Genomic DNA, 57,671 nt, shown 5'->3' with positions numbered 1-57,671 from the left:
ATCGTCGCAATTTCTGGCTGATGGTCATTGGCGGTTTGCATCTTACCCTTTGGTACGGTGACATCTTATTTGTGTATGCCGTAGCGGGATTTTTGTTGTATCCATTACGTCGGCTATCTGCTCCGGTATTAGTGACTCTGAGTCTGCCTTTGTATGTGTTGTGCATCGGTTACATCGGTCCGGCATTGGCTGGACATTATTATGACGACGCCACTCAGGCAGCGGTGACGGCCAGCACCGGACTGAGCTTTGATGAGCTGAAAACGATTAAATATTTCAGTATGTCGGTGGCGAATATGCTGTTGGGCATGGCGCTGTATAAAACTGGCTTTATAACGGGAAATTCCTCTCGGCATGTTTATCGCACCTGGGCAATTTGTGGTTTATTCGCCGGGCTGTTTTTACAAGGAATGGCACTGGTACTCGATAGTGCTTACGGCATTTATCTCGATCTGAACAGTCTGGCTGCGATTCTTCAGGCCATGGCTTATATCGGCATTATTATCTTATGGAACCGATCAAATACGTTGTTATGGTTGCAGTTAAGATTGCAAGCCATTGGTCGTGCCGCGTTAACGCACTACCTGTTACAAACACTGATTGCCGTTGTTCTTTTTTACCCGATACTCTTCAATATCAGAGCAGCAGAGATCGACTTTTTACAACAGATGCTGGTCGTTATACTGGTTTGGACTATTCAGCTATCGTTGGGCCAGGTGTTGATGGAAAAATATCATTACGGGCCGGTTGAATGGTTATGGCGCAGCTTATATTACTGGCAACGTCAGCCGTTTCTTCGTGATAAGCCGGATAATGAAGATACTGCGTCAGCTCAGGCACAATGACGGAATTTCCGGATTAGTATCAGTAAATATAAAAAGCCCCGTTCAAACGTTTGAATGGGGCTTTTTATTGATTACTGACAGGCTGCGACAGGTACTAACCTTCAGCCATCGCATCCTGTTTTTTTGTGATCTTGTGTTTGTCTTCCGTTTGTCCCATTTTCCAGTAACTGCTGACATATATCTGGTCGCGGTTAACGTGTTTCTCTGTTTTGAAGTAGCTGCGTAATAACCGCATATTACTGAATTCACACGCCGCCCAAATTGCCACATGGCCGGATAACCAGGGTAAGGCTTTTACTGCATCACTCAATACCGTGTTCTCGCTATCGGGATGTGAATTAACCGCCCAGATAATTTTAATGCCCTCGGGCTTTTTCAGGTCTTGCTGGTCCTGGTCTGAGTTAATTTCGATGACAGCATAACCCCGGGCATTTGTGGGTAACTGCTCAAGCTGACAACTGATGGCGGGCAGCGCGGTCATATCGCCAGCAAATAAAAACCAGTCGGCATCGGTCTGGGCAAATTTCACCTTACCCGGGCCGTACATCAACATGTGGTCACCGGCCTGTGTGCGTGCTGCCCAACCAGAGGCGGGACCAGAGTGTGATGGATGATCCGGGCTCGCCTCGGATTGGCCATGTAATACCAGGTCAATATCGAGCGTTAAATCGCTTTTGTTGAAGTAGCGTACGGTATAAGTGCGCATGATAACCGGTGCGCCAGCATCAACCGCTTCCGGCGAAGGTAGCTTAGTTTCACCAGCACACGGGAATAGCAGTTTTACGTAGCCACCCTCGCAACCCTCAGGAAACTCAGCCAGGTCATCGCCGGTTAACGTAACACGGCGCATATTGGGCGTTATACTCTGACTTTTTTTTACCGTTAACCGATAAGGGAGATCACTGGGCATAAAGTCCGGCCTTAGATAGTTTTAGGGTTTTAAGAGGGTGTGATGAGGTTAGTCACGATAAATTTTTAATAAATCCTGGTAGTGGTCGATGCGACGGTCGCGCATAAACGGCCAGATACGACGCACATTTTCACCGTGATTCAGATCGATATCGGCGTACAGAATTTCTTCTTTATTTTCACTGGCTACTGCTAAAAACTCACCCTGGGGTCCGGTAATAAAACTGTGCCCCCAGAAATTAATACCGGGTCCTGCTTTATCAATCTCACCAGCAGGGCCAGGATCGGCTTCATGGCCAACCCGGTTGCAACTCAATACCGGAACCCCATTGGCTACCGCATGAGCGCGCTGACTGATTACCCAGGCATCCAGCTGACGGCGTTGCTCAGCTTGGTCATCGCGAGGGTCCCAACCAATCGCCGTGGGGTAGATCAATACTTCGGCTCCGGCCAGCGCCATTAATCGCGCGGCCTCCGGAAACCACTGATCCCAGCACACTAATACGCCTAATTTTCCAACACGGGTCTGAATGGGTTCGAAACCCATATCGCCGGGGGTAAAGTAAAACTTCTCGTAGAAACCCGGGTCGTCCGGAATGTGCATCTTGCGGTATTTACCAGCAATGCTGCCATCACTGTCGAGTACGACAGCGGTGTTGTGGTACAGGCCCGCAGCGCGCTTTTCGAATAACGAGGCGACAATTACCACATCCAGCGATTTTGCCAATTCGCCAAGTGAATCGGTGGACGGGCCGGGAATGGTTTCCGCCAGGTCAAACACATCCACGTCTTCCTGCTGGCAGAAATACAACGAACGATGCAACTCCTGCAGTACAATGAGTTTTGCGCCTGCTTCTGCAGCCTGTCGAATGGCCTGAATGCTGCTGGCAAAGTTATTGGCCATATCGTGACTGTTACTTTGTTGAATCAGTGCGGTTTTGAGTGTCTTTGTCATGTAGAAAACCTAAGCTAAAAACCCTTGGGGTAGTTGCATTGTAATGCAATGCAGGCTGCCGAATTGCGCAATCAATGGCAGGCAGTCGACGGCAATAATATCGTGTTGTGGGAAAGCAAGCTGTACTTGTTGCAGAGCATGATTGTCCAGCTCAGGCTGGCGGTAGGTGGGCACCAGCACTGCGTCATTAATGATCAGGAAATTAGCATAAGTTGCCGGTAAGCGCTCACCCTGTTGATTAAAACATGCCGTCGGCATTGGCAGCGGCACCAGCGTAAATGGCTGACCATCATGACGCCGCAGTGCTTTCAGCTCGCGTTCCATCTGTTGTAGTTCATTGAAGTGTGGGTCGTGTTGATCCAGGCACTGAACATAAACAAGGTTATTGTCCGGCGCAAAACGGGCAAGGGTGTCAATATGGGAATCGGTGTCATCGCCCTCAAGACTGCCATGTTGCAACCACAAGACTTTTTTTGAACCAAATAGTTGATTAAGCAACAGCTCGATGTGCTCGCGCGTAACGCCCGGATTGCGATTCGGATTTAATAAGCAATTTTCTGTGGTCAGTAGGTGACCCTGACCATCCACTTCGACCCCTCCGCCCTCTAATACCAGGTCAACCGCTTTATATGCAGCGTGTATGGTCGGCTGCTGCAGTAGGCACTTATTGATCGCATTATCCAACGGTGAGTCGTATTTGTTGCCCCAGCCATTAAAAATAAAATCCAGCGACAGAGTTTGCTGTTTGGCGTTGACTAATGTGATAGGGCCATGGTCTCTGGCCCAGGTATCGTTACAGGGAATAACAAAGGTATAGAGCTTGCCGGTATCGATGTCGGCCGCTTGCAACAGTGTCTGCACATGGGCTTGGACTTCATCGCTATGGCAGATGACCAGTAACGACTGTCGTTTTAATACTTGATGTGCGATTTCAACATATACCGGTTCGACCTCGTTGAGATAGGGCGACCAGTCGGTATTGCTATGGGGCCAGGTAAGCATCACTGCATCCTGTGGATACCATTCTGGCGGCAAACGGAACGTCATAGCAATACCCTTATGCGCTATTGTGTTTTCAAGTTGGGTTTAAATTTAATCCGACCTGTGGACAGGAAGTGGGTCAGTATATAAAGCGCAAATAAAATGACTAAATATTCCACGCCGTTGAGCGTTCTGAAACCAAAATACATGAGCCCCCAGCCAATAATTAACCAGTGAACTACGTATATCGTGGTGATGTGCTTGCTCCAGGTGTACCAGAAGTTGAATACCGCATTATGAGGCACTTTCACGACAATCGACTGAAATAAGAAGATGGACAGAACAGTGAAACCACCAAAGGCAATAACAGCGCCAGGACCCGGACGCATCGACTCTCCGATATGGTAGCTAGTATCTGTAAGAATAATACCAACACCAATCGCTATGGTGACAAGACTGTAGGGTACCGACTTCCTTAAAAATTCATTTAAATCATCGGCTTGTTTCAGCCAGTGACCGAACGCCATACCCGAAATCGCATAAGCCAACCAAGGAAGTTGTGGGAAAAATGTTCCTTCAGAGACATTGCCTGCCAGCAGTCTTAATAACTCGTTCACCAAAAAATTATCTGAATCAACATCCCAGACATAGGGTGAGGTGAATGTAATCGCCAGTGCGATGAGCAGCCAATATTGAGGACCAGGAAGGTAGTGGCGCAGCAGGCTGCAGACAATAAAAGCAATACCGGCAAATTGTAAAATATCAACCACCAGGAACTCTCTGAGTGGATTGTCGATACCCAAATCTTCTTCGTTGATCAAACCAACTTCCAGGGAAAGCCACATGGGCAGCGAGCTGCGGAAAAAATTCAGGGCGTAGCCAGCTAAAAACAGCATTGCGCCTCGTTTAATCGATAATGACAAACTCTTGTTGCCGGCCAGGCCAATAAAAATACCCATCAGAAAGATGAAGCAACAGACGCTACCAATCACTATCTCGTGGGTAATGCCAAGCTGCACGCCCAGCCCGTGTACGCAGCCGAGTATCAAGGCGTAGCCACCAAAGAAAAGAAATAATATGCGCTGAATATGTTGCGCACCTGTTGCATTCGGAGTCAGCAGAATGAGCAGAGAGGATAGATAGATAACGGCAGTCGTCCAGAGTGTTAACAATTCAAACGACGAGCCAATTACCGTGTCAGTGAAGTTAGGTTCGCCATAGAAGTAAAAAAAGTGCATTGCTGGCATAAACATAACCCAGATTCCGCGGTAGAAATCGAGGACTTTGATTCTTGTATTATCAGTAGCTAGTGTTTGGCTGTTCTCTGTCAAGGAGGCAGTCATAGTGTCGTCACTCTCATGAGAAAATTTATTAAGCCAGCGTGTGCGGATTAAGGAGCCGCAAACTACCGCCTCAGTGAAGGCGTCGGATTATTTCATAGGTAATAATGCTTATCAATTGCAACTAATTTGAGAATGCAGACATTGTTGTATCGCCTGCGATTACCGAAGAATTTTCATCCATAGCTAGATAATCTAAATGTAAATCATTATTATCCGCCATTCTTTAGCGGTAGGCTGTTCTTGCAGGACAGGCGATGTTCGGTATTGCCTCGGTATTTGTAGCAGCCTCAGCGAATGACAATCTCAGCGAATGACAATGTGGCGACTTGAACGGGTGTTAACGTGAAGATAGATCGGCAGACCGGTTGGACAATCGACGGTGCAAAAAGCGCCTATGGCATTGAAAACTGGAGTAATGGGTACTTTGATATTAACCCAAGCGGCGAGGTTGTCATTAAGAATCCATCGTGTGATAGCGCTTCCGGGTTGTCTCTTTTAGAGGTGATTGAAGGATTGCGTGATCGCGACCTGCACATGCCAGCATTGTTGCGCATCGAAAACATCATTGACCATAGCATTAGTAAGCTTAATAACTCATTCAATAAAATCATCGATCGACTTGGGTACCAGGGCAAGTACCGCGGTGTTTTCCCCATCAAAGTGAACCAACAAGCGCAAATCGTTGAAGAGGTTGCGCAGTTTGGCGTGGGCTACAGTCATGGTTTTGAGGTGGGCAGTAAGCCAGAGATGATTGCAGCGTTATCTACCCTGGATAACAGCAGTGATCAGATGTTGATTTGCAACGGGTATAAAGATCAGGAATTTGTCGACCTGGCACTGCAGGCGGTCAGGCTGGGTACCCGTTGTTTTGTGGTGATTGAGGCGTTGGCTGAACTGCCGATCATTATTGAGCGCAGCAAGGCTTTAGGTATCGAGCCGCTCATTGGTGTTCGTGCCAAAATGACGTCGAAAGTAGGGGGTCACTGGAACTCCACCAGTGGCGATCGCAGTGTCTTTGGGTTATCCGCCAGTCAGATTATTCAGGTTGTGGATGTATTAAAGGACAACGACATGCTGCATTGTTTGCAGCTCCTGCATTGCCACCTGGGTTCACAAATTCCGAATATCCGCGATATTCGTGGTGGTGTAAATGAAGCGTGCCGCTATTACGCCGACTTATGCCGTGAAGGTGCCGCCATGAATTACATCGACCTCGGCGGTGGGTTGGCAGTGGATTACACGGGTGCGCACTCTCAGGAAAGTCAAAGCCGGAATTACTCCCTTGATGAATATTGTGAAGACGTGGTGGAGACCATTATGTCAACACTGGATGCCTACGATATTGATCACCCTACGATTGTTACGGAATCTGGTCGCGCGACTGTCGCTTACTCATCCATTCTGTTGTTCAACATTCTGGACGTGACACGTTTTGAGCCGATTGAAATAAAAAACTCGTGCGATGTCAGTCATGAGTTGCTCGACAATATGCGTAGCATTTTCGAGTATTTAAAGCCTGCGCGTTTGCAGGAGTGTTTTAACGACGCTCACTATTATCGCGATGAGGTGCGGGAGTTATTTAAGCGTGGTCAGATCGGTCTGCGTACCCGGGCAGAGGCTGAAAACTTGTTTTTGCAGGTGTTGCATGAAGTCAGATCAATGCTGTCTGAAATGGATCAGATCCCGAAAGAACTCGAAGGGTTTGACGAATCGTTAGCCGATATTTATTACGGTAACTTCAGTTTGTTCCAGTCATTACCAGATAGCTGGGCAATTGATCAGATGTTTCCGGTAATGCCGGTTCATCGGTTACACGAAGCGCCGGATCGTCGTGCTGTGCTGGCCGATATTACCTGTGACTGTGATGGTAAGATTGACCGTTTTATTGCCACTGATCGTGAATACGATTCAACGTTGCCGCTGCATTCGCTGAAGGATTCAGAAGAATACTACCTGGGTGTTTTTCTGGTAGGTGCCTATCAGGAAACTCTGGGGGATTTACACAATTTATTTGGCGATACCAACGTGGCCAGTATTCGTCTGCGCGAAGACGGTGGTTATGAATTTGTTAAAGAGATTCATGGCGATACCATCGAGGACGTTTTGGGGTACGTTGAGTACCAGCCGTGGGAAATGAAGTTGCGTTATCGCAATAAACTCGAGGCCGCAGTAAATGAAGGTCGCATTACTGCCCGTGAACGCCAACAAATGATGAACACCTTCAATGCCAGTATGCAAGGCTACACCTATTACGAAAAAGACCATTTGCTTTAATCGTTCAGAGGATTCTATTGTGAAAAAAGTAATTATTATTGGCGCTGGTGGGGTTGGCCAGGTCGTCGCACACAAATGTGCTCAGCAGCCAGAAGTATTCAGTGACATCGTTCTGGCCAGTCGTACCAAGAGTAAGTGTGATGCTATTGCCAGTCAGGTTAAAGCAAACTATAACCGCGATATTACAACCGAACAGGTTGATGCCGACAGTGTTGCCGACCTGGTGCGTTTGTTTGATAAGCACAAGCCATTTATGGTGATTAACGTGGCGTTGCCGTATCAGGATTTAACCATCATGGACGCTTGTCTGGAAATGAAAGTTCATTATCTCGATACTGCAAACTATGAGCCACTGGATACTGCAAAATTCGAATATAAATGGCAGTGGGAGTATCAGGATAAGTTCAAACAAGCGGGTCTGATGGCGTTACTGGGGTCTGGGTTTGATCCCGGCGCAACCAATATGTTCACCGCTTATGCAGCGAAACATTATTTCGATGAGATTCATTATCTCGACATTATTGATGTGAATGGCGGCGATCATGGCTATCCGTTTGCAACCAATTTCAATCCAGAAATTAATATTCGCGAAGTCACCGCAGAATGTCGTCACTGGGAGGGCGGTGCATTTGTCGAAACGCCTGCTATGTCGACCAAGCAGGAATTCACCTGTCCTGACGGTGTCGGTACTTACAATATCTATCGTATGTATCACGAGGAGCTGGAATCGTTAACCAAAAACTACCCGACGCTGAAGCGTGCGCAGTTCTGGATGAGTTTTGGTGAAAGTTACCTTAAACACCTGGAGGTGTTGGGTAATGTTGGTATGACGGGTATCGAGCCGGTTAATTTTAATGGCCAGGAAATTGTACCTATTCAGTTTCTGAAACAATTATTACCTGATCCTTCCACGCTGGGTCCGCGTACCAAAGGCAAAACCTGTATCGGCTGTGTGGTTCGTGGTATCAAAGATGGCAAAGAGCGCACGGTTTATGTCTATAACGTGAAAGACCATCAGGATTGTTATGGCGAGGTTCAGTCTCAGGCGATCTCCTACACAACCGGCGTCCCTGCCATGATTGGTGCAAAAATGATGGTTGAAGGTAAGTGGATGGAAGACGGTGTCTGGAATATAGAACAGCTTGATCCTGATCCATTTATGGAGGATATGAACAAGCACGGTTTGCCGTGGCAGGTCATTGAAGAGCCAGGCTTTGATTTAGTCTGATTGTTAGTGCGGTAGTTATTCTGTGCTGTCAGGGCCGCTCGTTCAGCTGAATTATGCCAACATTAATATGCTTGAGGATCTGTGGCTCCGGAGGCAGATAAGTACTTGGCTGAGTCCGTCGGAGCTGCAGCGGTTGGCGCAATTCGGGCAACCACAGCAGGCTGATCAGTATTTATTGGCCAGGGGAATGTTGCGTTATCAGTTGTCGCAGCATTACCCGGAATATTTGCCACAGCAGTGGCAGCTTACGGTGGATACCCAGGGGAAGCCGCACCTCGGCCCCCTGTTTTCACATTTAAATATCCACTTCAATCTGTCACACAGCGAAGACATGGTTGTGGTGGTAATCAGTGATGCGGGTGCAGCAGGGGTTGATATTGAGTCTGTCTCCCGGTCTGTATTCAGCTTGGCATTGGCAGAGCGCTACTTTGCTGATAGCGAGGTCAGATTATTGCAATCGCTGCCTGTTCAGCAGCAGGCTCAGCGCATTGTGCAATTGTGGACGTTAAAGGAATCGTTCCTTAAGGCTGAAGGTTTGGGGTTACGAGTTCCGTTGCGTAAGGTGTCTTTTTACTTTTCTGATCAGAACCCATTGCGGCTGGAACTATCCTCAGACTGCCATGACATAAGTGTTTCAGAAAAAACAGCCTTTTCTGCACTTTACCAACTTGGTGACGATCATAGCCTGGCACTGTCGGTGAAAACCAACCGTGCCGTGTGTGCATCAGACGTACAAATAAATCCATGGTCTGGTTTACGCCAAAATACGCAAGCCCAGCACTGCCAATTAATAACCACGACTTGAGTTGAGAGTTACTAAGCCAGATGTCACACGCTACTTCGCCTGATAACGGACCCATCGTCACAACCTTTTTCCGTTTCGTCATTCCTTCTACTCTGAGTTTGCTGGCTATATCCACTGCCAGTGTGGTGGATGGTTTCTTTGTGGGTAATTATCTGGGTGCGGATGCATTGGCGGCAGTGAACCTGTTAATGCCTTATTTTGCGTTACTGTTCGGTATTGCGTTGATGCTTGCGGTCGGCGGTTCAGTAAAAGCCAGCATCTACATTGGTGAGAAAAAATATCAGGCAGCATCGTCGTTATTCAGTCAGGTGTTGTTATCCGTTTTGGCAATCATATTGCTTATTACGCCGATGGCGCTGATTTTTAGTGAGTATCTGTTTTTAGCCTTGGGCGCCGACCCGTCGATATACCCGCTAATGCAAAGTTATTTCGAGGTTTTTTGTTTTGCCACCATCATGCAGCTGAGTTGTCTGGTGATGTATTACTTTATACGTGCAGACAATAATCCTGAGTTGGGTATGCGTGCGTTAATGTTGGGTGCGTTTATTAATGTTGCACTGGACGCAATATTTATTGGTCAGCTTGGCTGGGGAATTGAGGGTGCGGCTTGGGCGACTCTGATTGCGCAGACCATACAGCTGGTCTATATCTCGACTTACTTCTTCTCGGGTAGTAACAATCTCAGCTTATTTCTACCGAAATTTGATCTGAAAGAGCTGAGTTTCAGTGCGTTTAACGGTTTTTCTGAGTTTATTAATGAGTTCTCAATAGGCCTGGTAATTCTGGTTTTTCACTGGGTGATCAGTCGCGAGAGTGGTGTTGAAGGTATTGCTGCATTCAGTGTGGTGAATTACCTGATTTATATCAGCCTGATGGTGTACTACGGCATCGTTGATGCGATGCATGTGTTGTTAGGGCAAAACTTTGGTGCCCGACGGATCGATCGTGTGAAAGGACTCATGGCTATAGCCTCAATTTCGATCACGGTATTAAGTGTTGCTTTAGTGGCTATGCTGTTTGTTTTTGAAGACCACATTGTCGGCTTTTTCCTGGAGGAGGATGCTCATCAGGCGCAGCAATTAACCCAAGACTTTTTACATATCATTTGGCCCATCTTCTTATTTAACGGCTTTAACGTGCTGATTTGTGCGTATTTAACATCGGCAGAGCAGGCGCTGTATTCAACCATTGTCGCCACACTGCGTTCCTTAATTTTGCCAATTGGCTTTGTTTTGCTGCTAAGTCTGCTATTGCCGGGTATCGGGTTTCTTTATGCCGTACCGGTTGCGGAAGCATTGGCGTTCTTGTTCGCATTCGTTTTCTATATTTATCAACGACCTGCGGTTCATGTCATGAGAATGAGCCTTTAGTTAATGAGCCTAAGCCAGACTTTTTGTCTGGTTTATCGTCTGATTGATGGGTATTTCTCGTCACAATAAGCCTACGACTTGTGGCGCTATTCACGCGTCACCTCCCAGTTGCCTACCAAAAAACCCTTTAAAATAATAAACATAAAGAAAAATATAATAATAATGAGAAACAATCTCATTAGGTGTGTATAATGCGCCAAAATCAAGTTCGACTGAACCAGGTTTCCTATGAAATTTGCAGCAAGCACGATTGCTGAATACGCCTCCTTTAACGCATTTGTGAATGCGTATTTGCGCGAAATTGACTCTGGTGTCTGGAGTGACAGCAAGCAGTTCTTACTCTGTTCCGACTTTCCTTTCGACCTTAAAGGAAATCAGGTCGTTGAATTGTTCTTATCGGATAGCCATCAACGGGTTGTCATGGATGTTGCCTATAAATCGAAAGTAGGTAGGCATCATTTTCACGGTGTGTATGTTCGCACGGATTTTTCTGGTGAGGGCTGTAGTTGCTGGCAAAACGCCGATCTGATGTATCTGTTGATTGCTTTTACCCGTCAGATTTATAAACGCCAGAATGATATTTCGGTGGCAGCTGTTGAGGCTGACGATTCGGTCAAGCTAAATGAGATGGAATTACTGGGCCGGTTGCTGGGCAGTTATCAGGCAATGGCGCATTTTCTCAATGAGCGTGCCGGAGATGTGTCATTACATAGTACCGACTTCATTGAATCCGAGCAGTCCATCTTATATGGCCACTGGTTACATCCAACGCCCAAGAGTCAGCAGGGGATTGCATTCTGGCAGCAGGGTTTGTATTCGCCAGAATTATGTGGTCGTTTTAAGCTGCATTATTTTTCTGCAGATCAGTCACTGATCAAACAAGGTTCGTCGCTAACCGAAAAGACCAGCGACATTATTCATTCGGAAGTGAGTCGTTACGATCAGCTGGATCTGCGTCCAGGGCATGTACTGATTCCGGTGCATCCGCTTCAGGCCCATAACCTATTAACTCAGAGTTGGGTTAAAGGTCTGATTAACCAGGGAGCTCTCGAATATCTGGGTGAAACCGGTGCTGAATATACTGCAACGTCATCGGTGCGAACCGTATTTAATGAATCATCTGAGTGGATGGTTAAGCTATCAATCCCGGTGAAAATAACCAACTCGTTACGCTTGAATAAGCGCCGGGAATTAGAGGATGGCATGGTCGTAGAGCGCTACCTGCATCACATTGGCTTTCTAAAAAATAATCCGCAATTTAAAGTTGTCGATGACCCGGCCTATATCACGATTAATCATCCTGATAATCATGAGGCTGACTCCGGTTTTGAGGTGGTACTGCGCCGCAATCTGTTTGCGAATGATAAAGGCAGGGGCGTGTGTTCAGTTTTGACATTAGCACAGGATCCGATACCAGATGCTAATGGGTCTGAGGGTACAAGTTTATTAAAAGATTTAGTGTCCGGGCTGGCTGAAAAAGAGTGTCGTTCAGAAGAACAGGTGGCATTGGATTGGTTTGATCGATACTGGCACTGTGCCGTTGAATCTATTTTGTCATTGTATGACGGCTATGGCATTGCATTGGAGGCCCATCAGCAAAATAGCCTCCTGGATGTTTCTGAGGGGTATCCCAGCTGTTATTACTATCGTGACAATCAGGGTTTCTATTTGTCGGAGCATTTTAAGGAGGAACTGGCGGATGTGGGAGCTAATCTGCGGCTGACCAATATTTTCTATGATGATGAAAAAATCTTTACCGCTATCTCCTACTACGTATTCGTCAATCAATTATTTGCAGTGATCTATCGCCTCGGGGCGGATGGTTTACTAGATGAAGAGACTCTGATTGATCGTTGTCGTCAGCATCTGTCTGCTTTGCAGGCCAATATGCAAGGGGTGGGGAAACGCTTCATTGACTACATCCTCACCAGCGAACGACTGGATTTTAAAACTAACTTGTTAGCCCGCGTTAATAATATCGACGAGTTACAGGAAGGAATGGAGCACGCCGTGTATTCGACAATCGAAAACCCGCTGTTCTCAACATCTGATTTTCACAAAAGTTTCGCCACAGGAAATAAGGATGGACGCAGTGCAGTCTATAGCTGATTTCGATACGCAAAAAATTCTTGCCCGGGTTGCAGAGCAGTTTTGCGAGGACCATGCTCCCTATATTGAGGCACCTGCGAAAGCAGATGCTGAAGAGCAGCGTGTAATCCGCCAGTTTGTTGAAGCATTGTTGTATGAAGAAATCGTTAGTTTTCAGGTTGATAGCCGAGCCATGCTGGAAAATGAATACTGCAACTTCGACGCAGTATTCGACAGCATATATACCTTTACTTTATCCGGTACTGAATTTCGCTGTTTGGGTGCACGCCGTATTTTTGAACGCATTCGCATTGCAGATGGGTCAATCGAAATTGCCGATAATAACCATTATCGAGAAGTGCGTATTCAGGAGTTAATCGCGCAGCTGGATACCGGTTCGGATACTAAAATGCGTTTGCTTGGTGAGCTGATGCAAACAATTGCTTTGTGTCGTTGGAATACCAATCATTTAGACCATCATCTGAAGCCGCGGCGTCAGCTGAATTTTGCTGAGCTGGAAGCGGCGATTACCGAAGGCCATTTATATCATCCAAGTTTTAAAGCTCGTACCGGCTTTACGTTAATGGACCATATTCAGTATGGACCAGAAGCGGCGAATACCTTTCAGCTGAATTGGCTGGCGATCAAATCCAGTAACGTTGAACGTAATTTCCCGGCTGACGATAACGCTTTTTGGGTAAATGAACTGGGAGAAGAGATATTTTCTGTTCTGACACAACGATTGGCAAAGCATGGAAAAGACTGGAGTGAATTTTCACTGGTTCCTATTCATCCGTGGCAAGTCGATGCGATTAAAGGACGTGGACTTGCTCGGGCCATCGGTTGTGGTGACATTATCGAATTAGGTCAGGCCGGCGATTGTTACCAGGCGACGCAATCGTTACGTACGTTAGTGAATGTCAGTCATCCGCAAAAGGCTAACGTTAAAATTCCACTGAATCTGGTCAGTACGTCATCACACCGGAATTTGCAGGATCATTTTGTCTGTACGGCTCCCACTATTTCAATCTGGCTACAGGAGGTGGTGAAGAAAGACGAATATCTGGAGCAGCAGGATAATTTATTATTATTGAGTGAATACGCCGGATTACTCTATAAGCCGGAAGATGCAGAGCTGGCGAAAGCCATGGATGGTTTAATTGGCGCTATCTTCCGCGAAAGCGTAGTGGATAAATTACAGCCCGGTGAAAAAGCCATTCCTTTTACCGCTTTGATGCTGGTCGAGGCGGATAACCGTCCGTTTATTGCCGACTGGCTGGATCAGTACGGTGTCGAGGCCTGGGTGAACCGTCTGATGGAAGTCATGCTGGTTCCGATCTGGCACATGCTGGTGCATAACGGTATTGCCTTTGAAGCACATTGCCAGAATCTGATTCTGACCCATAAAGATGGCTGGCCACAACGCATTGTTCTGCGCGATTTCCATGAAGACATGGAATACGTCGAAGATTATCTGAAGTATCCGGAGCATACGCCCAAGCTAGCCGAAACCGATCCGTATTTTAATACGATTCCACTGGATGAAGGTTTCAGTATGTCGGACATCGATGAGTTACGTGAACTGTATATGGATACGGTTTATGTCCTGAATCTGGCTGATTTATCTTTCTTGTTAGAGCGTTACCAGCAATACCCGGAAGGAAAATTCTGGAATCGCGTAGGTCATTACCTCGAGCAATACCGACAGTCTGGTATTACCCAACCTGAACGTATTGATCGTGTCGGCGCAACCAGTAAACGCATCATCGTTGAATCCCTGCTGAAGAAAAAAATACTCAATGGTGGCACGCTGGACTATTTCGAGCATACGGTGAATAACCCGCTGGCAGCAGTCATCACAGAAAAAACAACACAGCAACTTGAAAACCAAACCAGCTGATTGCTGAAAAGATATTATGATTTATTTAAACGACGATTATTTCGATCAAACCTATTTCGAACATTGCTTCAGCAATTTCAGTCAGCACGATATTCTCGGTAGCTGCCAAGGTAAGCGTATTACGGTGTGTATCAGTGACGCCGCCTTGTGGATTGCACTTTGCCTGTATTGTCGTGATCAGGGGATTTCAGTCTTCCCATTGCCAGCAGGCACGCCGGAAGAGGCGTTGCATCGTCGTGCAAAACTCAGTAATAGCCATTATCAGGTGATGGCAGACAATATGGATGATCTGCTGAATAACATCGAGACCATTGGAGATCACCCGAGCGATAGTGTTGCGGTATTGGTACAGATGAGTTCCGGCACCACCGGAGAGCCTAAGTGTATTGACCGTAGCTGGACCAGCATCGATATCGAGTTGGAAAATTATATTCAGCACTTCTCGGATCTGGCTGAAATGACGGCTGTGGTTGCCTGCCCGGTTAACCATTCTTACGGTTTAATTTGTGGCATTCTCGCCAGTATTAAGCGCGCTTCTGAGCCGGTCATTATTACCAACTTTAATCCAAAGTATATTATCCGGAAGGTGCAGGAAACCACGTCTCCGATTTTATATTCATCACCGGCGTTAATTACCACCATCACCATGATGGTAAAGGCCGATCAACCGATTCACGCCATCATGACCTCCGGCACCCTGATGCAGGCCAGCTGGCTGGAACAGGCCGAGAAAAAATGTGTGAACCTGTATCAGCAATATGGCTGCTCTGAAGTGGGATGCATTGCATTGGGTGGAAATCTGCGGTCGATTCATGATCAGGGCGTACCACTGCCACATATTCGTGTTCAGTCTGGCAGCTCGGAAGACAGCCCGGAAGAAATTGTTGTGACTACTGAATCGAACAATATTGTGGCAACCCGTGATCTGGGTTATCTCGATGAAGATAACCGCCTGCACTTCCTCTCCCGTATCGATGAAATGATTAATGTGTCTGGTCTGAATGTTTATCCCGCTGAAGTCGAAAAAGTGGTGATGGAGATGCCGGGTGTCAACGATGCGGTGGTATTTAAAAAGAGCCATGCGTTTGGCAATGACCAGGTTTGTTTGCAGTTTGTCGCAGACGTCGAAGTACCCACTGAGGATATTCGTAGCTGGTGTGCCAGATATTTAAACAAATATCAGGTCCCGATCCAGATTACCCAGGTAGAAAACATTGACCGGCTTCCTAACGGTAAAGTCAGTCGCAAGGCATTGGCATTGGCCTGAACGCGCTGATGCATTTGAGTGAAGAAAAAAATCAGAATCAAAAAGTTTATGATGACTAAAGAACAGATTGTTGAAGCCATATTTAAAGTACTGAGCGAAAATATGGCGCATCCGAATATGGATAAGTTTCACAGTGATGCGCGCCTGTTAGAAGACTTGGCGCTGGACTCATCCATGGTGCTGCAGATGTTAATGTTGCTTGAAGTTGAGCATGAGATTGCCATCGACGAAAGCGCACTGATGAATGAAGACTTTGAAACCGTTCGTGCTGTTGCCGATACTTTGTATAAGGGCCAGAACCTCCCAAAGTATGAAAAGGGTCTTGAAGTCTATGAAGACGTCAAGATCCACTGCGTCGCCAGTAATTTAGCAGAAATCGTAAAACGTTTTCCCGAACTGGATCACCGTATTCTTTACTTTGCGGTGTCTGATGCCAATGCCTGTATCAACGATCGTTATGTACTGACTTACCACGACGAAAATATTAATCACGATATTTTCTTTGATTGGTACGAGCACTTATACGGCATGCCAATCCATGCCTGGTATGACAAGCAGGCCAGTAAAGAAGACAACCTGGCCAAGCTTGAAAACCTGGTAGAAAACCGCCAGCCAGATCAACACATTATGGTCATGCTGGATATGTTCCATCTGCCCGAGCGAGAGAACGAATTTAATAAAGATCCGTTTCCTCATTACGTCATGTTGGGTCCAACCAATAATCCTGATCTGTGGTTTATGTACGATCCGGACTATCGCTGGGAAGGTGTGTTCAGAAAAGATCGCATTCTTAATGCTGTTTCTCAGCCAACCGTTTCCGGTGGCTATTTGTTCTCTGAAGTGGGGGCTCGTCCGACTCCGGCGGAAGCAGTGAATGCCTTTTTTGAAGCGTCGGTAGTGCGCGATGCAAACCCGGTTACCGATATGATTCGTGAGATTATTCAGGCCCATATCCGTGGTAAAGATAAAAACGGTGAACCACTACCACTGGATAATCTGATTAAAGCAGTGGAAGAAATACCAGTGATGTCCCCGCGAAAATATGCGTATGAACATGGCTTTGCATTTTTCTGGCGCGAGCTGGGTTTACCTGAACCTGAGTTTGATGACTGGTGCGATGTGATTGATGAGCTGGCAAAGAATTATAAGTTAATCCAGTTTAATGCCATGAAATTATCAGTAACAAAAAATGAAGCCTTCGGTGATAAATTATTCCAGTTACTTGATCAGCAAGATGAGAGGGAATTCAGGCTTAAAAAACGTTTAATTGAAGTGAAAGATATCTGGGCAGAAAAGGTGCTTAAGTCGTCTGACGCTCAGCAATTAGAAAGGGTTTCCCAGTGAAATATTCCGTTTGCACTATCTCCTTCCGTCATCAGTTGATCTCGTTGGAACGTATCGCTAATTGGGCCAAATCTCATCAGTTTGATGCGATTGAATTGTGGGGAGTACACGCCAAAAACCTGCGTCAGTCTCCAGACTTTAATCTGGAATGTCTGGCTGAGCGAGGTCTGTCAGTTTCCATGGTGAGTGACTATCTGCCATTAGATGGTGATCTGCAGAATGGTATCGCCAGTGCCGAAACCTTATGCACGATAACCCGTTCTTGGGGGGCGAATAAATTACGGACATTCTCTGGTGGCAAAGCCAGTGCTGATGTGAACGAAGAGGAGCGTGCAGTGTATACCGCCCGACTTCGTCAATATTGTCAGGTAGCTCAGGATTATGGCATCGATCTGGTGGTTGAAACGCATCCCAATACCCTGGCGGATACGCTGGACTCGACGTTGAGATTAATTGAAGAAGTTAATCATCCAGCGCTGCGTATTAACTTCGACGTTATTCATGTCTGGGAAATGGGCAGTGACCCGGTATACGCATTGGAAAAGCTGGCACCGCTGATTGTGCATATGCATTTTAAGAATATCACTCAGCGTAATCTTTTAAACGTATTCAATCCAGGCAATGTTTATGCACCCGCGGGAAGTCGTGAGGGAATGACATCGCTGTTTACTGGTGAGTATGACTTCAGGAAGCTACTCACCTATGTCATGACAGAATCCACGATACCGTGGCAGAACATGGATGCCTCATTGGAATGGTTTGGTCCGGATGTGTTTGCAACCCTGGATAAAGACCGCAAAGAGCTCGCCAGTTTGGAGTCTCAATTTATCAAACAGTCGCAATCAGAAACTGTCGCTCTGGTGTAGTAGCCAGTGTCATACGCGGACTAAGGATTAAAAATGAAAGTCAGTACCCCTTATTACCTGATTGATGAAACCCGTATGTTAAAAGCGATGGAGCGTATCGCTTACGTACGTGAACAAAGCGGTGCTAAAAGTGTGCTCGCCCTTAAGTGTTTCTCCAGTTGGTGTGTTTTCGATTTTATGAAGCAGTACATGGCTGGAACGACCAGCAGCAGCTTATATGAAGCACGACTGGGTCGCGAAAAGTTCGGTGGCGAAACTCACGGTTACAGCGTTGCTTACGGCGACGACGAAATTGAAGAGGTTATCGAATACTGCGATAAAGTTATTTTTAACTCACTGAATCAGTTGGAAAGATTTAAAGAAAAAGCACAGCAGAAAAGCCGTTCAATAGGTTTACGCCTGAATCCGGAAGTGGGTCATTCTGAGTACGACCTAAGCGATACCGTAGCCAAATATTCACGTTTAGGTGTACGTCATGACTTACTACCGGAAAACATCACGGATGTGATTGATGGCGCGATGCTTCACATGAATTGTGAAAACGCCGATTTTAATAGTCTTAATCAGCAGCTCGATAATATCGAACAGCGCTTCTCTGATATTTTACCTCAGCTTAAATGGTTGAGTCTGGGTGGGGGTGTTGCATTCACTCGTGATGGTTATCTGCTGGATCAACTGTGTGAACGCTTAAAGCAATTAGCCGAACGATATGACCTGCAGGTTTATTTGGAGCCTGGTGAAGCGTCCGTTACTCAGTCCACATCGCTGGTCGTTAAAGTTCTGGATAAAGTTGACAACCAATTGCCCACCTTAATTGTTGATGCTGGTGTCGAAACACACTTACTGGATGTGCTGGTATATCAGTTTGTACCAGCTCTCGATGGCGCCAAAGAAATCGCAGAAGACGAAATATCGCAAGCACTCAAGCAGGGAAAATTTGTCTATCGCGTTTGTGGTCGCACCTGTCTGGCAGGCGATGTTTTTGGAACTTATGTCTTTGATCAGGCAATTGAGATTGGTGATGAACTCAGGTTCTCAGATGTTGCCGGATACTCCATGGTGAAGAAAAACTTCTTCAATGGCATCAAGATGCCTGCCATTTGCCACAAGAATATCAACGGTGAGACCCGTGTTATTCGCGAGTTTGATTACGAAGATTTCCGAGACTTTTTGTCTTAACCGTTTTCCTAATATTTGGGGGGAATAAGTTATGAAAAAGAACGTACTTATTATTGGTGCAGGAGCCGTTGGTGCCGTCGTTGCTCATAAATGCGCGCAAAGCAGTGATGTATTTGCGTCGGTTTGTCTGGCTTCTAAAAATATCGCCAAATGTGATGCCATCATTGCTGCAGTAAACAGAAAGAATCATCACCCACATGCGGACTTCTCGTTATTCAGCCGCGAGGTGAACGCATACAATGTGAATGATCTGGTGGATTTAATTCGCGATACGGACACCCACATTGTTATTAACGTGTGTACCGCGTTCGTGAATATGAATATTCTCGATGCCTGTTTAGAAACCGGTACAGCCTATATCGATACTGCGGTTCACGAAGATTATAGTGTGATGAATGCGCCTTATCCCTGGTATGCAAATTATGAGTGGAAAAAGCGCGAGTTGTGTAAGGAAAAAGGGGTCACCGCAATTCTGGGGAGTGGTTTTGATCCAGGTGTGGTTAACGCTTATTGCGCATATGCTCAAAAGCACGAATTTGATTCAATCGAAAGTATCGACATCATGGATGTGAACGATGGCGACCATGGCCATTTCTTCTCAACCAATTTCGATCCGGAAATTAACCTGCGTGAAATTATCGAAGATGCCAGCTGTCTGGAAGATGGCCAATGGCGCACTTATCCGCACCATAGTCGCTCAATGGAATACAACTTTCCGGAAGTCGGTGAACACAAACTGTACCTGATGGGGCATGATGAAGTGCATTCTTTATCGCTGAACATTCCTGATGTTAAAACCGTACGTTTCTGGATGGGGTTTGGAGAGCATTACCTGAATTGTCTGGAAGTTTTCGAAAAAGTGGGCTTACTGAACCACGAAACTGTGACCACCAGTCATGGCCAGGAGGTTGTACCGCTGCACGTGTTAAAAGCGTGTTTGCCAGACCCTGCAAGCCTGGCGCCGAGATACAATGGTAAAACCTGTATCGGCACGTTAATTAAAGGCACGCGCGATGGCAAAGATAAGGAAGTATTCGTTTACAATATTTGCGATCACGAAGAGACGTATGCCGATATCGATTCACAAGCCATTGCTTTCACTGCCGGCGTCCCACCGGTTGCTGCTGCAAAACTGATTGCCTCTGGTGAGTGGGATGTGAAAACCATGGCAAATGTCGAGGAGCTGGATCCGATTCCATTCTTCGAACGTTTGGCTGAAATGGGGCTATCTACCGAAGTTTGTAATCTGGATGCGGGTGAAGATAGCGCCGAGAGTCGTGTTCTTTACGCCTGATCGGTTTCGCTCGATCAATCTTTGCTTTGGACGTCATTAACTAACGGATTGTTTTTTGTTAATGGCGTACAAAGAAATGGCTTGGTCGAGTAGTCACAAGCGTTTCACACCCATATCAATGGCGCGTACGCAGACCTGTTTGATCGTCAAAATGGTACGCTGGAATCAGCGGGTTTGAAGTGATATCTGGTGAAAGACCTGATGCCAGGGCGGCATCAGGTTTCTACGGCGCTTTTACTTGGCTTGGGCCAGGTATTTATCCAATCGATCCTTACTCATAACGAAGGTCGCGCTGAGCGCTTTGGAGTCGGCTTTCACTTTTTCCAGGTTAGTGGCATTGCCAGCTTGAATAACGCCAACCATGGCCATCATGGCGTGAGGCAGGCACTTATACACATAAACGCCTTCTTTATCGATGGTGACTGTGGTCTTCTGGCCAAAACCACCTTTCCAGCCTTTCGCGCCTGCTGGTACCAGATTAGCAATGGACTCAGAGTTATGGCCCTGGTCGGTCGGTTCAAATGTTACGGTATCGCCCACGGCAACTTTCAGGAAGCCTGGTTCAAATACCATGGTGCCATCTGCACCCATATTCTTCATTTGTACGACGTGGTCAGCGGACCAGGCGTTAGCAGCCAGTGTGGTTAAGGCGATCGCAAAAAGGGAACTCAGTTTCATGTCTTACTCCTGTTGTGAAGTTATAAATGTACTGATTTATGGGTTGTTTGCAAATGATAATTGCTATTGTTTGTTCCTGCCGTGGTGACTTCAGTATAGCATTGGATTTGGCAAAGAAACGGACCTCGAAATCCGGTTCCGCTCCCTTACTGAGTGCTCATGCCAACAACCTAAAGTACTCGGGCACCACTCACAAATAAAGCTTCAACTTTGCCGGTCAATTCCTCGTCAGTACATGGGATATTACTGCCTTTGGACTCCAACTGCGACAAATCAGTTGTGGCACTTGCATTGACCAGTACCGCACTGAAGAAATTGCCCTCGGCTAAGCCAACATGATCCTTGCCAATGATCTGTGCAGGAATCTGGCTGGTCGCTTTCACGAAGGCATGCCAGTCCAGTTCCTCTGCGGCGATTAACTTCAGCGCCAGTGGCAGGAAACAGTCGAACATACTCATACCGGGTTCTGCGTCTGAGAACGGCGCTTTTTTCGCTGCAATCTCATGCGGGCGATGATTGGAGGAAATAGCCAGCTCACCATTATTAACGGCTGCTAACAAGGACTGGCGATCACATTCGCTACGTAACACCGGCAATACATTAAACTGGCTGTTATAGCCGTTTACCGCCTCATCGGTGTAAACCAGATTGGCCAGAGGCACATCGGCGGTAACGCGAATACCGTTATCACGTGCCTGTTGAAGCATTCGGACACTGCGGGCAGAGCTGATCTGACTGATGTGCAGCTGTACTCCGGTTTGTTCCGCCATCAGTAAAATTTGTGACAGGGCAATGGTCTCTGCTGTCTCGGCAATACCATCAAGACCCATGCGAGTCGCAGTTGGGCCGGCATGCATACAGCCATCAGCTAATGTGGTGTCGTTGGCACTGAGAAATAAGCGGATATTGTAGGTAGCCGCGTATTCCATTACTCGTTGTAAAACGTAACTGTCTTTAATGGGCTTACGGGCGTTAGAGAGCGCCGGGCATCCTGCTTCGGTCAGGCTGAACATATTGGCCAGTTGTGTACCTTCCAGGCCTTGTGTCGCAGCACCTAGAGGTAATACCTCGGCGTAACCCGCCTGTGCCGCTTTTTCCTGAATTAATTGCACAACGGCCGGGCTGTCGGTAACTGGCTTGGTATCTGGCAGGGCGCATATATGTGTAAAACCGGAGCGCGCAGCGGCTTTGGTTTCCGTGGCAATGGAACCTTTCTGGGTGAAACCCGGTTCAGCCAGGTGGGCGCCAAGATCGATTAATCCTGGCAATAAAATCTTATTATTTCCGTCTATGCTGGTTTCAATTTCGCCCGCCGCGGGTTTGTGGTCAATCGCCTGAATTTTGCCATCAGCAACATAGATGTCAGCAATTTTATCAACACCATTGGCCGGGTCGAGCAGGCGTGCGCCTTCAATTAAGCAATAACGCATCATTAAGCCTCCTCATATTCATTGCTGCTGGCTTGTTGCTGACCACTCATGGCCATCGCCATCACTGCCATGCGTACCGCAATGCCATAACTTACCTGATTTAAAATCACCGATTGATTCCCATCGGCTACGGCCGATTCAATTTCAACGCCACGGTTTATCGGCCCAGGATGCATAACAATTGCGTCTGGTTTTGCCAGCAATAATTTTTGTTCAGTTAAACCGTATAATTTAAAAAATTCGCCCTCACTCGGCAGTAAAGCATTTTGCATTCGTTCTTTTTGTAAACGCAGCATGATGATGACGTCACAGTCTTTTAAACCATCTTCCATTCGATAAAACGGTTTGGCACCCAGTGCGTCGATATCATTCGGGAGTAACGTCCCAGGACCAATTACACGAACTTCAGCTGCACCTAATGTGCGCAATGCGTGAATTTGTGATCGCGCAACACGGGAATGCAGAATATCGCCAACAATTGCGACAACCTTACCCTCGATACTTTGTTTGTGACGACGAATGGTCAACATGTCCAGCATCGCTTGTGTCGGATGTGCGTGGCGACCATCACCGGCATTAATAATCGCTACGTTGGGTGTCACATGTTCTGCGATAAAGTGGGCTGCGCCAGAGTCAGCATGCCGTACAACGAACATATCCGAATACATTGCCTCCAAATTCCACAGCGTATCCATCAGGGTTTCCCCTTTGGATGTGGCAGACTTGGAAATATCCAGATTTAAAATGTCGGCGGATAAACGTTTTGCCGCCAGCTCAAATGTAGAGCGGGTGCGGGTACTGTTTTCAAAAAACAGATTCACTACGGTTTTACCCCGCAGTAACGGTACCTTTTTAACGGAACGCTCCTGAGTGCTGATAAATGAATCAGCGGTATCAAGAATTTCTGTTAATAATTCTTTGCTTAAGCCTTCGGTCGTTAAAAAGTGCTTTAGGCGGCTATCTTCGGTCAGCTGCACCTGATGAGGCGAGTTCATTAGTTATAATCCTCAGGCTAGAGACAGGGTTAAGGGTTCCGGGCCGGACAGCTTCACCAGCTGACCGTCGGATAGTTCCAGGCTGGCGCCACAAAGATCAGGCTGAATCGGTAGTTCACGTCGGCCTATATCCAATAAGCAGACCAGCTGGATACTGGCAGGGCGGCCGTAATCAAACAGCTCATTCATGGCTGCACGAATCGTACGACCGCTCATCACCACATCATCGACCAGGATAATATGGCGATTTTCGATGCTGTCAGGGAGTTCGGAGCCTTTGACCTGGGGATGTAAGCCGTGACGGGTAAAGTCATCGCGATAAAAACTGATATCCAGTACACCAATATTTTCCTGCAGTTTCAGATGTTGGTGTAAGCGTTCAGCGACCCATACGCCGCCCGTACGGATACCGATTATCAGAGGATTTTCGATCTGTCGCTGAGCCAGCAGAGTGTGCAGACGATCACCTAACTCTTGGCAGGTTTTTTCACAATCCTGCAGGGCTGGAGGAAGGCTCATAATTTCTCCTGGAAAACTAACATACCTGCAAGGCAGGCTGTGATTAAAACGTTAAAAACAAATTGCCGCGATTAAAATGGTATTAAAACTCAGTCGCGCGGATGCTCGGTCATCCAGCTTTGCAAAATTAATTGAGCGGCCAAACCATCAACTGAATTTGCACCAAAATCACGGTCGCCACCCTGATCGATTACCATGCCTTTGGCTTCGAAACTGGTCAGGCGTTCGTCCTGAGTATAGGCAGGACGATGAAAACGACCTTCTAACCGCCGGGCAAATTTGGCCGCGCGGTTGCTCATATCGGACGGTGTGCCATCCATGTTTAATGGCAGTCCCACAACAAATGCATCGGGTTGCCATTCGTTGATAATCTTTTGCAGGTTGTCCCAGTTCGGGATGCCGTCTTTGGCTTTGACTGGATCAAGTGGGCCTGCTGTTTCTGTCACTCGCTGACCGGTAGCAATGCCAATGCGCTGAGTACCAAAATCAAACCCCATTAATGTCTGAATCTTATTGGTAATAGCAACGCCAGACATTACGCGTGCCCCGCATCAGAGCTGAGAAATTCGGGATTGATACCCAATTGATTCAAGGCGCTGCGGTAAAGATCTTCTGGCTGAGTTGCGAATAATAATTCGCTGCTGGCTTCAACCGTCAGCCAGGAATTCTGTTTTAGCTCCTCGTCCAGTTGTTGTGCATCCCAGCCTGCATAGCCCAGCGCCATTCGGTAATTCTGCGGACCATCACCGGCGGCAATGGCTTTCAGGATATCTTTTGACGACGTCAGGTGAGCCTCTTCCTCAACGTTCAGGGTTGAGTCCCATTGGCCTTGCTGACGATGAAGTATAAAGCCGTGCTCCCTGCTTACCGGTCCGCCCGCCAGGATAGCCGGATCAATTCCGGGCAGGCGATCAATGTCCAATTGTTGGCAAATATCGTCGAGAGAAACTTTTAATGGCTTGTTTAAGACCAGACCCATTGCCCCCTCTTCATTATGTTCGCACAAATAGGTGACGGTGCCCTCAAACCAGGAGTCTCCCAGCTGTGGCATGGCGATAAGGAGGTGATTTTTTAAGCTTTGCAATTGTTGCATGAGAATCTTTTATCAACCCGCATCCGACAGATAACGGTTGCCTTTAAATTGCCAGGTACGAATGATTTCCAGGCGGTCGGTATTTTTGCGCATTTCTGCGGTGAAGGGCGCGAATGGAGCTGACTGGCGAACAATCCGCAGTGCGGCATCATCCAGAACTTTACGACCCGAAGATTCCAGTACCCGCAGTTCGTATATGGTGCCGTTTGGATTGATCGCCACTAACAAACGTAAGCGGCAGTCATTGAAGCAGTTTTCAGCTTCTCGCGGGTAATTACGAGCTCCGTTATCTTCAATGCGGCGTCGCCACGAATTTACATAATAAGCATCGTTGGCTTTCATGGTGGAAGCGGCGGTTAAGCGCTGAATACGTGGCTGCTTGGCATACAGTTGGCGTTGACTATCGAGCTTGGCTTCGAGGCTGGCAATCTCGAGGCTGCGTTGTAGCAAGGTTTTTTGTGGGCCATCAGGCAGATCAGCCGGGTTGGGCGGGATGTCGCTGTTTTTCAGTTGCGTTTTGAACCGGCTTTCTCCAATGGTTGATACCTGACGTTGCTGCGCTTCAGGGAGTCTGGGTGCGGTTGCCTGTTGTTCCTGTGGCGATGTCTCGTTGACTTGATTGGCATGAAAATTCGCTTCCATATCCGTGGTCAGCATTTTCGCCTCGTCCAGTGTGCCGCTACCTTGCTGGTTTTCCTGTGCAATAAAATCGGCTTTATCGGGTGTGGTATCACTTTTATAAGTAGCTAACGTGACTTCAAGTGTTTTTGACAGGCTGGTTTGATCGGTGGCAGAGAAGCTGATTCCGAGAATCAGCAATGCATGAATCACCAGCGCCAGAAACAGGGCGAATGACAGGCGGTCGGTACTGGTAACAGCAGCGGCAGACATGCGGAAATAACAGCCTCAAAAAAGCAGGTTGAATGCGACTGCAAGTCTGCGCTTATCAACGAAATTTGTCCACTGCCGAAGCGGCTGAGGAAGCAAATTGCGATAACACTGGTTGGCTAAAGTTTCGCCAGTAAGGTATCAATTAACAGACCGGCTACGTCAATGCCGGAGTCGCGGCTGATTTCGCGCACACAGGTCGGGCTGGTCACATTAATCTCAGTCAGCGAGTTGCCAATCACATCCAGTCCGACAAAGTAGAGTCCTTTTTGTTTCAGGATCGGACCCACTTTTTCTGCGATGGCGCGGTTTTCATCGCTCAATGGTTGAGTGACTCCGGTGCCGCCAGCCGCGATGTTTCCGCGGGTTTCTCCTTTGGCCGGAATTCGTGCCAGGGTGTAAGGGACCGGCTCACCATCAATCATCAGAATGCGCTTATCACCATCAACAATTTCGGGGATAAAACGCTGCGCCATAATTTGCTGTTGACCATGATTGGTCAGGGTTTCAATGATGACGGATACGTTTGGATCGTCCTGTTTGAGGCGGAAAATGGAGGAGCCGCCCATGCCATCGAGTGGTTTAAAGATGACGTCGCCGTGGTCTTTATGGAATTTCTTCAACAGTTCTGCGCTGCGACTGACCAGTGTTGGTGTCATTAAATCCGGGAATGCCGTGGCGAAAACTTTTTCGTTGCAATCACGCAGGCTTTGCGGGTTGTTGGCAATTAATACCCCAGCTTCTTCGGCGCGCTCCAGAATGTATGTGGAATAGATGAATTCGCTGTCAAATGGCGGATCTTTGCGCATCAGGATAATGTTCAGGTCAGACAAGGGGCGGTGCTGGTACTCCGCCATGTTGTACCAGTTATCTGGATTCATCTCGACGGTCAGTGCCGCCATGCGACCCATGGCAACGCCGTTTTCGATGTAAAGATCGGACTGCTCCATGTAAAACAGCTCACAGCCTTTTTGCTGAGCGGCGTTGAGCAACGCCAGTGAGGTATCCTTCTTAAACGCAATCTGTGAAATCGGGTCCATCACTACACCGAGTTTGATGCTCATAGAGTCTCCGTTGAATGAAAATAGATCAGATGTGCAGAGTGTAACTGATTGGCTATCCCAGTGGCGCAACAGATTTAAACAGGATTCTCGCGCAGTATTGACGATTTGGCCGCTAGCCTGGGGCACCTAAGTATGATACAAAAGTGCGCAATGGCGTCTCTGCGGTCGAAAGACAGTCGCTCAATAAAATACAAAGAAATGGATGGTTAAAGGCCTCCCTATGGACGATAACTTTCAGAATGTAAAAGTCATGGTCATCGACGACAGTAAAACCATTCGTCGTACGGCTGAGACTCTGCTCAAAAAAGTTGGCTGCGAAGTGATCACTGCTACCGATGGCTTTGATGCGCTTGCAAAAATTGCCGACACACATCCAGACATCATTTTTGTCGATATTATGATGCCTCGTCTGGACGGTTACCAAACCTGTGCCTTGATTAAAAATAACTCTAAATTCAAGTCAACCCCGGTCATTATGTTGTCCAGTAAAGACGGCTTATTTGATAAAGCGAAAGGTCGTATCGTGGGTTCCGATGAGTACCTGACCAAGCCTTTCAGTAAAGAAGAGCTGCTGGGTTCGATTCGCCAGTACGTCAAATCCTGAGCCCGAGTAAACAGAATTTAAGAGGAAATAGGCATGGCCCGAATCCTGGTTGTTGATGATTCCCCGACCGAAACAGAAGCATTCCGTGTAATGTTAGAAAAAAATGGTCACGAAGTATTAAGCGCAGAAAATGGTGCAGATGGTGTTGCTGTCGCCCGTCAGGAAAAGCCTGACGTGGTGTTAATGGATATTGTGATGCCTGGTCTGAATGGTTTTCAGGCAACCCGCCAATTAACAAAAGATGCTGAAACTCAGCATATTCCGGTGATTATTGTGACCACCAAAGATCAGGAAACTGATCGTGTGTGGGGTAAGCGCCAGGGTGCCAGTGGCTATCTGGTTAAGCCAGTAGTAGAAGCGACCTTGCTGTCAGAGATCGCTTCGGTCATGGCAGGCTGATATGCATCCGTTTGCTCAGCTGGTCGATATTGCCGAACGCAGCCGTTCAAACGCTTCAGCTCTGCCGCAGCAGGTAGAGCTGGTTGCATACTGGCGTGGCGTCGGCTTTATGTTGGCCGGGCAGCACTTTGCCGCTGACATGTCGGAAGTTGCTGAAATTCTGCAGCCTCCCCGTTTGACCCGTGTGCCCGGCGTTCGCAGTTGGGTGCTGGGTGTAGCGAATGTCCGTGGTCGATTGGTTCCTGTCATGGATCTGGCCGGCCTCTTAGGGTTGCCATCCAAGGCTAATTGGCGCAGTCGGCGTGTGCTGGTTGTTGAGCATGGTGATCATATGATCGGTCTGCTGGTCGATGCCGTATTGGGTATGCAGCAATTTGCTGAGGACCGCCAATTACAGCCAACTGAGCTGGAACCGGAATTTGAAAAGTTTGTGTCGCGCGCTTATGAGCGTGATGGCAAAACCTGGCCCATTTTTCAGTTGCTGGATTTAGTGCATGCGCCTGAATTCCTGCAGATAGCCGTTTGAATTTTATACATTGCGTCGAGCCAAATTCTGCTTGTCGCGATGACTAATGATAAGTAGCCGCAAGGCGAAACTTGAAAGAGTGAGTGTGGAGAGGAACGCATGAGCGAAAACACAGGAAGCGTCTTGTCGACGGTCTTCAGAAACCGTATTAACGGTGTTCTGGCGGGGCTGCTGTTCTTATTCCTGGGTGTCTTTATTGCTATTACGGTGTATGTGAATGCCTTAGCAAATCGGGACGACCAGTATATTGAACACGCGGGTGAGTTGCGGGTACTGTCGCAGGAACTGGCAAAAAACGCGGTTGAGGCGGCTGGCGGCAAAGAAGAAGCCTTCGGTCAGCTCCGCTCAGCACGTGATAATTTTGACCAGCGCTGGGGTTATCTTACCCGTGGTAACCCAGCTACCGGATTGGACCCTGCAGAAGTCGCCTCCATGACCGATGTACAGGGTATCTGGATCTCGGTAAAAGGCAACGCTGACCAGATTCTCACTGCCCAGGACATCATTATCTCTCTGCACGAAGTTGCCGATACACTTGCGGAAACGATTCCTCAACTGCAGGTGGAATATGATGAAATTGTAGAGATTCTGCTCGACAACGGTGCGCCTGCCGACCAGGTTGCGGTTGCTCAGCGTCAGTCTTGGCTGGCGGAACGTATCGTACGATCGGTGAACAAGGTACTCGCTGGTGGCGAGGACGCGGTAATGGCAGCAGACGCCTTTGGTCGGGATGCTTCGTTGTTCGGTCGGGTACTGAACGGCATGATTCAGGGCAATGTCGCCATGAATATCTCCCAGGTAACGGATGAAGAAGCGATCTATGCCCTGGCCGAGGTTGCAGAGCTGTTTGAGTTCGTATCCGGTTCGGTTGATGAGATTCTTGAGACCTCTCCGGAACTCTTTCAGGTGCGGGAAGCATCCGACAGCATTTTCGCAGATTCACGTACGTTGCTTGACCAGACGTCTCAGCTGACAACCAGCATTCAGTCGGACACTGGCGAAAGAGCATTGATGCAGATCGTTGGTTATATTTCTGCGCTGTTAGCAATCGTGATGATGATTGCCTTTGGTGTGGTTTCTTACCGTGAAACACGTCGTGACCTGGATGAAACAGCCAACAAAAATGAAGCGAACCAGATGGCGATTTTGCGTCTGCTGGATGAAATTGCTGACCTTGCAGACGGTGACCTAACAGCCTCAGCAACGGTGACGGAAGACTTCACCGGTGCGATCGCTGACTCCATTAACTACGCCATCGACCAGATGCGCTCGTTGGTATCTGCGATTAACGAAACAGCGGTACAGGTATCATCCGCTGCTCAGGAAACCCAGGCGACAGCAATGCACTTGGCGGAAGCATCGGAGCACCAGGCACAGGAAATTGCCGGAGCATCCGCCGCGATCAACGAAATGGCGGTGTCGATTGACCAGGTATCGGCTAACGCCTCGGAATCTTCCGCGGTTGCGGAGCGATCGGTTGCGATCGCGAACAAAGGCGCCGAAGTCGTACAGGCAACGATCAACGGCATGGATAACATCCGTGAGCAGATTCAGGAAACATCTAAGCGTATTAAACGTCTGGGTGAATCCTCGCAGGAGATTGGTGACATCATCTCCCTGATTACCGATATCGCCGACCAAACCAACATCCTATCGCTTAACGCCGCTATTCAGGCATCGATGGCGGGTGACGCCGGTCGGGGCTTCGCGGTAGTTGCGGATGAGGTACAGCGTCTGGCGGAACGTTCTGCAGCAGCAACGAAGCAGATTGAGGCGCTGGTTAAAACGATTCAGAACGATACCAATGAAGCGGTAATCTCGATGGAAACTACCACTTCAGAGGTGGTACGTGGTGCTCGCCTTGCACAGGATGCGGGTGTTGCCCTGGAAGAGATTGAGAACGTATCGAAAAACCTGGCGGAATTGATTCAGAACATTTCCAACGCCGCACGTCAGCAGGCTTCTTCTGCGGGTCATATTTCCAACACGATGAACGTTATTCAGGAAATTACCTCGCAGACTTCGGCTGGTACTACCGCGACGGCGAAGTCGATTGGTAACCTTGCAGAAATGGCCAACAAACTGCGTGAATCGGTGGCGGGCTTTAAGCTGCCTGAAAATGAACTGGAGCTGGACGAGCAGCAGGTTTTGTAGCCTGCTGAACCTCTATGTCTCATCAATATCGATCCGGGTTAACAACGGTTCCAGAGCTGGATGATGTCCAGTTCGGGCGCTGGCAGAATCTGCTGGAAGAGCGCACTGGTATGTGTTTGCCGAGTCAAAGGCGTTCTTTTTTGCAGACCAGTTTGGGTCTGCGCATGCAGGAAGTTGGCTGTCAGAGTTATCAGGAATATTACGACCGCGTGCTGAATGGCCCGACCGGAGCGATCGAGTGGAGCACGCTGGTTGACCGGCTGACGGTACAGGAAACTCGCTTCTTTCGCGACCCGGATGCTTACGCTTATGTGGATCAATATATCCAACAAAAAGCGGCGGAAATGAATGTTGATGAAACCTTGGAGTGTTGGAGTGTAGGGTGTTCCTCCGGCGAGGAAGCTTACAGCTTGTCGATGATCGCAGATCGTTATCTGACGCCATTGAATAAGCGTTACGCTATCACCGGAACGGATATTTCCACCATCGTATTGCGCAAAGCCAGGGCGGGTCGTTATCAGCCCCGCGCGTTAGAATGGGTTCCTCAGGAATACCTCGCTCGTTCGTTTAAAACCAGCGGCATCAACGAAATAGAAATCAGTGATCATTTACGCAAGCGTTGTTGCTTTAGCCAGGTGAATATCCTCAATCTGAATGTTTGCCCGCTAAATTCTCAGCATGTGATTTACTGCCAGAACGTACTGATTTATTTCCGTCGATGGCGTCGCCGGGAAATATTAAATGTACTGGCTGAACGACTGGCTCCCGGAGGTATTTTGGTTATAGGTCTGGGAGAAATGGTGGATTTTCAACATCCGCTGTTAGAGCCGGTGCGTAGCAGTCAGGTATCTGCATTCGTGCGTAAGAAAAAGAATCCGACAGGGGAGACCGCAAGGCGATGAGCCAGGACTACATCGCCCTGGAATGGGTAAAAGGGGAAGTCGAAGAGACGCTGCAGCAGGCACAGCAATCACTGGAAGCCTACGTAGAGAACCCCGACGACACGAGCCGACTCAAGTTCTGCCTGAGTTATCTGCATCAGATTCATGGCACTCTGCAAATGGTGGAGTTTTATGGTGCAGCGCTGTTGGCAGAAGAAATGGAGGCGGTGGCAATCGCGCTGGCTAACGGTACAACCGAGTACGAGCGTGCGCTGGAAGTGCTGATGCAGGCGATACTGCAGCTGCCACATTATCTGCAGCACGTTAAAGTCGGGCGCCGTGATTTGCCGGTAGTGTTACTGCCAATTCTGAACGAATTACGTGCCGCTCGAGGTGAAACCTACCTGCCGGAAGCTGCCTTGTTCACTCCGGCTATCAAACACAATTCCCTGTTAACTCCCAAGCAAGCAGCGACATACAACGGCAAAGATTTCCGGTTGTGGGCGAAAAAAGTTCGTCAGATGCTGCAGGCTGCTATGTTACAGCTGATTCAGAACAAACAGCCTGACGTTGCGAAACAATACCTCGCCAAGGCGTTTGCGCGCTTGCACAAAGCACTCCATGCAACTCCACAGGGACTGATCTGGTTACCTGCACTGGCATTTACGGAGTGGCTGCAAAAACAAAATGAACTGACCGATGATGCGAAAAAGGTATTGGGTCAGCTTGAGCGATTGGTACGTTCTGCCATCGAAGAAGGCGCCGCTGCGATCAACCGTGCCCCGGATGACGCCTTGATCCGCAGTTTACTGTTGTTTATCGCCGAGTCTGATGTCAATGGCGAAGCCATTCGCCGGGTTCGCCAGCAATTTGCGCTGACCAAAGCTCTGGTCAGCGAGGAAGATGTCGAGCAGCAACGCGCTGAGCTGGCCGGGCCGGATAAAGAAACGGTTGATCAGGTTCTGCATGCCCTGGTGGAAGAGATTGCCACCGTCAAAGATCGCCTGGATCTACTGGTTCGCGGTAATGAGGATCGCACTGCAACATTGACCGAAGTGTCTCCTGCCCTGAAGCAAATCAGCGACACCATGTCGGTGTTGGGTCTTGGTATGCCGCGCAAGGTGCTGCAGGAGCAGCATAGCGAAGTCATCCGATTGATCGATGAAGGACAAGCGATTGAAGATCGTCACCTGATGGATATTGCCGGTGCTCTGCTGTACGTCGAGGCGACACTCGGCGGCATGAAGAGCGAAGGTGATCTGCATGCCCAGGTAGCTGAGAGTTCTCTGACCGACGCCCAGAAGGCAGTATTGCGTGAAGCGCGGAATGTGCTTGAGCAGGTTAAAGATGCGATCGTTGAATACATTGCCAAGCAATGGTCTGCACAAGAGCTTACGGATGTACCGTCTTTGCTGCACAGTATTGAAGGGTCATTGAGCATGATTCCGCTGCCACGGGTGGCTGGAATTTTGTCTCGTGCAGCGGCATTCGTACAAAATCAGCTGATTGATGAAGAGCTGAAACCTCAGTGGTCTGTGCTGGACACGTTGGCCGATGTCCTGACCGGTGTTGAGTACTTTATCGAGCGTTACTCTGAAAAGCCAAATAATGCCGGGGAAGACCTGCTTGATCGCGCTGAAGAATCGCTGCTTGAGTTGCCGGCCACTGAGCCACTGGGTGATGCAATCGATGATATCGAACTCGATATTGATGATTCGTTAGGTGAGGTTGCAGTTACGTCATTTGGTGACGCGCTCGATCTGTCCGCCAATGATGCAACGGTGGAAGCGGAAGTTGCTGCTGACACCAGTGCTGAAGAAATGGATCAGGTCAGTGAAGACATTGAGCTGGGTGCTGAAGATGTTCAGGCAATCGAGGAAACGGTTGCAGATATCGCAATACTGCACAACGATGCTGCTATAGAAAATGCGGAAGAAGACAGTCCGCTCACCGATGTTGCTACAGAAGCCGACACGGAAGAAGCTGCCACGCACGAATCTGTGGTTGCGGTGGCAGAGCAACAAAACTCTGCGATACCAGATGATGACGATGATCTGATTGATGATGAGATTATCGAAATTTTCCTCGAGGAAGCGGAAGAAGTCACCGAAACGCTCGATGAATTCTGGCCACAATTTAAAGCTGAACGCAGCGATCAGGAAGCGATGACGACCGTTCGCCGGGCGTTCCACACGCTTAAAGGCAGCGGCCGTATGGTTCAGGCGGCTGTGATTGGCGAGTTGGCCTGGTCGATAGAAAATATGTTTAATCGGGTACTGGATGAAACCATCAGTATTTCCGACAATCTGGTTGCATTGGTTGATCACGTGATCAGTAGCCTGCCGGAGTTGATCGATGATTTTCGTCATCGTCGTCAGCCAGCTATCGATACACAACCATTGATGGATTACGCTAACTCGCTGGCCGCCAACGAGGTGGTCGAACCATTCGTTGAGTTATTGGCTGAGCCTCAGGCAGGCGTCGCTGCCGAGTCCACTGCTGAAATCGAAGAAGACGAAGACGCAGCGTTATTGGAAGTTTTTGTCAACGAGGCAAACACCCACCTGCAAACTGTTGAATCTTTCCTTCAACAGTCGCGCGACGAAGATTTCTTTAACCCTTTGAGCGATCAGTTACAGCGTGCGCTGCATACGCTCAAGGGCAGCGCCCACATGGCAGGCATTGCAGCCATTGCTGATGTTGCTGCACCTCTGGAAAAGCTGGTTAAAGAGCTACGTGCTTATCAGGTAAAAAACTCCCCTGGTATTGTGAATCTGGTTGAAGAAGGTGATCAGCTGATTCGTATCGGACTGGCGGATGATGCCCTAATGGCGCTCGAGCAGATTGCTGGTACGGAAGACTTTGTTGATCGTATTCAGCAAATGGAAAAGCTGCTGCTTGAACCACTGATCCAGGCCCAACAGACCGGTAGTATCGGACCCGCACCACAAACTATTGCGACGTTTCTTGCTCAGGGTATGGATTCATTGTTGGATGCTGACTCACTGCTTAAACAATGGCAGGAGCAGGCTGACGACGATGTTTTGCTGGCATTGAGCAGAGACCTCGATCAGGTTGCACGAGGTGCTGCAAAAGCAGAACTGCCGAATATTGAAGCCTTGGCGAATGCGCTGGATGTTTTCTATGGGCGCATGCTGACGGAGAAAGCGGAAGCCGCCGAATCACCGCTTGATCTGCTGGCTCAGGCGCAGGAATCATTGCTTGGAATGATGGATTGTCTGGCTGCAGGCCAGGAAACTCAGCCGGCTCTTGCACTGATTGAAGCACTGGCTGCCTGGCAATTTAGCCGCGCCGAAGACGTAGAGATTGAACTGGAACTGGACGTTGCAGAAGAACCCGTGGCCGCCCTTATTGATGACGATCAGGACGGTGAGATTGAGTTACTGATTGAAGAAGACGTGATTGACGTCGACGAGGCAACCCCAGACGCCGCGGCGCAAACGAATTCCGATCATCCGCTGTCGGCCGAATTACCCCCCGTTGCCGATGTCTTTGATGAAGATGAAGACGAGATCCTTGAGATATTCCTCGAGGAGGCGGAAGAGGTCTCTGAAGCGATTGAAAGTGCAATGGAACGCTGGCAACAACAACCAGACAATTTGCTCGACGTCGCTCAGCTGCAACGAGAGTTGCATACTCTCAAAGGTGGTGCGCGCATGGCTGAGCTGCAGGAAATTGCAGAGCTGTGCCATGAACTGGAAACGCTATATGAAAAAGTGAATGATGGCCGCTTGTCCGTCAGCAATGACTTGTTCGCATTGCTCCAGCGCAGTCACGACGCATTAGCCGCACAACTGGACGCAGTGCGCCGGGGTCAGCAGGCGGCCAATGAGCAATCGCTTATCAATGAAATTCTGCAGTTTGCCCGAGGCGTAAGCAGCGAGCTTTCCGCTTCGGTCGGAGACGCAGACCTTCAGCCAACCGAATCGTTGGCAGTAGAGCAGCCGGAGGCTGATTCAGTTGGCACTTCTTCGGTGGCTGATGCTCCGGTCGTTGAGGCGCTTGATGAGTCTGATCGGGAGATTCTTGAGATCTTCCTGGAAGAAGCTCACGAGCTTCAGGAACAGTTGGATAAAACACTGCATGATTGGGCACAGGAACACGGCAACTTTGCTCACGCTGCAGAGGCTCAGCGGGTGTTACACACGCTGAAAGGTGGCGCGCGCTTGGCCGGTCTGACTGATATTGGTGATCAGGCACATGACTTTGAGGCTAACATTCTTAAGGCGCAACAAGGCCAGATTGTTATTGATCCTGATCTGTTTAAGCAGTACTACAAAGTACATGATTCTCTGACCCAGAAAATTGAGGCAGTTGCGGCGAGTCTTGAGTCGGATGGATTTGTATCCTTGGGTGAAAAGGCCATTCTGGTTGAAGCCGATGAGCTGTTGGCACCAGTTGTGGCGGCAGGTGCTGATGCCGTTGATGGTGAGGCTGATTTCGATAGTGCTGATGAAGGTAACAGCGAAGTAGGTGTTGAAACCAACGTAGTGCCGTTGCGCCGCGATAAAGAGGAACAACAGCCCGCCACTGTGCCTGTTCAGCCGCAAGCAACACCGCAAGCAAATGCACGTAAAGCTCCACAGGAACTGGTGAAAGTATCGGCCGACCTGTTGGACAATCTGGTTAACCTTGCGGGCGAAACGTCCATCGGTCGTGGTCGTCTGGAGCAGCAGGTAACAGACTTTTCTTACACCCTCGACGAAATGGACATGACGCTGGATCGCCTGCGCGATCAGCTGCGCCGGCTCGATATGGAAACCGAAGCTCAGGTATTGTTCCGCCAGGAACGTCAGGGTCCGCAATACGAAGATTTTGATCCACTTGAGATGGACCGCTACTCAGCAATGCAGCAGTTGTCGAAAGCGCTGGTCGAATCTGCATCTGATTTGCTGGATCTGAAAGATACGCTGTCGAATAAAACCCGTGATGCCGAAACCCTGTTGCTGCAGCAAAGTCGTGTAAACACTGAGCTGCAGGAGGGTCTGATGAAGACCCGGATGGTGCCATTCCAGCGTTTAGTACCGCGTCTGCGCCGCATTGTTCGTCAGATCAGTCTTGAGCTGAGCAAGCAGGTTGAACTTAAGGTATTCAATGCCGACGGCGAAATGGACCGTACCATTCTTGAGCGCTTAATTTCACCGCTGGAGCATATGGTGCGTAACGCCGTTGACCACGGCATGGAAACGGAAGAGCAGCGTCGGGAAGCGGGCAAATCCGAAGTAGGTAATATTGAACTGGATATCTCGCGTGACGGTGGTGATATCGTTCTGACGCTGCGTGACGATGGCCGCGGTGTCAACCTGGAGGCCGTGCGTAACAAGGCGATTGAACGAGGGTTGATGGCAGCGGATGCCGATTTGTCGGATGACGAAATCACTCAGTTTATTCTTCAGGCTGGATTCTCCACTGCCGCTCAAGTAACTCAGATCTCTGGCCGTGGCGTCGGTATGGACGTTGTGAGCAGCGAGATCAAGCAAATGGGCGGCAGTGTTGTTATCCATTCGCAGCAAGGGGTTGGTACTGAGTTTGTTATTCGCTTGCCATTTACGGTATCGGTTAACCGGGCTCTGATGGTCAGGGTGGGCGACGATTTATATGCCGTTCCTTTGAATAATATTGAAGGGATTGTACGTGCCTCCGCCGCTGAACTGGAAAAACTGTATGAGCTGCCGTCTGAAGCGCGCAGCTATGGTTATGCCGGTAATGACTATCGTTTGGAATATCTCGGCAATATGCTGGATAACGAAGCGCAACCGAAGTTTGCCGCGCAGCATTTACCGTTGCCGGTACTGCTGATTCGTGGTTCGGTACCGTTTGCTTTGCAAGTGGACTCCCTGCTTGGCTCGCGTGAGATCGTTGTAAAGACTCTCGGTCCTCAGTTTGCCTCAGTCATGGGGGTATCAGGCGGTACCATCTTGGGTGATGGTAGCGTAGTCATCATTCTCGATCTGCCAGCGATGATTCGGACGCAATCAAGTCTTGAGTATCAGCAGGCAAAAGCATTGGATGCTCAGGATGCTGAACGACGTCATGAGATGGAAAATCGCCTGCCTCGCATTCTGGTTGTTGATGATTCAGTAACGGTTCGTAAGGTAACCACGCGCTTGCTGGAACGTAATGGCATGGAAGTGTTCACCGCGAAAGACGGTGTGGATGCGATGGCTACTTTGCAGGATCATAAGCCTGACCTGATGCTGTTGGATATTGAGATGCCAAGAATGGATGGTTTCGAAGTCGCATCTCAGGTTCGTCATGATTCCCGTCTGAAAGATATTCCAATCATTATGATTACCTCTCGTACCGGTGATAAACACCGCGAGCGGGCACTATCGATCGGTGTTAACGAGTATATGGGTAAGCCGTTCCAGGAGGACAATCTGCTCGCCGCTATGAATCGTCTTCTGGGTCTTAAGGAACACTGATATGGTGTTGCCGAAAGTCGGCATTCTTGCTGATGACCGGTTGCAGCAGCATTTGCTGAAGTCAGCGTTGTTGCATTTCGGTTTTGATGTGGTGGTCAATGTTGACCCGCTGCGTATGGACTTGTTGAATCTGGATGAATTACATCTGGATGCTTGGTTGATCGATTTGCGTGATGAGGATGGAGAACATCTTCATTGGCTCGACCGGTTATTGGATGGCGACGCCCCTGTGCTTATGGGCGTCGAGCAGGCCCCCAACAAAAATTGTCCAACCTTTCCTAAATGGGAAAAGCGGCTTTACAGCAAGTTGCGTGAAATGGTGAAAGCAACGCCGGTAATGGCGGAAGATGTGTCTGTATTGCAAAAGCTTGCTGGCAGTACAGGCAGTGGCAAAATCGCATTGCCAACCATGTTTGATGATCTCGATTTTTCCGACCGCACTGCAACCCAGGTTTGGGTTTTGGGTGCGTCTTTGGGTGGTCCGGGCGCGGTGAAAGAGTTTCTTGATGCATTGCCGGGTGGATTACCAATCGCATTTATTTATGCCCAGCATATTGATCCTCGTTTTGAAGACACCCTGGCGAATACCCTTGGCCGTCACGCTGAATATCGTTTACGCGCTTTTGCTGAAGGGGACAGCCTGCGTTGCGGCGAGGTGCTGGTAGCTCCTGTTGAAAAGGAATTTCGCTTTCATGATGGTCTGATGCATTGCTATGGTGATCGTTGGCCTGGACCTTATGGACCATCTATCGATCAGGTCATTTTGAATGTGAATGCCTGTTATGGTGAGCGTGCCGGTTACATTCTGTTCAGCGGCATGGGCAATGATGGTTCTGAGGCGATTGTTAGCTTACCTGAGACGCAACAGAAGGTGTGGGCACAACGGCCCGAAACTTGTGCGAATGCGTCGATGCCGGAAAGTGCCATCGAAACCTCTCGGGTGCGCTATATTGGTGACCCGCAGCAGTTGGCACTGCAGCTGGTAAATTATATTAAAAACAATTGGGTGAAAAACAATGAGTCAATCACTGACTAAAACCAATGCGCCTGACCGGGTTGATTGCCTTCTGATGCCATTGAAGGATAAGAGCCTGTTGTTGCCTAACGTTGCCGTGGCTGAAATTGTGCCGTTTTCACACCTGCTGACGACCACATCCAGTGTTGACTGGATCCTCGGACGAATCGACTGGCGTGGTGTGCCTATCCCTGTGTTGTGTTATGAGATGTTATCTGCCCAGGGCGCCCCTGCGCCAAATCCTGAAGCACGTTTTGCCATAATCAACGGCGTAGGGGACTATGCCGAGATGCCATTTTATGCGATGTTAGTACAAGGTATTCCAAGGCTGACCCACGTCAACAAGGACGACATTCAGACCGTGGAAGCCATGAATATGGGCCAATACGATCAGACGGCAGTAACGGTTGACCGCGACCCGGCCATCATTCCGAATTTAGATTTGGTAGAACAAGAATTAATAAAATACATCTAGTGAGGTAATCATGCTGAAGTGGCTGTTTGCGCTATTGTTACCGTTAATCAGCGTTAATCTCTGGGCGACCGAACGGGCCAAAGACCTGCTACTTCTGGAAGCTCATGCCTATCGTTTGACAGCGGATATCAGCATTTTGTCACTTCAAGAGGGTGGCCAGCGCTACCAGCGCCGTCTGGATGACACCATCACTTCCGGGAATTCCGTGGCTGAACGATTACGTAGCCAGCTACCAAGCGTTGCTCGCCAATGGCATTTCTCCACCGAGTTTGTTCAGCAAGAAAGAGCGGTTGCTGCGGCGAACTCTGATGTTAACTTTACCAATGATCTGGCAGCTGTGCAGCGCAAGCTGTATCAGAAAATACAGCAGGCCAAGGAAAAACTCAGTCTGGAAGAGCTGAACCAGAGTACAGCGGCTGCGTTAATCGCGATGATTGCGCTTGAGCAGATGGTGGCGGAATATATGTCTTACAACATCAATGTTTTTGGCGGCCATGCGGTAACTGATTCTCGTATGGCCGATAATGCTGTTGTTTTTCGTGATTCGGTTGCGCAAATTACCGGCCATGATGCCAACCGCAAAGCGATTCAGGCGAAATGGCACTTTATTGAAAAGACACTACTTAATTACAATCAGCAATCTGCGACTTTTATTGTGATGAAAACTACCGATAAAATCCGCGCACTGCTGCCAGTCTGATGAATCTTCAGATATTTTTATTTGTTCACTGGCAGCTCGGGTAACTGCACCTGACCCGTCGTTATAATTTCTCCGTCCGACCATAATTTCCATTCGCCCCGTTGATAAATATCCCACGATTCATCAGTCGTCAGTGGTTCTGTTGCGATGATGCTGACAACATCATTAGGAGTCGTTTCTGCCTCAAAATTAATGATAACGTCGGCATCCTTTAACTGCGCCGGTCCGAACGGCGCGCGTCGTGTGATGCTGGCTAACTTGGTAGAACAAAACGTGAACAACCACTCGCCATTACTCAGTAAACAGTTGAAGACACCCTGGCGGGCGTATTCACTGGCCAGCTCGATCAGAGTATCCGACAGTTGTTTCGGCGTATCGGATGGAGAGCATTGTTGGCGAATACGATTCATCAGATCACAAAAAATCTGCTCACTATCAGTCTCACCGACAGGTTGATAAAGTCCGTGTTGATATCTGAAATTAGTAATCTGACCGTTGTGGGCAAATACCCAGTAACGTCCCCACATTTCGCGGGTAAATGGGTGAGTGTTAGCCAGACAAACGTTGCCAACATTGGCCTGGCGAATATGGCAAATTGCCGTTTCACTTTTAATGGGGTGAGTTTCCACCACTTGAGCAATTTCGGAGGAGGCGCTGGCGCTTGATTCGTGAAACGTACGCACGCCTTTGCCTTCATAAAAAGCAACGCCCCAGCCATCGGCATGGGGACCGGTTTCGCCACCACGGCGGGTCAGACCACTAAAACTGAAACACAGATCGGTTGGGGTGTTGGCACTCATGCCAAGTAGTTCGCACATAGCTCATCGTCTAGTTTATTGATCCTGATATGGAAACCGGTAATGTGCCTGACCAGATGGAGACAGTTCAGGCTTTACCGCGGTACGCGGCGAATACGACCTTTCTCATCGATTGCAACATAGACAAAGGTGGCATCAACCACCTTACGGTGGCTATGCTCGCTCGGGTTGCGGGTCCAGACTTCGACGTTGATTCGTACTGATGATGTACCAATATCCAACAGACGTGTGTAAACACACACCGCGGCGCCTACCCGAATTGGCGACATAAATGACAATGATTCCATCGCAATATTCGCGATGCGTCCCTGTGCCAGGTGACTGACCACACTTTCTGCAGCATGATCCATCTGTGCCACTACCCAACCACTGCTTATGTCACCGTGAATATTTGCTTCGGCCCGGGTTGGGATGAGCCGAAGAAACAATTCGCCATCGGGCTTAGGTTGGTTATCTTCTCGGCTGGGGTCTTGGGGGTGACGCGGTTCCATCGGCTATGACCTGACATTGTGATTATTCTGGCGCGAGTTTACTGCTTTTTGAGCACGCCGCACACCCATTTGGGGCGGGGATGCGGGAACTTTGTATAGCCATAGTGGCAATAATTACAGTTGCCTGACCATAATACCTTCGCATATGGCCGAAAAGGCAGCTAACCATAGATTTGGTTGGGTAGCCAGGTGGCCAATTCCGGAAATATAGCCAACAAAATCAGTACACCAATCTGAATCAGAATAAACGGCATGACACCGCGATAAATCGTTCGGGTCGGAATGCTGGGGGGCGCGACACCCCGTAAATAAAACAGTGCAAAGCCAAAAGGCGGCGTCAGAAATGAGGTTTGCAGATTGATGGCAATCATGATGCCCAGCCATACTGGATCGACTCCCATGACCAGTAGCACTGGCGCAACAATCGGAACAACAACAAAAGTGATCTCAATAAAGTCGAGAATAAAACCAAGCAGAAAGATCACCAGCATGACAACCAGCATGGCACCGAAGACACCGCCTGGCATATCAGTGAACGCTGAGTGAACCAATTCTTCACCACCAAAGCCGCGGAATACCAACGAGAACAACGCTGCGCCAATAAAAATCATAAATACCATGCTGGTCACCTGCAGCGTCGAATCCATGACTTCACGCAGGCGTTTTAAATCGAACTCACCGTAAAAGACTGCCAGCAGCGTGGCGCCAAAAGCACCGATCCCCGCTGCTTCTGTGGGCGTGGCAATACCAGCCAGAATAGAACCTAATACCGCAATAATTAATGCCAGTGGTGGAATCAGACCTTTTAGCAACTGCGCAATAAAGTCTTTTGACAGCGGTGGACGGTCCTGAACTGCAGGGGCTGCTGCGGGCTTAAAAAAGGCAACACCCGCAACATACAATAAATACCCGGCGACCAGAATGAGTCCGGGAATTAAGGCGCCAACAAACAAGTCTGCAACTGAGACGGTTTCCGGTGTGAAAATGCCCATCTTCAACTGTGCTTGCTGATAGGCGCTGGATAGCACGTCTCCGAGAATAATCAGTGCAGTGGAAGGTGGAATAATTTGTCCGAGGGTTCCCGTTGCACAAATATTGCCTGTAGCCAGGGCCGGGCTATACCCCTGTTTCAACATAGTGGGCAACGAGATCAGACCCATCGTTACAACTGTCGCACCGATAATACCGGTACTGGCGGCCATCAGCATACCGACCAGGATGACTGAGAACCCCAGGCCACCACGCAGCGGTCCAAACAACATCCCCATATTGCGGAGTAACTGCTCGGCGATTCGGGACTTCTCCAGCATGACCCCCATAAATACGAACAGCGGTACTGCAATTAAAATCTGATTACTGATGATGCCAAATAGACGGTTGGGTAATGCAGTGAGGAAAGCGGTATCTAACGTACCGCTGATAACCCCGATACCCGCAAATAACAGCGACGTACCCGCCAGAGTAAATGCTACCGGGAAGCCCGCCATTAATACCAGACACACAAAAATAAATAAGATCAGAGGCATCCACTCAGCCATGATGAATCTCCTCTGGGTGCTCCTGAGCAGGCAAGAAGGTTTTAGCGAACTCCGCAATAGCCTGCAGAATCATTAAAAACGGCAGTAATAAAATCAGTGTTTTTAACAGATAGACAAAGGGTAAACCGCCGGCTTCCTGAGACTTTTCACCAATCTGCCAGGCGACAGATACGTAATGCCAGCTACTGTAAAGCATAAAAATACAAACCGGTAACAGCAAAAATATGATGCCGCACCGATCGACCAGATTTTTCTGCCTGCGGGAAAAATTACGATAAAAAACATCCACTCTGACATGTCCGCCTTGTTGCCATGTATACGCAGCACCCAGCATAAATAGCGATGCATGGAGATACATAACGCTCTCCTGCAGTGCAATAGAGGGGATTTCAAAAACATAACGCAAAACCACGACTGCAACAGAAAACAGCACCATCAACAGCGAAAGCCAGCGCACGACTCTTCCTGTCTGTGTGGTAAAGCGATCAATAAAAAGTAATTTTTTTAACATGGCTGAGCAATATCCGGTTGCCTGATGAGGGGTCGCTACGATTTCTTTTTCTTCTTTTTAGCGTCTTTGATTGGTAAATCACCATCAAGGAAGCGCTGCGCAGCCTCACGCGCATCTTTCACAGTGGTTGCCACTGCAATGACGTCGCGTTGCTGAAGCTGATTAACCAGGCCTTCACCAATGGCGGAAGCAATCAGTACATCAACTTTATCCACTGGGTGAGTTTTGTCGGCGTTAAACCCTTGCAGAACATAGTCTTCACTAAACTCGATGTTTTCCTCGTCAAAAACCTCAAACCCGTCGGTATCGAACAAAATAAAGGTACGGCAACGTCCGGGTTGGCCGCAAACGGTTTCACCGTTTAAGCTGGCTACAGCAATTTTCATAGATAACTCTCAGGAATAACTCGTGTTAAAACCATGCCGCGGTTAGCTGCACAGCACTAAAAGCAAAAACACCGGCAAGAACATCATCGATCATGATACCAAAGCCGCCATGTACTTTTTTATCCAGCCATTTTATTGGCCAGGGTTTAATAATATCGAACAGTCGGAACAGTAAGAAGCCGTACAAGACCCAGCCCCAGCTGATGTCAGCGGCTGACGATTGTGGCAGCCATAGATAGGTAATCCATAAACCAATCCATTCATCCCAGACGATGCCGCCATGGTCGTGCACACCCAGGTCGCGGGAAGTAAACTCACACACCACAACTCCCAAAGCAAAGCCTGCCAGCAACACGCCAAGGTAGGGCAGGGTTGGTACGCCTTGTAATAAGAGCAGCCAAACCGGCAATGCTGCCAGAGTTCCCCAGGTTCCGGGGGCTGTTTTAGGCAGGCCTGAACCCAAGCCAAAAGCCAGCAAGTGGATTGGATTTTTCAGATTCAGCCCTTTTAGGTCGGGGCGTAGCGTCGGGTCGGGGCTTAGGAATTGCACTGCAGATTCGCTCAGACAAAAAAGAACTGCAGTTTATCAGCTCTTGTCATGGAAGTGTGTGTCTGAAGGTGTGAAGCGTGGATCAATGCATCAAGCGCTTTGGGTCCAGTTGCATAACCGTGGTTTTGCCATCGCTCAGTTCGATATCCTTTAGCCAAGCCAGGGCAAAGACCGGCAGAAATTCATCGGCACTGAGGTCTTGCTGTTCGGTGCGACAGCTAAAGACTTCGCCAATATCATCCACTTTAAGACCAATAACCTGATCACTGCTGCTCTGAATCATGATGACGGTTGGACGAACGCTTGAACTGATCATGTTGCGGGCATCGGTGAACAATGTCTGCAACCGCACCAGTGTTGTGCGCTTGTGTTCGTTGAGAATTTCGATCGCGGCATCGTTTTCACCTTGATTACGCATGTCGAGTAATTCCTCAGCCAGGGCATAAATACGACGATGCGGAGTGTCGAACTTAGCCAGCAGCTGTTGCAGCATCAGGTTGTCGCTACGAAATCCTCGGCACCATTGACCAAAGGCCGATAAATTCTGGTCTGTGTCTGCCGTGAATGCAGTACCGCTGATCAGGCTTTGTTCCAGTGTATCAAGCCAGTCAACATGGTCTTGCTCGCGTGCGAACAATAATTCGACCAGCTCACTTGTAGCGCGTTGTGCGGAGTCTTCACCCAATAAATTTGCCAGAGACAATACCACGCAAGACTGCCCGTCGAAATCGACCATGTCATATTGATTGCCGTTGCCTGTCGCAACGCGGGTACGGTCTAGATTATGGTCGGCCGTAATAAAGCGGACACTTTCGATTGGCACGGCGTAGTACTGTTTTCCATGGCGAAAACTGAGATATTCCATAGTGGCCTCTGGCTGACGGCTAGAACACAAGATGCGTTTTGACCCAGTATAGACGTTCCCTTTTGTGCATGGATGCCGTTGCATCTTTCCATTGTTCTGTCAGGTCAATCTACAGCGTGTCGAGCGGGTCAATGTCCAGATGCCAGCGTACCTTGTGGAAGCCTTTTTGCTGTTCCAGAAACTGTACTAGCGCCGCGGAGACACTGTGCAGTGCAGCCCGTTCTTTGGCAAAAATCTGCAGCTGCTGACGGAAGCGTCCGGCACGGCGCTCCATAATTGCAGGGAAAGGCCCAAGCAGATTCACCCCCTCATGCGCCAAATGTAACCCCTGGCGGTCGCGTTGCTGGTGGTGCTGCCGCTGAAATTCCTGAATAAAACCGCGAGCGTGTTGCAATAACTGTTGTGCCTGATGACGATCCTCGCATTCACTGCGCAGTAATGCCATAAAACTGTAGGGTGGTAATTGTTGCGAATTACGCGCCTGCAGCATAGACAACGCCAATGCGTGATAACCACTGTCCAATAACAGATTTAATTGCGGGTGATCAGCATACAAAGTCTGAATCCATACTTCGCCAGGAGAGTCGGCTCGACCGGCACGCCCTGCAACCTGAAGAATCAGTTGGGCGCTGTGTTCCATACCACGAAAATCAGCACTGAATAGGCCAGAGTCGCTGTCGAGCACTACCACCATGGTAACGTCGGGAAAGTGATGGCCCTTGGCCAGCATTTGGGTGCCGACCAGAATGCAGGGACCGCCGTTATGAATCTCTTCGAATAGTTCATCGAAAGCCTGTTTACTGCGGACGCTGTCGCGATCTACCCGGCGTATCGGAAACCCCGAAAATAAATCCTGCAGTTGCTGTTCGACTTTTTCAGTTCCCTGACCGATGGGTTCTATATCGGTACTGTGGCAGCTCGGACAATGGTCAGGGATGCTTTGCTGAAAATCACAGTGGTGACAATGCAAGTGTGCAGGGTGTTGATGCAAGGTTAAGCGCGCATCGCAGCGACGGCATTCGGCCATCCAGCCACATTGTCGGCAGGCGAGTAACGGTGCAAATCCACGACGGTTGATAAACACCAGAACTTGCTTGCCGTTCTGGAGATGTTGTTGCATTTTCGCCAGCACCGGTTGGGCAAAACCAGCGGTAAGCGGCTGATGCAAAATACTGTGTAGCTTCATTGCGGGCGGCTTGGCGTTACCGGCTCGGCGTAATAACTTCAGGTGCAGGTATTTACCCGTGACTGCGTTATGCAGGGTTTCCAGTGCCGGGGTCGCAGAGCCAAGCACTACGGGTACTCGAGCTTTGCTGCCACGCACCAGTGCGAAGTCGCGGGCGGAATAGCGCAAACCATCTTGTTGCTTGAAAGAAGCGTCGTGCTCTTCGTCGAGAATAATCAGACCAAGATCCGGCAGTGGGGTAAAAATCGCCGAGCGGGTACCAATCAGAATGCGTGCTTTGCCTTCCTGGCACTGGCGCCAGCCTTGCAGGCGTTCTCTGTCATTCAAGCCAGAATGCAGCAGTGCTACCGGAACATCAAACCGAGCACGGAAGCGGCCAACGGTTTGTGGAGTCAGGCCAATCTCCGGTACCAATACCAGCACCTGTTTGTTATCGGCCAGCGCTTTGGCGATCAGTTGCAGGTAAACTTCGGTTTTACCGGAGCCGGTCACCCCCTCCAGCAAGCAGGGTTTAAAACCGCCGAAATAGCGGCCAATGTGATCCACCGCTTTTTGTTGCTCGCTGTTCAGAGGTAATGGTTGCGAGCGCTGTTCGGCGATAGCAGGCAGCGGCAGTTGTTCGCTTTCTTGAATCAGATCCAGTTCAGCCAGGCGTTTCAGCTGTGCCAGGGTGTAACCACGGGAAGTCAGCTCTTTATGGGCCCATTGCGCTTGCTGCTGAAACAGCTGCCATAACGATTGTTGCTTGGCGCCTTTCAGTTCCGGCTCTGAGGTATTCGTTTGCTTCAGCCAGACCTTTTCATCGGCCTCGGTCAGATCGCAGCCACGGCGTAACATAGCGGGTAACGCCAGCTCTAATACTTCGCCAAGACTGTGATGATAATAACCGGCCAGCCATTGGCACAGATTCAGGGTTTGTGAGTCGACGAGGGGTTTGTCGTCCAGCCGCTCCAGTAAGGGTTTCAGTTTGTTGGCCGGAACTTCCGTTTGATCGGCCGTTCCCATCACAATCCCCGTCAGCAATTGGCGGCCGAACTCCGCCTTGATGCGTTGTCCTGGCTGATACTGCTCACGGCTTTCGCCCACAACCGGTAAGTAGTCGAAGTTGCGGCGCAGAGGCACGGGCAGGGCGATGGTGACGACAAAAAAGGACATGAAAAGGCTTGCTGCTGACGTTGGCTCTGGTATTATGCGCGTCCTTATTGCCCATGCAAGGGCATTTATTCGCTAACTAAGCAATCAGTAATGCGGTGCTGACAGAAGTTCTGACAGTGGCGGCATGAAGATTAAGAGGTTTGTCATGCAAAACGAAATTCATCCAGAATACGCAGAGCTGGTTGCGACCTGTTCTTGCGGTAATGTGTTAAACACTAAGTCTACTAAGCCAGGTACTATGTCTTTGGACGTATGCTCTGCTTGTCACCCGTTCTACACTGGTAAGCAGAAAGTTGTTGATACCGGCGGTCGTATCGATAAGTTCAAGAAGCGTTTCGGTGCTTTCAAGAAGTAATCGATACTGCTCAGAGAAAACCCGCCATCCGATCAGGATCGCGGGTTTTTTTAGGCATCGTCTAAGGCGAGCGATTAAAATAGACGGTTGTTGTGCTAAATATCTTTTGTTATACAATTTGTTTTTTGCATAAGTGATAATTGTATTATAATCGGAAAAATTATTTTATAGGGATGTGATTTTGGTGAAAATTCTTCATTATTTAATCGTATTTACAGCCGTTTTCTTTATTGAGAGCTCTCTTGCTGGTGCGGTAACTAAGTACGTCGGGAACGATGACGCAGGTGACCCATCAGAAGGGTGCCCGGATATGAGCGGCGGCACGAACCCAATACATATTGTGTCAGGGAATAACTTTTATTCTCATGAGCTTGTACCGAAAACACGTGAGGGGGGAGCTAATTTCTCAGTCTATTATAATAGTAAATTCATATGGCCTGATGGTGGTATTACTGCTCGATGGAGTTACTCATACAATCAATATGTGATGTTTGAGGGATTCGAGCAAGGCCAAAAGGTTATTTATAGAGCTGAAGACGGTAGTGAGCATGTATTTTACGATAACACCTACCGCAGGAATTTAGAGACCTTAATTTCATCCCCCGCTCCTGATACCGATGTAGTTATCGCTCTATCTCCTTTTAAGAATCATACTGTTCATCCTCTTTCCAGTAAATTAAGTGCTAGATATAACTATCAGTGCGGAATTTCTGAAAATGGCAGAAAGCATGTCTGTAAACCGGTAAGTTACGCTGGATTTATATATCAGCGATCTAATGGCGATATTGAGGAATTTAAGATCGCCTCTGATATTGATGAGTTAGGAGTTGTAACTTTTAGTCAGGAAATGGCCTTTCTTACCAATATAACCACAATGAATGGTGTTGAGACTCAGATTGCATGGTCAAATGTAGATCCAAGTGGTGAGTTATCAGGAGCTTATAATAATACCATTTTTGCAAAAGTAACTGATCCATTTAATAATAATTTGATAATAAGTAAGGAATTTAATGGGCAAGCTCCTCCTATAGCTGAATATGAAAATTCTTACATTAGCTCTGTGAAACAGGGAGAAGCTCATTGGAATATGACAGTTAAACCTTTCCATCCTAGTTGTGGGGATGCAAATCAACAGTTGTATGGCAGGCTTTTGGGCGGAATAACGGGCCCTAAGGGGCGTGAAATAAGCGTGATTCATGGCTTTCTATATAATGGCCTACCTTATACCGACGTTTCAGGAAGGTGTGACCTTTTAGAATCTGTATTTGAAAACGGCTCTCCGTATAAAAATTGGGGTTACAACTCAGCTGGTGACGCTGTAGTTAGTTATCGAGGAGGGGTTGGCTCACTTGGTTCGATTTATAAGTATAAGCGATTGGGGGACCCTCTCTTCGGACACGGTGCTTTTCCACAAAAAGGTATTGATGATGTAAAGCGCATTGGCAATATTGATGACTACAGCCGTATCGATGTGGATCCTCACAATTTGAGGGTTGTGGAAAACCAGCTTGGTCATCAAACTACTTATGATATTACATCAGGTAAGGATAAAGGAGACTGGGAAAATACTGTAAAAATGGGATCGATATCAGGGGGAGGGAGTTCCAGCTGCGTACCAACAAATGCATCTTATGTATATGATGTTAATGGTGACTTAGATTCGATTGATAGGGATGGTGTTATTACTGAGTACGATTTCAGGAACATTAATATCATGGGTGATTTTCCGGGCATGGTTACCAGAAAGACTCATGCTAAGAATACGCCGCTTGAATATACTGAAACCTTCCGGAGTGTTGCCTATTATCGTCTTGATAATAAGGTCTGGTCTAATGAAGGATTGTACTTTTTCCCTGAACCTCGTCAAAAGAAACTTCGTGGTTTGACAATTGACTATGAATATTATCCAGATCATAGACGGATTAAGAAGCGTACTGAAACTGACACGACAACGCACACCGTGCCATACACTACGGCTGGTAAACAACGTGTCTGGGCTTATGTCTATGACTTGTACCCATCAGGTGCTGTGCAGAAAAGAACGGTTAGTAATCCCGATAATACGATAGACGTACATGAATACTATGCTGACGGTAATCTGAAATCAGTAGAAAGTGGTGCAGAGAAGTATACTTTTTCTGAATATAATTCTTTTGGATTACCAGAAAAAGTGACTAATACGAATGGCCTGGAAACCACTATTGCATATATCAATGGCCACGACGGGTATCTGATTTCATCTGTGACCTTTAATGGCGAAACCACCCATTACGATTATTCACCGCACAGTGTTTTAGAGAAGGTAAGATACCCCAATGGCCTTGAGTTGACATACAAATTCAACGCGGCCAAGAAGCTAGAGAGTATCACGGATAATGCCGGAAATAATATTCAGGTGACTGTAACTGATTCTATCCTTGGAGCAGCTCATAATGGTAACGGGACTCGTACTCGCAAAGTAGAATATAAGGATGCAGACGGTCAGGTTGTTTTCGCCAACGAAAGTGTTCAGAACTCGTTGTTTAAACTGCATAAAGTTATCAGTCAGGTTCCTAATGCGTCAGATAATAGTATCTCAATGAAAGAGTATTTGTATGACGAAAGCGGCGACCAAGTTAAAACTATCGATCACAATGCTTCTTATATTGATAGTAGTGGAAACAAAAAACGCGGTAATTTACAAACAACTAAAGTGTACGATGTCTTGGATCGGATCACCTCTGTTCTTGTGACGGTTCCAGCGGATCAGGATACGCTTCTGAAAGAAGTCGAATATGGTTACGACGATTATGGCAATCAGGATTTAGTAAAAGACGGTCGTGGTGTTGAGACGAAATATGTGTTTAACGGTTGGGGTGAAGTCATTCAGGAAGAAAGTACAGCAACCGGCAAAACAATTTACGAATATGACGGTGGATTATTAAAGAAAAAGACACACGCGGATAGTAGTGTCAAAAGTTATCAATATAGCAAAGGGCGTTTAAGAAAAGTGACGACAATCGGCCCTGCTGGAACTACGGTTACTGAGTATGGCTATGATGCGTTTTCTAATGATGCCAATAACCTTAATTATGGTAAAGGCAAGCAGACCTCTTCTTCGACAGAGGCCTCATCTGAGGTTTATCAATATGATCAGTTTGGTAACGTTTATAATAAGTCAGTATCTATTGGCGGGATGAATTATAACTCTGGCTACAAGTATGATGATTATGGCCAGCTAAGTGAAATGCTCTATCCGAACAGTGTGACATTGAATTATGTGCGCGATGACAAGGGCTTCTTGAGAAGTATAGAAATCAAAGGAAATGCATTGTCAAATGCTCAGGTATTGGTATCCGATATAAAATACAACCCATTTGCCGGTGTTTCAGAATATACGCTGGGTAATGGTATTAAACATGTTATCTCACGGGATAAAAATGGCTCTGTTTCTTTAATTGAAAGCTCTTATGGCAACACCAAAGTTAGCAGTTTGGATTATCATTTTGATGCCGGAAATATTTATACAATCATAGATAATGTGAGCAATGCTCAGTCACAGTCATTCGACTACAACATCAAAGGCATGCTGGCGAAAGCTAGTGGTGCATATGGTGATATTTCATATAAATATGATGAATCGCTTAACCGTAAAAGTAAGCAAGAAAACTCAGTGTTAGAAACGTACCAGTATCCCAATGATAGTAATCGACTCTCCTGGGTTGATCGAAAGGTCGATGGCACAACCGAAAGACGTAGTTTTCAATATGACCTGATGGGAAATATTTATCAGGACAGTCATTTCAGTACTGAAGCAAGTGCAAACTATATCTATGATCAGAATAATCAGCTTATTGAAATGAGCCGATCAGTTAGCCCGGGCTCAGCCGTTATGACTCCAGTAGCACGCTATGGCTATAACGCCAAGGGTCAGAGGGTTGTTAAAGAGACTGCTGAACAGCAGTGGGAAGGAAAGCATTTTCACTATGATCAACAGGGGAAAATAATCTCAATTACCAATAAAGATGGCGTTGTACTTGAGGAGTATTACTACCTTGAAGATCAGATGGTGGCGATGAAGCGCAACGAAGATCTGGACGAAGATGGATTGCTTGACTCCTGGGAAGTGAAATATTTCGGGTCGTTAGTAAAAACTGCGGATGGTGATGAAGACGGTGATGGCATCAACAACCTAACAGAGTTAAAGGACAAAACTGACCCAATGGATGATCGCAGTGGTGGAACAGAAGATGATCTTGATGGTGATGGTATGCCTGACAGCTGGGAAATTAAGCACTTTGCAACAATTTCTCGTGATGGTACCGGTGATTTTGATAATGATGGTGTGACGGATGCAGCAGAGTTTACAGCCGGTAGTTCACCAACCTTTAACATCGCCTGGTTTATTCCGGTATTGAGCATCACTCTGAACTAAGGATGGGTATAGTGAATATTAAAAATATTGTTTTATCTGTTGTGGCCCTTGCAACGATGTTGCTGGCAGTAGCGACCAAGGCTCAGGTTTATTTTGTTCATAATGATCATCTCGGGGCGCAGAAGTTAACGAACTCTGAGAAAGAAGTTGTTTGGCAAGCGAAGCGAAAACCTTTTGGTGAAACCGAAGCTGTGGTTGAAACTGTAACGTTTAATCACCGTTTTCCCGGGCAGTACTTTGATAAAGAGTCCGGGCTTCATCAGAATTATTTCCGTGACTATGATCCTAGTTTAGGGAGGTATATTCAGAGTGATCCGATTGGTCTACGGGGTGGGTTAAATACATATGTTTATACTGATGGGAATCCAGTCTCTCGGATAGATGAAAAAGGACAGCTCTGGTTTTTGGCTTTCGCATTTGGTGGTGGCAGTGGAGCGGCAGCAACAGCAGCTAGTGGGTCAGTTGTCGCGGGTAGCGGATTTCTCTCCACTATGCTCGGTGGTATCGCGCTAGGTACATTGCTGAGTACACCGGGTGACAGCGAATCTAGCAGTGCGGAAGCAAGAAAAGATTCGCAGCATGCTAGGTACCATCGAGTTTGTGATCAACCACCACCCCCCCCTTCTGGAGATAAGTGTGCAGATGCCAAAAGAAGGAGAGATCAAGCGCAAATGTGTTACGACCTGAGAAAAAATTGGTCAGATAAATGGGATAAGGTAGGTAGTTCCGCGTGGAATAAGCACCAAAGTCAGTTGCAGCAAGTGAAACAACGAATTGCACGAGCTGCCAATGACTTGAAACGAAACTGTAATAAAGATTGTTAAGGAGAGTATGGTGGTGTTAGATGAAGTACTACAGCGCTGTTCTTATACTGCGTCATGGTTTGGTGTTGAAGCTATTGATGTTAATAGTATCAATGATATGGGTGATACCCCGTTACATACGGTATGTAGTTGGGGAGAACTAAATCCAGTAAAAGTACTAATTGATGCTGGTGCTGACATTAATGCAAAAGGGGATTTCGGCTGCTCTCCGTTATTTAATGCGGTAATTGGGGGAAATATTAAAATAATAAAATACTTGCTGGCCTCGGGTGCGAATATAGGTGTGAGAAATGATGATGATAGAAATGTAATTCAATATGCCAGGCATATAGGGGCTTCGTCAGAGCTATTAGATGTGCTCAACAAAGCATTCTAATTAGTTATCTGAGGTTTTGGATGACAAGCCCGAATCTAATAAGATGAAAATTATTTTGGTTGTAGGTGCTGGTTTGCCCGGCTTAGTCTGCGCTTATCAACTGGTTCAGGCTGGGCATTCAGTACTCTTAATCGAACGGGGAGGCGAACTTGATAAAGGCTCGATTCAGACCACTCGTTATGATTACGAACTGGACTCTCCCTGGAATAAGCACAGTTCAGAATGGCGCGGTAATATTAAACCTCAGCGTCATATTGGTGTTGGCGGCAGCAGTGTTTTGTTTCAGGGGGTTTCTCACCTTCCTTCAGAGTCCGTTATCCGTTCCTGGGGAATTGATATTGCTCGTTTTCGCAAAGCGGAGCAGTTCGTTCGTGGCAAGCTGAATATTGCCGGTGATACCCTGCCTTTTCACCCTTTAAACTCTGTATCCAGGCATCTCTACAATTCTGCAGAGAAACTGGGCTGGGCCGTTCAACCAGCACCTGTTGCAATATTATCTTCGCCAAAAGATGGTCGCCCGTCCTGCAATCATTGTGGCTTATGTATTTATGGTTGTTTACCAGGGGATAAAAGCAGTGCCGATAATGTTTGGTACCCTGAGTTAAAAGCGCACCCAAACGTTAAAATACTAACCAACACTAAAGTTGAAGGTATCAATCTAACAGCGGAAGATTCAGTAGAATCTGTTTCGGTATTGCGTAATGGTGTCCGTGAAAAGATCATAGCCGGGTCTGTTGTGTTATGTGCCGGGGTTTTAGAAACTCCGAAAATACTAAAAAATAGTCGACAGAAGTTGGCTCCCGATGGAATCGGTTCTGCCAATGTCGGTAAATATTTGACCGGATCGTTATGGGCCAGTTTATTAGTTGCTGGACCTGAATCGAGCAAAGATGGCTATATGGGAGTTCCAACGGATATTATGATCCGTGAGTTTGATAAGCAGGGAATTCAGCTGTATCAGTCGCGAAATATGGCGGGCATTACCGGGCCGATGTCTGCAGTTGGTGTACATAACGACATAATACGGAGTCCTGATCCCAGGCAATGGATGCAGGGCTATTATCCCAGGCTGGCTGGGCTCACTGGATTTGCTGAGAGCTCGACTTCTGAGGTTGACCAATTAATTTTTTCTCCAGAACCTGAAATTCAAAAGTTGTATACAGATGCTGATGGTGAAAAAACCAATCAGATTAAGTCTTTATTGCAGGATTGGGCAAATGCAGCTGGAGCAGAAATACTAAATGAAATGAGTTCTCATCAGTCCAATGTTACAGGTGCAATGTTACGGGGTACCTGTCGGATGGGGTTGGAACCGAATACGTCGGTGGTCTCTCCCGAGGGAAATATCTGGGGTATCAAGAACCTTTATATCGCCGATGCCTCTGTTATTGGCCGAGGTATGATTGCCGACCCGTCTTTATTTCTCCAGGCTTATGGTGCATATGTGGCTGATAATATCGTAGGGAGTGCTGGTGCTAACCCGTAGAAGACTCATTCAAACTGGCCTGTTGGCGACATCTGTGATGATTACGCCATATGTCAGATCAGCTAATCCAGCGAAGCATGGTGAAAGTTGGGATTCTTGTTGCAGAAACTGGATGCAGTTAATTTTTACTCTGGAAGAACGTGCGTCATTAATACTTTGGGAATCCGTTAAACTTCGCTTAAACCGCGAGTCTCGCTATGCCAGGCAAGTTGTCGCTGGATTTGATTATCTGCGGGCTTTTCCGATTCCAAACAATAAAGTTGAATTAGATTTTTTTCTGATGCAGCGGAATTGGCCAGCCGCATTTATACGGAAGTTTCGAAAGTGGCTGTTAGGGGTTTATTACTCTTCTGAATTAGGTTGGCAGGAACTTGGGTTTGTTATGCCTCCGCAGCCTGCTGGATACAGAATACAACTGACGCCAGTGAAATTGATTTAGATTTAGGCTGGCGCTATGTTATATCGTTGTTTAATAAAAGCGGACTTTTGAAGGTGGCCGCTTTCATTAATTATTACTTATTCAGTCAACCAGATGCGATCTGCCTTTAAGTAGCCGCCATAGGTTCCGCGCATTTGTATTGAGACTTCTCTTCCTGAGGCTTGTGCTGTTAAAGCGGTTGAATAAAACAGCTTGGCGAACTCAGGGTTTTCATTTAGGAGCACCGCAGCAGCTGACTGAGTTGCATTCAGACCTGCAATTTCACTTGTTCCTTCTGCAAGAGGTGTATCAAAATACAATAGAATTAAATTTCCAGAGTTGATGTAAATGCTTTTGACCTTACCTTTATACCCGCAATAGCCGTTGTATGCCGCATGGCATGTGGGTGCACCTGCATGTAGTTGCGTGGTCGGTAACGTCATTAATAGAAACAATGGAAGTGTTATCAATAAAAGTTTCATTCGGTGGTTGTCCTTAACTATGGGGAAAGAGGCATATTTATTTACGCGATTGTTACGGCAAATACTATCTAGTAGTGGAAGATTGATCTATTACTATTTTAGGGGTTAATTGCTGATCAAAGTTGGGACTTGTTCAGGAATTTAGCAGCAGGTACAAAGAAGCCGGGCTCTTTTCAGAGTCCGGCTTTTTTGTAGTAATTACTACTCGGGCTATCCATGCCCTCGCTCTTCATACTCTTACTAATTAAGAGAGAGGGCGAGCCTCCGGCTGTTATAATTTGATCCAGTCAAATTATTCAACGATAGAAGCAACAACACCAGCACCTACAGTACGGCCGCCTTCACTGATTGTGAAATGTATGCCGGTTTCACCTCATTTGATATTAACTTGAGGTAGCTAGGTTGGCAGTATCAATCTAACGGTGTCATTAATCAGTAATTGATGGATATTCAATGCAAACGGGGAATGTTGTGAGTGCACCTGTAATTCTGCTGCATTCACCTCCGACATAACACTGAAATTTTTTTTTCGATGCGTAAGCGGCTAATGCCATTGGAAGTGCTGCTTCGGATGATTCATTTGAATCAAGAATTACGACACCATTACCGCTATCACAGTTACCTTTTTCGATAGGCTCTTGGAAGTTCACATATACTAAATGAACCCCATAATCTGATTTCATAACTTGAGTTGGGGTTCCAGATACGAAACCGGAATAAGCGTTAGATGTTGATAAAATTCCTAGTATCAGAAGAAGTACTTTCATTTGAATGGTCCTTAATTCAAATAATAAAAGCCTAGTTGCTGATGCAACTAGGCTTTGCAGGGTAAAAGAAATCGTATTTTCTTATTACTCGACAATAGTCGCTACAACACCAGCGCCTACCGTACGGCCACCTTCACGGATGGCGAAACGCAGACCTTCGTCCATCGCAATTGGAGCGATCAGAGTCACTTCCAGAGTCACGTTGTCACCTGGCATTACCATTTCAACGCCTTCTGGCAGTTCAACAGCACCGGTTACGTCAGTCGTGCGGAAGTAGAACTGTGGACGGTAGCCTTTGAAGAATGGCGTGTGACGGCCACCTTCGTCTTTGCCCAGTACGTATACTTCAGACTTGAACTTAGTGTGAGGAGTGATAGAACCTGGCTTCGCCAGAACCTGACCACGCTCAACTTCGTCACGCTTAGTACCACGCAGCAGAACACCAACGTTCTCGCCCGCACGGCCTTCGTCCAGAATCTTACGGAACATCTCTACACCCGTACAGGTAGTCGTGGTGGTCTCTTTGATACCAAC

50 protein-coding genes (1 of these 50 running past the window's edge) are annotated in these 57,671 nt (G+C 47.8%); 27 read left to right on the top strand and 23 right to left on the bottom strand.

Annotation, left to right across the window (positions count from 1 at the left end; genetic code table 11):
• Nucleotides 1-845: the 3' portion of a DUF418 domain-containing protein gene (locus MK185_16010; GenBank protein ID MCH2042136.1), read on the top strand. 313 nt of this gene lie to the left of the window's left edge; the window shows 845 of its 1,158 coding nt (coding positions 314-1,158); its start codon lies beyond the left edge, outside the window; its stop codon occupies nt 843-845.
• A 94-nt stretch (nt 846-939) separates the two neighbouring features.
• Here the strand turns inward: MK185_16010 and MK185_16005 are convergent, their stop codons facing one another.
• From MK185_16005 to MK185_15990, 4 genes are read right to left on the bottom strand one after another with little or no spacing between them, the layout of a single operon-like run.
• Complete coding sequence (locus tag MK185_16005) at nt 940-1,755, bottom strand: siderophore-interacting protein (GenBank protein ID MCH2042135.1); 816 nt, start codon at nt 1,753-1,755, stop codon at nt 940-942.
• A 48-nt stretch (nt 1,756-1,803) separates the two neighbouring features.
• Complete coding sequence (locus MK185_16000) at nt 1,804-2,658, bottom strand: carbon-nitrogen hydrolase (GenBank protein ID MCH2042134.1); 855 nt, start codon at nt 2,656-2,658, stop codon at nt 1,804-1,806.
• A 60-nt stretch (nt 2,659-2,718) separates the two neighbouring features.
• A complete protein-coding gene (locus MK185_15995; GenBank protein MCH2042133.1) occupies nt 2,719-3,756 on the bottom strand; it encodes an agmatine deiminase family protein in 1,038 nt (345 codons plus the stop codon).
• A 17-nt stretch (nt 3,757-3,773) separates the two neighbouring features.
• Nucleotides 3,774-4,943, bottom strand: a complete 1,170-nt coding sequence (locus tag MK185_15990; protein ID MCH2042132.1) for a DUF1624 domain-containing protein — start codon at nt 4,941-4,943, stop codon at nt 3,774-3,776.
• Nucleotides 4,944-5,375: 432 nt separating this feature from the next.
• Between MK185_15990 and speA the strand changes: the two genes are divergently transcribed.
• From speA to MK185_15935, 11 genes are all read left to right on the top strand, one after another.
• The gene (gene speA, locus MK185_15985; protein MCH2042131.1) at nt 5,376-7,307 is read left to right on the top strand and encodes a biosynthetic arginine decarboxylase; all 1,932 of its coding nucleotides are present in this window, start codon (nt 5,376-5,378) and stop codon (nt 7,305-7,307) included.
• A 19-nt stretch (nt 7,308-7,326) separates the two neighbouring features.
• Nucleotides 7,327-8,535 (top strand): saccharopine dehydrogenase family protein, encoded by a 1,209-nt coding sequence (locus tag MK185_15980; protein MCH2042130.1) that lies wholly within the window; start codon nt 7,327-7,329, stop codon nt 8,533-8,535.
• Nucleotides 8,536-8,668: 133 nt separating this feature from the next.
• Nucleotides 8,669-9,340 carry a 4'-phosphopantetheinyl transferase superfamily protein gene (locus MK185_15975; protein ID MCH2042129.1) on the top strand — a complete coding sequence of 224 codons (672 nt, stop codon included), beginning with the start codon at nt 8,669-8,671 and terminating at the stop codon, nt 9,338-9,340.
• Between the two features lie 20 nt (nt 9,341-9,360).
• Nucleotides 9,361-10,710 carry an MATE family efflux transporter gene (locus tag MK185_15970; GenBank protein ID MCH2042128.1) on the top strand — a complete coding sequence of 450 codons (1,350 nt, stop codon included), beginning with the start codon at nt 9,361-9,363 and terminating at the stop codon, nt 10,708-10,710.
• 228 nt (nt 10,711-10,938) lie between these two features.
• The gene (locus MK185_15965) at nt 10,939-12,819 is read left to right on the top strand and encodes a hypothetical protein (GenBank protein ID MCH2042127.1); all 1,881 of its coding nucleotides are present in this window, start codon (nt 10,939-10,941) and stop codon (nt 12,817-12,819) included.
• Nucleotides 12,794-14,698: a hypothetical protein gene (locus MK185_15960; protein MCH2042126.1), complete on the top strand. Its 1,905-nt coding sequence runs from the start codon at nt 12,794-12,796 to the stop codon at nt 14,696-14,698. The genes MK185_15965 and MK185_15960 overlap by 26 nt, the downstream gene beginning before the upstream one ends.
• Before the next feature lie 16 nt (nt 14,699-14,714).
• Nucleotides 14,715-15,965, top strand: a complete 1,251-nt coding sequence (locus MK185_15955; protein ID MCH2042125.1) for an AMP-binding protein — start codon at nt 14,715-14,717, stop codon at nt 15,963-15,965.
• A gap of 48 nt (nt 15,966-16,013) precedes the next feature.
• Complete coding sequence (locus MK185_15950; protein MCH2042124.1) at nt 16,014-17,309, top strand: DUF6005 family protein; 1,296 nt, start codon at nt 16,014-16,016, stop codon at nt 17,307-17,309.
• Complete coding sequence (locus tag MK185_15945; protein ID MCH2042123.1) at nt 17,306-18,175, top strand: sugar phosphate isomerase/epimerase; 870 nt, start codon at nt 17,306-17,308, stop codon at nt 18,173-18,175. The genes MK185_15950 and MK185_15945 overlap by 4 nt, the downstream gene beginning before the upstream one ends.
• 33 nt (nt 18,176-18,208) lie before the next feature.
• Entirely contained in the window at nt 18,209-19,354 is a 1,146-nt protein-coding gene (nspC, locus tag MK185_15940) for a carboxynorspermidine decarboxylase (GenBank protein ID MCH2042122.1), read from the top strand.
• Between the two features lie 31 nt (nt 19,355-19,385).
• On the top strand, nt 19,386-20,648 hold the full coding sequence (locus MK185_15935; protein ID MCH2042121.1) for a saccharopine dehydrogenase family protein: 1,263 nt from the start codon (nt 19,386-19,388) through the stop codon (nt 20,646-20,648).
• 234 nt (nt 20,649-20,882) lie between these two features.
• Here the strand turns inward: MK185_15935 and MK185_15930 are convergent, their stop codons facing one another.
• From MK185_15930 to gshB, 8 genes are all read right to left on the bottom strand, one after another.
• Entirely contained in the window at nt 20,883-21,326 is a 444-nt protein-coding gene (locus tag MK185_15930; GenBank protein ID MCH2042120.1) for a pseudoazurin, read from the bottom strand.
• Nucleotides 21,327-21,496: 170 nt separating this feature from the next.
• Entirely contained in the window at nt 21,497-22,759 is a 1,263-nt protein-coding gene (locus MK185_15925; GenBank protein MCH2042119.1) for a dihydroorotase, read from the bottom strand.
• Complete coding sequence (locus MK185_15920; GenBank protein ID MCH2042118.1) at nt 22,759-23,751, bottom strand: aspartate carbamoyltransferase catalytic subunit; 993 nt, start codon at nt 23,749-23,751, stop codon at nt 22,759-22,761. The genes MK185_15925 and MK185_15920 overlap by 1 nt, the downstream gene beginning before the upstream one ends.
• Nucleotides 23,752-23,763: 12 nt before the next feature.
• A complete protein-coding gene (pyrR, locus tag MK185_15915) occupies nt 23,764-24,270 on the bottom strand; it encodes a bifunctional pyr operon transcriptional regulator/uracil phosphoribosyltransferase PyrR (GenBank protein ID MCH2042117.1) in 507 nt (168 codons plus the stop codon).
• Between the two features lie 89 nt (nt 24,271-24,359).
• Nucleotides 24,360-24,806, bottom strand: coding sequence for a Holliday junction resolvase RuvX (gene ruvX / locus MK185_15910; GenBank protein ID MCH2042116.1), 447 nt, complete (start codon nt 24,804-24,806; stop codon nt 24,360-24,362).
• Nucleotides 24,806-25,363 carry a YqgE/AlgH family protein gene (locus MK185_15905; GenBank protein MCH2042115.1) on the bottom strand — a complete coding sequence of 186 codons (558 nt, stop codon included), beginning with the start codon at nt 25,361-25,363 and terminating at the stop codon, nt 24,806-24,808. Before MK185_15905 ends, ruvX begins: the two co-directional genes overlap by 1 nt.
• A gap of 12 nt (nt 25,364-25,375) precedes the next feature.
• Nucleotides 25,376-26,254: a TonB family protein gene (locus tag MK185_15900; GenBank protein MCH2042114.1), complete on the bottom strand. Its 879-nt coding sequence runs from the start codon at nt 26,252-26,254 to the stop codon at nt 25,376-25,378.
• A 116-nt stretch (nt 26,255-26,370) separates the two neighbouring features.
• Nucleotides 26,371-27,315, bottom strand: coding sequence for a glutathione synthase (gshB, locus tag MK185_15895; GenBank protein ID MCH2042113.1), 945 nt, complete (start codon nt 27,313-27,315; stop codon nt 26,371-26,373).
• A gap of 220 nt (nt 27,316-27,535) precedes the next feature.
• Between gshB and pilG the strand changes: the two genes are divergently transcribed.
• From pilG to MK185_15850, 9 genes are all read left to right on the top strand, one after another.
• A complete protein-coding gene (pilG, locus tag MK185_15890) occupies nt 27,536-27,919 on the top strand; it encodes a twitching motility response regulator PilG (protein MCH2042112.1) in 384 nt (127 codons plus the stop codon).
• A gap of 33 nt (nt 27,920-27,952) precedes the next feature.
• Nucleotides 27,953-28,318 (top strand): twitching motility response regulator PilH, encoded by a 366-nt coding sequence (gene pilH / locus MK185_15885; GenBank protein ID MCH2042111.1) that lies wholly within the window; start codon nt 27,953-27,955, stop codon nt 28,316-28,318.
• A gap of 1 nt (nt 28,319) precedes the next feature.
• Nucleotides 28,320-28,844: a chemotaxis protein CheW gene (locus MK185_15880; protein MCH2042110.1), complete on the top strand. Its 525-nt coding sequence runs from the start codon at nt 28,320-28,322 to the stop codon at nt 28,842-28,844.
• Nucleotides 28,845-28,943: 99 nt separating this feature from the next.
• A complete protein-coding gene (locus tag MK185_15875) occupies nt 28,944-30,998 on the top strand; it encodes a methyl-accepting chemotaxis protein (protein MCH2042109.1) in 2,055 nt (684 codons plus the stop codon).
• A 14-nt stretch (nt 30,999-31,012) separates the two neighbouring features.
• The gene (locus MK185_15870; protein MCH2042108.1) at nt 31,013-31,900 is read left to right on the top strand and encodes a protein-glutamate O-methyltransferase CheR; all 888 of its coding nucleotides are present in this window, start codon (nt 31,013-31,015) and stop codon (nt 31,898-31,900) included.
• The gene (locus MK185_15865) at nt 31,897-38,325 is read left to right on the top strand and encodes an Hpt domain-containing protein (GenBank protein ID MCH2042107.1); all 6,429 of its coding nucleotides are present in this window, start codon (nt 31,897-31,899) and stop codon (nt 38,323-38,325) included. Before MK185_15870 ends, MK185_15865 begins: the two co-directional genes overlap by 4 nt.
• A 1-nt stretch (nt 38,326) precedes the next feature.
• Entirely contained in the window at nt 38,327-39,361 is a 1,035-nt protein-coding gene (locus MK185_15860; GenBank protein ID MCH2042106.1) for a chemotaxis protein CheB, read from the top strand.
• Nucleotides 39,342-39,815, top strand: coding sequence for a chemotaxis protein CheW (locus MK185_15855; GenBank protein ID MCH2042105.1), 474 nt, complete (start codon nt 39,342-39,344; stop codon nt 39,813-39,815). The genes MK185_15860 and MK185_15855 overlap by 20 nt, the downstream gene beginning before the upstream one ends.
• A 10-nt stretch (nt 39,816-39,825) precedes the next feature.
• On the top strand, nt 39,826-40,515 hold the full coding sequence (locus tag MK185_15850) for a hypothetical protein (GenBank protein ID MCH2042104.1): 690 nt from the start codon (nt 39,826-39,828) through the stop codon (nt 40,513-40,515).
• 17 nt (nt 40,516-40,532) lie between these two features.
• On the opposite strand, the gene MK185_15845 is transcribed toward MK185_15850, so the two are convergent.
• From MK185_15845 to MK185_15810, 8 genes are all read right to left on the bottom strand, one after another.
• On the bottom strand, nt 40,533-41,333 hold the full coding sequence (locus MK185_15845) for a class II glutamine amidotransferase (GenBank protein MCH2042103.1): 801 nt from the start codon (nt 41,331-41,333) through the stop codon (nt 40,533-40,535).
• A 74-nt stretch (nt 41,334-41,407) separates the two neighbouring features.
• A complete protein-coding gene (locus MK185_15840) occupies nt 41,408-41,824 on the bottom strand; it encodes an acyl-CoA thioesterase (GenBank protein ID MCH2042102.1) in 417 nt (138 codons plus the stop codon).
• A 161-nt stretch (nt 41,825-41,985) separates the two neighbouring features.
• Nucleotides 41,986-43,362: a TRAP transporter large permease subunit gene (locus tag MK185_15835; protein ID MCH2042101.1), complete on the bottom strand. Its 1,377-nt coding sequence runs from the start codon at nt 43,360-43,362 to the stop codon at nt 41,986-41,988.
• On the bottom strand, nt 43,355-43,819 hold the full coding sequence (locus MK185_15830; protein MCH2042100.1) for a TRAP transporter small permease subunit: 465 nt from the start codon (nt 43,817-43,819) through the stop codon (nt 43,355-43,357). Before MK185_15830 ends, MK185_15835 begins: the two co-directional genes overlap by 8 nt.
• 89 nt (nt 43,820-43,908) lie before the next feature.
• Complete coding sequence (locus MK185_15825) at nt 43,909-44,259, bottom strand: hypothetical protein (protein MCH2042099.1); 351 nt, start codon at nt 44,257-44,259, stop codon at nt 43,909-43,911.
• Between the two features lie 25 nt (nt 44,260-44,284).
• Entirely contained in the window at nt 44,285-44,761 is a 477-nt protein-coding gene (locus tag MK185_15820; GenBank protein MCH2042098.1) for a phosphatidylglycerophosphatase A, read from the bottom strand.
• A 130-nt stretch (nt 44,762-44,891) separates the two neighbouring features.
• Nucleotides 44,892-45,674 carry a hypothetical protein gene (locus tag MK185_15815; GenBank protein ID MCH2042097.1) on the bottom strand — a complete coding sequence of 261 codons (783 nt, stop codon included), beginning with the start codon at nt 45,672-45,674 and terminating at the stop codon, nt 44,892-44,894.
• 109 nt (nt 45,675-45,783) lie between these two features.
• Nucleotides 45,784-48,015: a primosomal protein N' gene (locus tag MK185_15810; protein ID MCH2042096.1), complete on the bottom strand. Its 2,232-nt coding sequence runs from the start codon at nt 48,013-48,015 to the stop codon at nt 45,784-45,786.
• A 145-nt stretch (nt 48,016-48,160) separates the two neighbouring features.
• Here MK185_15810 and rpmE point away from each other — a divergent pair, with 145 nt between their 5' ends.
• From rpmE to MK185_15780, 6 genes are all read left to right on the top strand, one after another.
• Complete coding sequence (rpmE, locus tag MK185_15805) at nt 48,161-48,370, top strand: 50S ribosomal protein L31 (protein MCH2042095.1); 210 nt, start codon at nt 48,161-48,163, stop codon at nt 48,368-48,370.
• A gap of 181 nt (nt 48,371-48,551) precedes the next feature.
• Complete coding sequence (locus MK185_15800) at nt 48,552-52,784, top strand: hypothetical protein (GenBank protein MCH2042094.1); 4,233 nt, start codon at nt 48,552-48,554, stop codon at nt 52,782-52,784.
• 11 nt (nt 52,785-52,795) lie between these two features.
• Entirely contained in the window at nt 52,796-53,608 is an 813-nt protein-coding gene (locus MK185_15795) for a hypothetical protein (protein MCH2042093.1), read from the top strand.
• Between the two features lie 7 nt (nt 53,609-53,615).
• On the top strand, nt 53,616-53,984 hold the full coding sequence (locus MK185_15790) for an ankyrin repeat domain-containing protein (GenBank protein ID MCH2042092.1): 369 nt from the start codon (nt 53,616-53,618) through the stop codon (nt 53,982-53,984).
• 43 nt (nt 53,985-54,027) lie between these two features.
• Nucleotides 54,028-55,470 carry a GMC family oxidoreductase N-terminal domain-containing protein gene (locus tag MK185_15785; GenBank protein MCH2042091.1) on the top strand — a complete coding sequence of 481 codons (1,443 nt, stop codon included), beginning with the start codon at nt 54,028-54,030 and terminating at the stop codon, nt 55,468-55,470.
• 112 nt (nt 55,471-55,582) lie between these two features.
• Complete coding sequence (locus MK185_15780) at nt 55,583-55,909, top strand: hypothetical protein (protein MCH2042090.1); 327 nt, start codon at nt 55,583-55,585, stop codon at nt 55,907-55,909.
• 77 nt (nt 55,910-55,986) lie between these two features.
• Here MK185_15780 and MK185_15775 read toward each other — a convergent pair whose 3' ends face one another.
• The 3 genes from MK185_15775 to tuf all read right to left on the bottom strand — a co-directional run.
• Complete coding sequence (locus MK185_15775; protein MCH2042089.1) at nt 55,987-56,370, bottom strand: hypothetical protein; 384 nt, start codon at nt 56,368-56,370, stop codon at nt 55,987-55,989.
• A 428-nt stretch (nt 56,371-56,798) separates the two neighbouring features.
• Nucleotides 56,799-57,137, bottom strand: a complete 339-nt coding sequence (locus MK185_15770) for a hypothetical protein (protein MCH2042088.1) — start codon at nt 57,135-57,137, stop codon at nt 56,799-56,801.
• Between the two features lie 84 nt (nt 57,138-57,221).
• The coding region (tuf, locus tag MK185_15765) for an elongation factor Tu (protein ID MCH2042087.1) at nt 57,222-57,671 on the bottom strand (450 nt) is incomplete at its 5' end.

The sequence above is a fragment of the Saccharospirillaceae bacterium genome (assembly GCA_022448365.1).
In the GTDB taxonomy this organism is placed as follows: Bacteria; Pseudomonadota; Gammaproteobacteria; order Pseudomonadales; family Oceanobacteraceae; genus Bacterioplanoides.
The sequence above is the reverse complement of the archived record's forward strand: the minus strand, read 5'-3'. Positions and strand labels throughout refer to the sequence as shown.

Excerpts from the sequence above, each read along its gene's own strand:
- MK185_16005 (MCH2042135.1), bottom strand. The coding sequence starts at position 1,755 with ATGCCCAGTGATCTCCCTTATCGGTTAACGGTAAAAAAAAGTCAGAGT.
- MK185_16000 (MCH2042134.1), bottom strand. The coding sequence starts at position 2,658 with ATGGCCAATAACTTTGCCAGCAGCATTCAGGCCATTCGACAGGCTGCA.
- MK185_15995 (MCH2042133.1), bottom strand. The coding sequence starts at position 3,756 with ATGACGTTCCGTTTGCCGCCAGAATGGTATCCACAGGATGCAGTGATG.
- MK185_15990 (MCH2042132.1), bottom strand. The coding sequence starts at position 4,943 with ATGTTTATGCCAGCAATGCACTTTTTTTACTTCTATGGCGAACCTAAC.
- MK185_15970 (MCH2042128.1), top strand. The coding sequence starts at position 9,361 with ATGTCACACGCTACTTCGCCTGATAACGGACCCATCGTCACAACCTTT.
- MK185_15965 (MCH2042127.1), top strand. The coding sequence starts at position 10,939 with ATGAAATTTGCAGCAAGCACGATTGCTGAATACGCCTCCTTTAACGCA.
- MK185_15960 (MCH2042126.1), top strand. The coding sequence starts at position 12,794 with ATGGACGCAGTGCAGTCTATAGCTGATTTCGATACGCAAAAAATTCTT.
- MK185_15955 (MCH2042125.1), top strand. The coding sequence starts at position 14,715 with ATGATTTATTTAAACGACGATTATTTCGATCAAACCTATTTCGAACAT.
- MK185_15950 (MCH2042124.1), top strand. The coding sequence starts at position 16,014 with ATGATGACTAAAGAACAGATTGTTGAAGCCATATTTAAAGTACTGAGC.
- nspC (MCH2042122.1), top strand. The coding sequence starts at position 18,209 with ATGAAAGTCAGTACCCCTTATTACCTGATTGATGAAACCCGTATGTTA.
- MK185_15935 (MCH2042121.1), top strand. The coding sequence starts at position 19,386 with ATGAAAAAGAACGTACTTATTATTGGTGCAGGAGCCGTTGGTGCCGTC.
- MK185_15930 (MCH2042120.1), bottom strand. The coding sequence starts at position 21,326 with ATGAAACTGAGTTCCCTTTTTGCGATCGCCTTAACCACACTGGCTGCT.
- MK185_15925 (MCH2042119.1), bottom strand. The coding sequence starts at position 22,759 with ATGATGCGTTATTGCTTAATTGAAGGCGCACGCCTGCTCGACCCGGCC.
- MK185_15920 (MCH2042118.1), bottom strand. The coding sequence starts at position 23,751 with ATGAACTCGCCTCATCAGGTGCAGCTGACCGAAGATAGCCGCCTAAAG.
- pyrR (MCH2042117.1), bottom strand. The coding sequence starts at position 24,270 with ATGAGCCTTCCTCCAGCCCTGCAGGATTGTGAAAAAACCTGCCAAGAG.
- ruvX (MCH2042116.1), bottom strand. The coding sequence starts at position 24,806 with ATGTCTGGCGTTGCTATTACCAATAAGATTCAGACATTAATGGGGTTT.
- MK185_15905 (MCH2042115.1), bottom strand. The coding sequence starts at position 25,363 with ATGCAACAATTGCAAAGCTTAAAAAATCACCTCCTTATCGCCATGCCA.
- MK185_15900 (MCH2042114.1), bottom strand. The coding sequence starts at position 26,254 with ATGTCTGCCGCTGCTGTTACCAGTACCGACCGCCTGTCATTCGCCCTG.
- gshB (MCH2042113.1), bottom strand. The coding sequence starts at position 27,315 with ATGAGCATCAAACTCGGTGTAGTGATGGACCCGATTTCACAGATTGCG.
- pilG (MCH2042112.1), top strand. The coding sequence starts at position 27,536 with ATGGACGATAACTTTCAGAATGTAAAAGTCATGGTCATCGACGACAGT.
- pilH (MCH2042111.1), top strand. The coding sequence starts at position 27,953 with ATGGCCCGAATCCTGGTTGTTGATGATTCCCCGACCGAAACAGAAGCA.
- MK185_15880 (MCH2042110.1), top strand. The coding sequence starts at position 28,320 with ATGCATCCGTTTGCTCAGCTGGTCGATATTGCCGAACGCAGCCGTTCA.
- MK185_15875 (MCH2042109.1), top strand. The coding sequence starts at position 28,944 with ATGAGCGAAAACACAGGAAGCGTCTTGTCGACGGTCTTCAGAAACCGT.
- MK185_15870 (MCH2042108.1), top strand. The coding sequence starts at position 31,013 with ATGTCTCATCAATATCGATCCGGGTTAACAACGGTTCCAGAGCTGGAT.
- MK185_15865 (MCH2042107.1), top strand. The coding sequence starts at position 31,897 with ATGAGCCAGGACTACATCGCCCTGGAATGGGTAAAAGGGGAAGTCGAA.
- MK185_15860 (MCH2042106.1), top strand. The coding sequence starts at position 38,327 with ATGGTGTTGCCGAAAGTCGGCATTCTTGCTGATGACCGGTTGCAGCAG.
- MK185_15855 (MCH2042105.1), top strand. The coding sequence starts at position 39,342 with ATGAGTCAATCACTGACTAAAACCAATGCGCCTGACCGGGTTGATTGC.
- MK185_15850 (MCH2042104.1), top strand. The coding sequence starts at position 39,826 with ATGCTGAAGTGGCTGTTTGCGCTATTGTTACCGTTAATCAGCGTTAAT.
- MK185_15845 (MCH2042103.1), bottom strand. The coding sequence starts at position 41,333 with ATGTGCGAACTACTTGGCATGAGTGCCAACACCCCAACCGATCTGTGT.
- MK185_15840 (MCH2042102.1), bottom strand. The coding sequence starts at position 41,824 with ATGGAACCGCGTCACCCCCAAGACCCCAGCCGAGAAGATAACCAACCT.
- MK185_15835 (MCH2042101.1), bottom strand. The coding sequence starts at position 43,362 with ATGGCTGAGTGGATGCCTCTGATCTTATTTATTTTTGTGTGTCTGGTA.
- MK185_15825 (MCH2042099.1), bottom strand. The coding sequence starts at position 44,259 with ATGAAAATTGCTGTAGCCAGCTTAAACGGTGAAACCGTTTGCGGCCAA.
- MK185_15815 (MCH2042097.1), bottom strand. The coding sequence starts at position 45,674 with ATGGAATATCTCAGTTTTCGCCATGGAAAACAGTACTACGCCGTGCCA.
- MK185_15810 (MCH2042096.1), bottom strand. The coding sequence starts at position 48,015 with ATGTCCTTTTTTGTCGTCACCATCGCCCTGCCCGTGCCTCTGCGCCGC.
- rpmE (MCH2042095.1), top strand. The coding sequence starts at position 48,161 with ATGCAAAACGAAATTCATCCAGAATACGCAGAGCTGGTTGCGACCTGT.
- MK185_15790 (MCH2042092.1), top strand. The coding sequence starts at position 53,616 with ATGGTGGTGTTAGATGAAGTACTACAGCGCTGTTCTTATACTGCGTCA.
- MK185_15785 (MCH2042091.1), top strand. The coding sequence starts at position 54,028 with ATGAAAATTATTTTGGTTGTAGGTGCTGGTTTGCCCGGCTTAGTCTGC.
- MK185_15780 (MCH2042090.1), top strand. The coding sequence starts at position 55,583 with ATGCAGTTAATTTTTACTCTGGAAGAACGTGCGTCATTAATACTTTGG.
- MK185_15775 (MCH2042089.1), bottom strand. The coding sequence starts at position 56,370 with ATGAAACTTTTATTGATAACACTTCCATTGTTTCTATTAATGACGTTA.
- MK185_15770 (MCH2042088.1), bottom strand. The coding sequence starts at position 57,137 with ATGAAAGTACTTCTTCTGATACTAGGAATTTTATCAACATCTAACGCT.